At 53.2% G+C, this 57,671-nt stretch carries 44 protein-coding genes (2 of these 44 running past the window's edge); 29 read left to right on the forward strand and 15 right to left on the reverse strand.

The annotated features are described in order from the left end of the window. The 9 genes from V3851_RS13130 to V3851_RS13170 form a co-directional block, all read left to right on the forward strand. A protein-coding gene (locus tag V3851_RS13130) for a response regulator transcription factor (protein ID WP_331846989.1) crosses the window boundary here: on the forward strand, window positions 1-395 show its end. It extends 1,150 nt beyond the left edge of the window; 395 of the gene's 1,545 nt are visible here — the last part of the coding sequence; its start codon lies off the left edge, out of view; its stop codon occupies window positions 393-395. Between the two features lie 22 nt (window positions 396-417). Continuing rightward, window positions 418-2,229, forward strand: a complete 1,812-nt coding sequence (locus V3851_RS13135; RefSeq protein ID WP_331846990.1) for a sensor histidine kinase — start codon at window positions 418-420, stop codon at window positions 2,227-2,229. A 5-nt stretch (window positions 2,230-2,234) separates the two neighbouring features. After that, on the forward strand, window positions 2,235-3,773 hold the full coding sequence (locus V3851_RS13140; protein WP_331846991.1) for a response regulator: 1,539 nt from the start codon (window positions 2,235-2,237) through the stop codon (window positions 3,771-3,773). 123 nt (window positions 3,774-3,896) lie between these two features. Further along, window positions 3,897-5,585, forward strand: a complete 1,689-nt coding sequence (locus V3851_RS13145) for a type 2 periplasmic-binding domain-containing protein (RefSeq protein ID WP_331846992.1) — start codon at window positions 3,897-3,899, stop codon at window positions 5,583-5,585. 83 nt (window positions 5,586-5,668) lie between these two features. Further along, window positions 5,669-6,628, forward strand: coding sequence for an ABC transporter permease (locus tag V3851_RS13150; protein WP_331846993.1), 960 nt, complete (start codon window positions 5,669-5,671; stop codon window positions 6,626-6,628). 2 nt (window positions 6,629-6,630) lie between these two features. After that, window positions 6,631-7,584, forward strand: a complete 954-nt coding sequence (locus tag V3851_RS13155; protein WP_331846994.1) for a carbohydrate ABC transporter permease — start codon at window positions 6,631-6,633, stop codon at window positions 7,582-7,584. A gap of 3 nt (window positions 7,585-7,587) precedes the next feature. Next, window positions 7,588-9,144: a glycoside hydrolase family 43 protein gene (locus V3851_RS13160; RefSeq protein ID WP_331846995.1), complete on the forward strand. Its 1,557-nt coding sequence runs from the start codon at window positions 7,588-7,590 to the stop codon at window positions 9,142-9,144. A 15-nt stretch (window positions 9,145-9,159) separates the two neighbouring features. Further along, window positions 9,160-10,173 (forward strand): endo-1,4-beta-xylanase, encoded by a 1,014-nt coding sequence (locus tag V3851_RS13165; protein ID WP_331846996.1) that lies wholly within the window; start codon window positions 9,160-9,162, stop codon window positions 10,171-10,173. Between the two features lie 198 nt (window positions 10,174-10,371). Further along, a complete protein-coding gene (locus tag V3851_RS13170; protein WP_331846997.1) occupies window positions 10,372-12,444 on the forward strand; it encodes an alpha-glucuronidase family glycosyl hydrolase in 2,073 nt (690 codons plus the stop codon). 56 nt (window positions 12,445-12,500) lie between these two features. Here the strand turns inward: V3851_RS13170 and V3851_RS13175 are convergent, their stop codons facing one another. Both V3851_RS13175 and uxuA read right to left on the reverse strand, forming a co-directional pair. Continuing rightward, window positions 12,501-14,117, reverse strand: a complete 1,617-nt coding sequence (locus tag V3851_RS13175) for a mannitol dehydrogenase family protein (protein WP_331846998.1) — start codon at window positions 14,115-14,117, stop codon at window positions 12,501-12,503. 1 nt (window position 14,118) lies between these two features. Next, window positions 14,119-15,195, reverse strand: coding sequence for a mannonate dehydratase (gene uxuA / locus V3851_RS13180; protein ID WP_331846999.1), 1,077 nt, complete (start codon window positions 15,193-15,195; stop codon window positions 14,119-14,121). 166 nt (window positions 15,196-15,361) lie between these two features. Between uxuA and V3851_RS13185 the strand changes: the two genes are divergently transcribed. After that, complete coding sequence (locus V3851_RS13185) at window positions 15,362-16,015, forward strand: GntR family transcriptional regulator (RefSeq protein WP_331847000.1); 654 nt, start codon at window positions 15,362-15,364, stop codon at window positions 16,013-16,015. A gap of 119 nt (window positions 16,016-16,134) precedes the next feature. Here V3851_RS13185 and V3851_RS13190 read toward each other — a convergent pair whose 3' ends face one another. After that, a complete protein-coding gene (locus tag V3851_RS13190) occupies window positions 16,135-19,866 on the reverse strand; it encodes a glycosyl hydrolase 115 family protein (RefSeq protein WP_331847001.1) in 3,732 nt (1,243 codons plus the stop codon). 215 nt (window positions 19,867-20,081) lie between these two features. Here V3851_RS13190 and V3851_RS13195 point away from each other — a divergent pair, with 215 nt between their 5' ends. Further along, the gene (locus V3851_RS13195) at window positions 20,082-21,218 is read left to right on the forward strand and encodes a glycosyl hydrolase family 8 (protein ID WP_331847002.1); all 1,137 of its coding nucleotides are present in this window, start codon (window positions 20,082-20,084) and stop codon (window positions 21,216-21,218) included. Window positions 21,219-21,288: 70 nt separating this feature from the next. Here V3851_RS13195 and V3851_RS13200 read toward each other — a convergent pair whose 3' ends face one another. Further along, entirely contained in the window at window positions 21,289-22,338 is a 1,050-nt protein-coding gene (locus V3851_RS13200; RefSeq protein WP_331847003.1) for an anthranilate phosphoribosyltransferase, read from the reverse strand. A gap of 33 nt (window positions 22,339-22,371) precedes the next feature. After that, entirely contained in the window at window positions 22,372-22,977 is a 606-nt protein-coding gene (locus tag V3851_RS13205; RefSeq protein WP_331847004.1) for an ANTAR domain-containing response regulator, read from the reverse strand. A gap of 454 nt (window positions 22,978-23,431) precedes the next feature. Here V3851_RS13205 and nirB point away from each other — a divergent pair, with 454 nt between their 5' ends. The 4 genes from nirB to cobA are packed head-to-tail and all read left to right on the forward strand — an operon-like array spanning window position 23,432 to window position 27,957. After that, complete coding sequence (nirB, locus tag V3851_RS13210; protein WP_331847005.1) at window positions 23,432-25,867, forward strand: nitrite reductase large subunit NirB; 2,436 nt, start codon at window positions 23,432-23,434, stop codon at window positions 25,865-25,867. A 56-nt stretch (window positions 25,868-25,923) separates the two neighbouring features. Then, window positions 25,924-26,241 (forward strand): nitrite reductase small subunit NirD, encoded by a 318-nt coding sequence (gene nirD / locus V3851_RS13215; RefSeq protein WP_331847006.1) that lies wholly within the window; start codon window positions 25,924-25,926, stop codon window positions 26,239-26,241. A gap of 31 nt (window positions 26,242-26,272) precedes the next feature. Continuing rightward, complete coding sequence (locus V3851_RS13220) at window positions 26,273-27,172, forward strand: formate/nitrite transporter family protein (RefSeq protein WP_331847007.1); 900 nt, start codon at window positions 26,273-26,275, stop codon at window positions 27,170-27,172. Continuing rightward, on the forward strand, window positions 27,169-27,957 hold the full coding sequence (gene cobA, locus V3851_RS13225) for a uroporphyrinogen-III C-methyltransferase (RefSeq protein WP_331847008.1): 789 nt from the start codon (window positions 27,169-27,171) through the stop codon (window positions 27,955-27,957). The genes V3851_RS13220 and cobA overlap by 4 nt, the downstream gene beginning before the upstream one ends. A 119-nt stretch (window positions 27,958-28,076) precedes the next feature. On the opposite strand, the gene V3851_RS13230 is transcribed toward cobA, so the two are convergent. The 5 genes from V3851_RS13230 to V3851_RS13250 form a co-directional block, all read right to left on the reverse strand. Beyond that, window positions 28,077-28,385, reverse strand: a complete 309-nt coding sequence (locus V3851_RS13230) for a hypothetical protein (RefSeq protein WP_331847009.1) — start codon at window positions 28,383-28,385, stop codon at window positions 28,077-28,079. A gap of 274 nt (window positions 28,386-28,659) precedes the next feature. Beyond that, window positions 28,660-30,060, reverse strand: coding sequence for a helix-turn-helix transcriptional regulator (locus V3851_RS13235; RefSeq protein ID WP_331847010.1), 1,401 nt, complete (start codon window positions 30,058-30,060; stop codon window positions 28,660-28,662). A 207-nt stretch (window positions 30,061-30,267) separates the two neighbouring features. Continuing rightward, window positions 30,268-31,098, reverse strand: coding sequence for a carbohydrate ABC transporter permease (locus tag V3851_RS13240; RefSeq protein ID WP_331847011.1), 831 nt, complete (start codon window positions 31,096-31,098; stop codon window positions 30,268-30,270). After that, the gene (locus tag V3851_RS13245) at window positions 31,098-31,970 is read right to left on the reverse strand and encodes a carbohydrate ABC transporter permease (protein WP_331847012.1); all 873 of its coding nucleotides are present in this window, start codon (window positions 31,968-31,970) and stop codon (window positions 31,098-31,100) included. The genes V3851_RS13240 and V3851_RS13245 overlap by 1 nt, the downstream gene beginning before the upstream one ends. Before the next feature lie 74 nt (window positions 31,971-32,044). Then, window positions 32,045-33,373: an ABC transporter substrate-binding protein gene (locus V3851_RS13250; RefSeq protein ID WP_331847013.1), complete on the reverse strand. Its 1,329-nt coding sequence runs from the start codon at window positions 33,371-33,373 to the stop codon at window positions 32,045-32,047. Between the two features lie 211 nt (window positions 33,374-33,584). Here V3851_RS13250 and V3851_RS13255 point away from each other — a divergent pair, with 211 nt between their 5' ends. Together V3851_RS13255 and V3851_RS13260 are read left to right on the forward strand one after the other, a co-directional pair. Further along, a complete protein-coding gene (locus V3851_RS13255) occupies window positions 33,585-35,336 on the forward strand; it encodes a sensor histidine kinase (protein WP_331847014.1) in 1,752 nt (583 codons plus the stop codon). A gap of 17 nt (window positions 35,337-35,353) precedes the next feature. After that, on the forward strand, window positions 35,354-36,892 hold the full coding sequence (locus tag V3851_RS13260; RefSeq protein WP_331847015.1) for a response regulator transcription factor: 1,539 nt from the start codon (window positions 35,354-35,356) through the stop codon (window positions 36,890-36,892). A 34-nt stretch (window positions 36,893-36,926) separates the two neighbouring features. Here the strand turns inward: V3851_RS13260 and V3851_RS13265 are convergent, their stop codons facing one another. Further along, the gene (locus tag V3851_RS13265; protein WP_331847016.1) at window positions 36,927-37,949 is read right to left on the reverse strand and encodes an LLM class flavin-dependent oxidoreductase; all 1,023 of its coding nucleotides are present in this window, start codon (window positions 37,947-37,949) and stop codon (window positions 36,927-36,929) included. A 225-nt stretch (window positions 37,950-38,174) separates the two neighbouring features. Here V3851_RS13265 and V3851_RS13270 point away from each other — a divergent pair, with 225 nt between their 5' ends. Beyond that, a complete protein-coding gene (locus V3851_RS13270; protein WP_331847017.1) occupies window positions 38,175-39,011 on the forward strand; it encodes a methyl-accepting chemotaxis protein in 837 nt (278 codons plus the stop codon). 112 nt (window positions 39,012-39,123) lie between these two features. Here V3851_RS13270 and V3851_RS13275 read toward each other — a convergent pair whose 3' ends face one another. Further along, window positions 39,124-39,954 (reverse strand): carbohydrate ABC transporter permease, encoded by an 831-nt coding sequence (locus V3851_RS13275; RefSeq protein WP_331847018.1) that lies wholly within the window; start codon window positions 39,952-39,954, stop codon window positions 39,124-39,126. Beyond that, complete coding sequence (locus V3851_RS13280) at window positions 39,954-40,841, reverse strand: carbohydrate ABC transporter permease (protein ID WP_331847019.1); 888 nt, start codon at window positions 40,839-40,841, stop codon at window positions 39,954-39,956. Before V3851_RS13280 ends, V3851_RS13275 begins: the two co-directional genes overlap by 1 nt. Before the next feature lie 219 nt (window positions 40,842-41,060). Between V3851_RS13280 and V3851_RS13285 the strand changes: the two genes are divergently transcribed. From V3851_RS13285 to V3851_RS13310, 6 genes are all read left to right on the forward strand, one after another. After that, window positions 41,061-42,887, forward strand: coding sequence for a cache domain-containing sensor histidine kinase (locus V3851_RS13285; protein WP_331847020.1), 1,827 nt, complete (start codon window positions 41,061-41,063; stop codon window positions 42,885-42,887). Next, on the forward strand, window positions 42,880-44,532 hold the full coding sequence (locus V3851_RS13290) for a response regulator transcription factor (RefSeq protein WP_331847021.1): 1,653 nt from the start codon (window positions 42,880-42,882) through the stop codon (window positions 44,530-44,532). The genes V3851_RS13285 and V3851_RS13290 overlap by 8 nt, the downstream gene beginning before the upstream one ends. A gap of 140 nt (window positions 44,533-44,672) precedes the next feature. Next, window positions 44,673-45,977: an ABC transporter substrate-binding protein gene (locus V3851_RS13295; protein WP_331847022.1), complete on the forward strand. Its 1,305-nt coding sequence runs from the start codon at window positions 44,673-44,675 to the stop codon at window positions 45,975-45,977. A 129-nt stretch (window positions 45,978-46,106) separates the two neighbouring features. Beyond that, window positions 46,107-48,230, forward strand: a complete 2,124-nt coding sequence (locus V3851_RS13300; RefSeq protein WP_414859303.1) for a glycoside hydrolase family 36 protein — start codon at window positions 46,107-46,109, stop codon at window positions 48,228-48,230. A gap of 206 nt (window positions 48,231-48,436) precedes the next feature. Continuing rightward, window positions 48,437-48,874 carry an SRPBCC family protein gene (locus tag V3851_RS13305; protein ID WP_331847023.1) on the forward strand — a complete coding sequence of 146 codons (438 nt, stop codon included), beginning with the start codon at window positions 48,437-48,439 and terminating at the stop codon, window positions 48,872-48,874. Between the two features lie 2 nt (window positions 48,875-48,876). Beyond that, a complete protein-coding gene (locus V3851_RS13310) occupies window positions 48,877-49,338 on the forward strand; it encodes an ArsR/SmtB family transcription factor (RefSeq protein WP_331847024.1) in 462 nt (153 codons plus the stop codon). A gap of 269 nt (window positions 49,339-49,607) precedes the next feature. On the opposite strand, the gene V3851_RS13315 is transcribed toward V3851_RS13310, so the two are convergent. Further along, on the reverse strand, window positions 49,608-49,820 hold the full coding sequence (locus tag V3851_RS13315; RefSeq protein ID WP_331847025.1) for a hypothetical protein: 213 nt from the start codon (window positions 49,818-49,820) through the stop codon (window positions 49,608-49,610). Window positions 49,821-49,971: 151 nt separating this feature from the next. Between V3851_RS13315 and V3851_RS13320 the strand changes: the two genes are divergently transcribed. Further along, window positions 49,972-50,538 carry a TetR/AcrR family transcriptional regulator gene (locus V3851_RS13320; RefSeq protein ID WP_331847026.1) on the forward strand — a complete coding sequence of 189 codons (567 nt, stop codon included), beginning with the start codon at window positions 49,972-49,974 and terminating at the stop codon, window positions 50,536-50,538. 225 nt (window positions 50,539-50,763) lie between these two features. Then, window positions 50,764-52,266: an MDR family MFS transporter gene (locus tag V3851_RS13325; RefSeq protein ID WP_331847027.1), complete on the forward strand. Its 1,503-nt coding sequence runs from the start codon at window positions 50,764-50,766 to the stop codon at window positions 52,264-52,266. 115 nt (window positions 52,267-52,381) lie between these two features. Here V3851_RS13325 and V3851_RS13330 read toward each other — a convergent pair whose 3' ends face one another. Next, on the reverse strand, window positions 52,382-53,131 hold the full coding sequence (locus V3851_RS13330; RefSeq protein ID WP_331847028.1) for an SDR family NAD(P)-dependent oxidoreductase: 750 nt from the start codon (window positions 53,129-53,131) through the stop codon (window positions 52,382-52,384). Between the two features lie 315 nt (window positions 53,132-53,446). Between V3851_RS13330 and V3851_RS13335 the strand changes: the two genes are divergently transcribed. The 3 genes from V3851_RS13335 to V3851_RS13345 form a co-directional block, all read left to right on the forward strand. Further along, window positions 53,447-53,974, forward strand: coding sequence for a hypothetical protein (locus V3851_RS13335; protein ID WP_331847029.1), 528 nt, complete (start codon window positions 53,447-53,449; stop codon window positions 53,972-53,974). A gap of 144 nt (window positions 53,975-54,118) precedes the next feature. Beyond that, window positions 54,119-56,182, forward strand: a complete 2,064-nt coding sequence (locus V3851_RS13340; RefSeq protein ID WP_331847030.1) for a choice-of-anchor Q domain-containing protein — start codon at window positions 54,119-54,121, stop codon at window positions 56,180-56,182. Window positions 56,183-56,408: 226 nt separating this feature from the next. Next, a protein-coding gene (locus tag V3851_RS13345) for an NAD-dependent epimerase/dehydratase family protein (protein ID WP_331847031.1) crosses the window boundary here: on the forward strand, window positions 56,409-57,671 show its 5' portion. The gene runs 930 nt beyond the window's last position; the window shows 1,263 of its 2,193 coding nt (coding positions 1-1,263); it begins with the start codon at window positions 56,409-56,411; its stop codon lies off the right edge, out of view.

The raw sequence follows: 57,671 nt of genomic DNA on the forward strand, positions 1-57,671 counted from the left end.
ACGTCCTTGAGCTTTGCTTGGAAGCGGCCGATGTCCTGGCGCGGCTGGAGGCCAAGAATGAGAACAATACGATCTTCCATGTGATTCAATACGTGGACCGGGAATTCCGCGGCAAGCTGCAACTGCAGGACCTGGCCAAAATGTTTCATATGAATTCCACCTATCTGGGTCAGTTGTTTAAGAAAGAAACCGGTAAACCGTTCAACGACTACTTGAACGAAAAAAGAATCGAAGAAGCCAAACGGCTGCTGAAACGCACCCAGATGAAAATTTCCGAAATCGCGCTTCAGGTCGGATATCCCAATACGGACTATTTTATCAGCAAATTCAAATGCAAGACGGGGGTGCTGCCCTCGGTCTACAAACAGGAATCCGAGCGGAAAACGGCGGGTTAAACGGCAGGATGGTGCATAGATCATGAAAAAACGCTTTAGATTCCGGTCATTCATTAACGATATTCCGCTGAATTATAAATTTATACTGATCTACGTGATCGGTGTACTGCTGCCTATTGTGGTGATCAACATCGTGTTTCTGGACCGGATGACCGGAATTATCAAGGAACGGGAGGAGCAGAACCTCGAAATCTCGCTCGAACGGGCCAGAAAGGATATTCACGATTTCATCGACGGCGGGGTGGCGGTCAGCCATGCACTCAACACGGACAAGATGCTGTATGAAACGCTGGACAGAACTTACGAAAGTCCGGTCGAGTTTTACGAAACGTTCGACGAACAGCTGCGCAACCGGGTCACAAATTACATACCGGTCAACAATCAAATTCAGAGAATCAGCATCTATACGGAGAACGAGACGATCGTACCCGGCGGAAATTACCAGGTGCTCGATGCCGAGGTGAGGAACAGCGACTGGTACCGGCTGTGGCAGCAATCGACGTCCCCTGTGCTGGTGGCGGCCTACCGGGCGACCCAAGCCAATAGCGCCACCTTGACGGGGCCATATCTCAGCGTAATTGAGAAGATGGATTACTTCGATACTTACAGTACGTATGGCAAACTGCTTCGGATCGATATCGACTTGAGCAAAATTTACGATGTCATCGTGCGGGAGCAGGCTTATTTAAACCTGTACCTGGTCAATGAGCATAATGAAATCATTATGTCCGCGGACAGCGGCTACCAGCGGGGGGTTACCGACGACTATCCGGTTTTTCGGCTTACCGATAATGAGAGGAACAAGGACATTCACGCCGTCTCTATCGGAACGGCCAGCTACGTAAAGGGCTGGAAGCTGGTCGGCGTAACGCAGGGGAAACGGTTATCCAGCGCTATGCTCGATATGCAGCTTTATGTGGGATTTATTGCAGCCGTCATTACGCTGTTTTCGCTTATATTTATTTACATCATGCTAAGATCCTACAATTACCGGGTGAAGCGGCTGTCCCGCCACATGCAGAAGGTGACCAACGAGAAATTCGACCTGATTCGGATCGACGAAGGAAACGACGAGATCGGCGGCTTGATCCAGAATTTCAATATCATGACGTCCCGGATCAACTCCTTAATCAACAACGTATACAAGCTTGAGATTCAGAAGAAAAATTTGGAGATGGAGCAGGTGCGGGCGGAACTGAACTTTTTGCAGAGCCAAATGAATCCGCATTTTCTGTTTAACACCTTGAATGCCATTCTGGTCGTCTGTACCAAAAACAATTATTCCGATGTGACCGATATTATCAAAAGCTTGTCCAAGCTGCTCCGGAGACTGCTTAGCTGGAAAGAGGACATCGTGACGCTGGAGGAAGAAATTTTATTCATCGAAATGTATCTCAAAATCGAAAAATTCAGGTTCCGGGACAAGTTCGAATACGAGCTGGATATCGACCCGGAGGCACTGCATTACAAAATACCGAAGATGAGCATCCAGCCGCTGGTGGAAAATGCATGCAAGCACGGCATCCAGGCGGTAGAGGGGAAGGGCGTCGTCAAAATCGGCGCTTTGGTATCCGACGGCTGCCTCTGCGTTTCGGTCCAGGACAACGGCAAAGGCATCGAGCCGGAAAAGCGCCGAGAGATGCTTATATCCATGCGCAGCGAGAGTACGTCCGGCACCAGTATCGGTATCCGTAATGTATACCGGAGACTTGAACTGTATTACGACGACCTCGTCCGCTTCGATATCGACAGCAAACCTTATCAGGGAACGACGGTGTCTTTCAAGATCCCGATCAGGCTGCTGGAACATCAGGATTACCCGCAAGGAGAGTGACGGATATGAGATTTAAAGTGCTTTTGATCGACGACGAGCCCGGCGCTTTGGAAGGCATGCAGTTGTGGATCGACTGGGAGGAGCTTGGCTTCGAAGTTTGCGGCATCTGCTCCAACGGCGCGGAGGGGCTGAGAATGATGGCGGAGCTTTCGCCGGATTTGGTCGTCACCGATGTGAATATGCCGCTGATGAGCGGCCTTGAAATGATTGGAGAATGGCAGAAGAACGGAACCAAAAAAATCAGCTTCGCCATTATCAGCGGATACAGTGAGTTCGAATATGCGAGGAAAGCGATGCGTTACGGGATCACGCATTATTTGTTGAAACCGGTCGAGGCGGAAGAAGCCGCTGCCGAGCTGCGCGCGATTTACAGCGAACTGCTGGATGAGGCGGAAGAACAGCAATGGAGCGAAATTGCCTCATTGGAGGAGCAGGTCTCCTTGATCAGACAACTGCTCGAGGACCGCTCCGGCCAGGAAAGGGAATATCCGGACAGTCTAAGCGCGTTGTCATCGGGCCGGGAGGCATGGAACATCTGCCTGATTCAAACCGAGCCGTCCACGTACGCTGAACTGAGGGGGATTTTGACGGATTTGATTTCACAGGAGAAATCGATGTTTCTGGTCGATATGGAGATGAACCGTTTCGGCATCGTGTTCGGATATTCGCCGGATCAAGGGCAGGCGGACGATGCATGCCGGGCGCTTGCCGAACTTTCAGTGCGGTACGCTGCTCACCGGGTGTTTATGGCCACCGGCGCCCCGGTGAAGTCGCTCTTGCGTCTTGCAAACTGCTATAGAACCGCGGAAGAAGCTTTGAAATTCAAGTTCTATGACCCCGATTACGCCGGGGTCATTTCTTACGCTTCAATTGAAAACAGGAATTTTCAACACCACTACGACCCGATCCGGTTGGTGGATAACGTGATGGAGGCATTGACTCTTTTGAATGCCGCCAATTATCACGAAACGATCGCGGCCGCGGCAGACCTGTTTCGTGAACTGCCGCTCGCGCCCGAAACGGTCAAGAAGACAGTCTTTCATTTAATGTACAAAATGAAAGACTATCTGGAGGATTCCCTCGGCAAGGAGGCGTCGGCAACGCTGGCCAACTATGATTTTTCCTTTTTGGCCGATTCGGTGATGAACCTGAACGATTTTATGAACCTGTTGCTGAACTTCGGTCTCGAATGCATCGATCTGCTCAGCCGGGAGCAGGCGCTTAAATCGCAGGGGATTGTGCAGGAAATCAACGAGTACATACGGGAGCATTACCGGGAAGGGCTAACGATTAAAAAGCTGGCCGAACGTTTTTATTTGCATCCGGTTTATTTGGGGCAATTGCTCATGAAGAAGAATGGGGTCGGATTCAACGAATGGGTGCATAACCTCCGGATCGAGGAGGCCTCCCGGCTGCTTCTGGAAAACAAGTATAAAAACAGCGAAATCGCGGAGCGGGTAGGCTACGTGAACTATAGCCAATTCCTGAAACAGTTCGAAAAACGGATGGGAATGTCTCCGGGCGAATATAAAAACAGGAACTAAAGTTTTTAGGGGTAATGCTTTAATTGTGTTATAGTTCGCTTTTGGCAGCGCTTTTACAATAAAGATAAGTCGATGAAAGGGCTTACACCCTGGAATGGCTAAATCATTACGGAGGTGCTTTAAATGGGGGGCAAGAAGAAATCGGTACTCCGGTTCAGCATGATGTTGCTGCTTTCGCTCGGCCTGGTCTTGTCGGCTTGCGGAGGCAACAATAAGGAAGCCGCCAACGGAAACAATGGACAGGCAGCCGGAGAAAATACCGCGAATGGGGTTGAGCCGTTTGAAATTTCGGTTTTTATCGGTGAAGCCGGCCAACAACCGACACCTGACAACAAGATTTACAAAATGATAAAAGAAAAAACGGGAGCATCCTTTAAATTCGAATTCCTGGCAGGCGACATCGACCAGAAGCTCGGTGTTATGATCGCAGGCGGCGATTATCCGGACATGATGACAGCGAACCAAAAGCTGACAGCTGCCGGGGCATTTATCCCGCTCGAAGATTTGATTGAAGAACATGCTCCAAACCTGAAGAAACATTATGAGAAGTATTGGAACATGATGAAGGATCCTAATGATGGTCATATTTACAATCTTCCAAACTATGGCGCGACTAATGCAGACGTTAACTCTTCCTGGTATTCTGGCCCAGCCTTCTGGATTCAAAAGGACGTATTGGCAGAGGCAGGATATCCACAAGTTAAAACATTGGATCAATACTTTGACCTGATTAAACAATACAAGGAAAAGCATCCGAATATCGACGGAACCCCGACGATCGGCTTTGAAATTCTGAACTATGACTGGAGAAACTGGGGTCTGTTCAACGCACCGCAGCATTTGATCGGTCATCCGAATGATGGCGGTGTAGTCGTTAAAGACGGCAAGGCGGAAATTTTTGCCGACAAGGACTATGCCAAACGTTATTATCAAAAACTCAACGAAATGAATGCTCTAGGTATCATCGACAAGGAAACCTTTACCCAAAACTTTGACCAGTATATGGCCAAAATTTCTAGCGGCGCCGTTCTGGGTATGTTTGACCAGCACTGGAACTTCCAAGATGCAGAGAACGCGCTGATCACGCAGAAGAAAGATAATAGAACTTATGTCGGCCTTCCGCTTGTGTTTGATGAAGGCACCAAGGATCATTACAAAGATCGCCCGGCTCTGAACCTGAATAACGGTTTGGGGATTACAGTCAACGCATCCGAAGAACAAGCTGTGAGAATTATTAAGCTGTTGGATACATTGATGCAAGAAGATTGGCAAAAAATCTTGTCCTGGGGTATCGAAGGGGAAGATTATATTGTCGAAAATGGCCGCTTCATGAAAACACAAGAGCAACGTGATGTGTTTACCGATGCAACCTGGAAGCTTGCGAATAAAGCTGATGCTTACTTCAAGTTTGCTCCAAAAATGGAAGGCTTATTCTCGGACGGCAACGCCACCGATGCCGCCGCTCAGCCTGAAGAAATGCTGGCTGCTTTGAGAGAGTATGACAAGAACTTCCTTGACCAATACGGATTCAATACTTATGTTGACTTCTTCAGTCCGGCTCCAGAGAACGATATTGCTTACCCGGCATGGTCTGTTGACCTGGTAGACGGATCCGAAGCCAAGATCGTCAATACGAAGCAAAACGAATTGTCCACGAAATATTTGCCGAAAGCCATTCTTGCAAGTCCGGCCGAATTTGACGGTGTCTGGGATGAGTACGTCAAGGAGATCGGAAAACTCAACATCAAGGCTTACGAAGATCGGATCAATGAAGTGCTGCAATGGAGAAAAGATACCTGGACAGTGAAATAAAGTTTTGGCTTTAATCGGAAAATGGAAGGCATTCGTGAGCCTTCCATTTTCCGAAATAAATAGGTTTTGGGGAGAAAAAAACTATGGATCAGACCTTGAAGAAAGATCGAGCCGTCCGGAGGTCGAAAAAAGAAAAGAAAATCACCTGGTCCCTCATCAAGGATCAGCGCCAGCTGATTTATATGTCCGTACCTCTGTTGGCATATATCGTGTTATTCGCCTATGTTCCGATTTGGGGCTGGACGATGGCTTTTCAGGACTACAAACCGGCTAGGGATTTTAGCGAGCAGAAATGGGTAGGGTTTAAGCATTTCGAGTTCCTTTTTAAAGACGACAGTTTTTTGCAGGTGCTTCGTAATACGCTGGCCATGAGTGTCATCAACCTGATTCTCGGCTTTGTGACCGCCATTATATTGGCGTTATTGCTGAACGAAATCAAAAAAATATTTTGGAAAAGAACCGTACAGACGATTTCCTATCTTCCGCACTTTCTGTCCTGGATTATCGTAACCGGGATTGTGGCGACAAGCTTGGCTTCGGACGGAATAGTCAATGATCTCCTGATGAAGCTGCATCTGATCAAGGAGCCGATCCAATGGCTCAGTGAAGGCAAGTACTTCTGGGGAATCGTCGGAGCGTCGCATGTTTGGAAAGAAGTCGGCTGGAATACGATTATATATTTGGCCGCGATGTCGTCCATCGATCCGGCGCTTTATGAAGCCGCCGATATTGACGGCGCAAGCCGCTACCGGAAAATGTTCCATGTAACTTTGCCGGGCATTAAACCCACGATTATTATTCTGTTGATTATGCAGGTTGGCCACATTCTGGAAGCGGGCTTCGAAGTTCAATACTTGCTTGGCAACGGTCTTGTTGTCGACTGGTCGCAAACGATTGACATTTTCGTACTGAAATACGGGCTCGCTCAAGGAAACTATTCATTAGCAACTGCTGCCGGTATATTTAAAACGGTCGTTAGTGTGACGTTGCTCCTAATTGCAAACGGAATCTCTAAACGACTAGGGGAAGAGAGGCTGTTATAGTTATGGCAAATCAAACCATCATCCCTGGGCCAGCATCAGCTGCCGCAGTGACTAGACCGGTCGTAAGAAGAAGACTTGAGCCGATCCTTTTTAATACTTTTAATACTCTTTTTATGATAGGCCTTGTTATTGTCACGTTATATCCCTTCCTGAATACGATTGTTGTTTCCTTGAATGCGGGGAACGATACGATTCGAGGCGGAATATATCTCTGGCCGAGAGAATTTACTTGGCAGAATTACAAGGCGGTATTCGCTTCGGGAACGATATATGACGCGTTCTGGATTTCCGTAGCAAGAACGGTGCTTTCGACACTGCTGAATCTAGGGCTAACCACCATGTTGGCTTATACGCTGAGTCGTCGGGAATACGTATTCCGCAAACCGATCACCTTGATTTTTATTCTGACAATGTACTTTAACGCCGGTTTGATTCCGGGATACTTCCTGATGAAGGACCTGCATTTGCTTAATACGTTCTGGGTTTATGTCATCCCATCGATGATCAGCGCATTTAATATGATCGTCATCCGGACTTATATCGGAACGATTCCGGAAAGCTTGGTCGAATCGGCAAGAATCGACGGAGCCGGAGACTTTAAAATCTTCATCCGGATCATCTTCCCGCTTTGTAAACCGGTGTTGGCTACAATTGCACTGTTTGTAGCCGTAGGCGCTTGGAACTCCTGGTTCGATGCATTCATTTATACTTCGTCGCATCAAGAACTGAGTACTCTGCAATATGAATTGATGAAGCTGTTATCATCCAGTATGAACGCGAACGGTAACCCTGCGGTGTCTAACGGTGTCGGAATGACACAGGGTTCCAGCATGGTAACGCCGATTTCGATCCGTGCTGCGGTAACGGTAGTAGCGTCCGTACCGATTCTGCTGGTTTATCCGTTCATGCAAAAATACTTTGTTGTTGGACTGAATGTCGGCAGCGTGAAGGAGTAAGACATGACGAAAAATTTAATTGGTTATTCTAACCCGGTTCTTCCGGGATTCTACCCCGACCCGAGCATCGCTCGGGCCGGGGATGACTTTTATATGATCTGCAGCTCGTTTGAGTATTTCCCGGCCGTGCCGATCTTTCACAGCCGGGATCTGGCGCATTGGGAGCAAATCGGCCATGTGCTGGACCGGGACAGCCAACTGGATCTTCGCGGCCGCCGCAGCTCGGACGGCATCTATGCGCCGACGCTGAGATACCATGAAGGCACGTTCTATATGATTACGACCGATGTACGCGGGATCGGCAATTTCTACGTGACGGCCAAAGATCCTGCCGGCCCCTGGTCGGATCCGATTAAAGTGCCGTACGGCGGCATTGACCCGTCCCTGTTCTTCGACGATGACGGCAAGGTTTACGTGACCGCCCAGCAGGGCGCGGATTACGACTCCCATGCGATCCAATACGAGATCGACATCGCCACGGGGAATGCGTTGTCGGAGCCGGTAGTCATTTGGAAGGGGGACGGCGGTCCCTGGACGGAAGGTCCCCACCTGTACAAAATAAAAGGCATGTACTACATTATGACGGCTTCGGGCGGCACCGCGAAGGACCACCGGGAAATCATCGGCCGCAGCGCGAGCCCCTACGGGCCGTTCGAGTTGTATCCGCATCCGATTCTGACGCACCGGGGGATAGAGCATCCGATTCAGTATTTGGGCCACGCGGATCTGGTGGAGGCTCCAAACGGCGACTGGTGGGCCGTATTCCTCGGTGTCCGGCTCGTCGATTCGGGATACAGCGTACTCGGCCGGGAGACGTTTCTCGCTCCCGTAACCTGGAATGACGAGGGATGGCCGATGATCGACAACAATGAAGGCACCGTAAATCTGGAAATGAGCGTGCCGCGGCTGCCGGGGAAACCGGAGGAGACGATGTCCGCGCCGACGGCCGTTTTTGAAGGCAAGGATCATTTCGAAGGGCCGGAGCTTCCGTATGGCTGGACCTTTCTCCGCAACCCGGCGAAGGACAGCTGGTCTTTAAGCGAGCGGGACGGCTGGCTCAGCTTGCACGGACAATCCGCCGGGCTGAACGACGTCGGCCGGGTTGCTTTTGCCGGAAGACGCCAGCAGCATGTGCAGTCGGAATGGAGCACTTTGCTTGAATACGCCACGATCGGTGACGGCGAAGAGGCCGGGCTTTGCGCCAGAAGAGATGAAGACGCCCACTATGAAATCTTCTTGAAGCAAGAGGGAGGCCGGAAGTCCGTCGGCGTCAGATTGACCGCGAGAGGCGAATCGAGAATGGCGGCCGAGGTTCCGGTCGAGACGGACCGGGTATATCTGAAAATCCGGACAAGTGTTACCGATTATGAGCTGCTATATTCTATGGACGGGCAGGAATGGGTTCCGCTCGGCGGAGGATCCGCCCGGGCGCTGTCCCCGGAAGACTTCGTGAACAAGATGTGCTTTACCGGTGTGGTTATCGGGTTATATGCCAGCGGGAACGGCAAGCCCGCTTCCGGGGCGGCTCAGTTTGACTGGTTCGAGGCCCGGATTGGATAAAGGAGAGGCAGAGATATGAATTCATTGGAACAAACAGCGGCCGCACTCAAGGACCTGTTTGCTGACGATTTTCGGATCGGAGCGGCGGTCAATCCCTGCACGATCCGTACCCAGGAGAAGCTGCTGGCTCATCATTTCAACAGCATTACGGCGGAGAACGAAATGAAATTCGCCAGCGTGCATCCGCGGGAGGACCTCTACACCTTCGAGGAAGCGGATCAAATCGCGGACTTCGCCCGCAAACACGGGATGGCTCTTCGCGGGCATACGCTGGTGTGGCATAACCAGACCACCGATTGGTTGTTCCGTGACCGGCAGGGCCGGCCCGTGAGCAAGGCCGTGCTGTTTGAACGAATCCGCTCGCACATTCAAACAGTGGTCGGACGCTACAAAGATGACATTTACGCCTGGGATGTTGTGAACGAGGTCATTGCCGACGAGGGCGAGCAGCTGTTACGCTCATCACTGTGGACGGACATCGCCGGGGACGAATTTATCGCTAAAGCGTTTGAATACGCGCACGAGTCCGATCCGAACGCTTTACTGTTTTATAATGACTATAACGAATCCCACCCTCATAAACGCGATAAGATTTATACACTGGTCAAGTCGCTCTTGGATCGGGGCGTTCCGATTCACGGCATCGGCCTGCAGGCGCATTGGAACCTGTACGACCCGTCGCTGGACGACATCCGGGCGGCGATCGAGAAGTACGCCTCCCTTGGATTGCAGCTTCAACTCACCGAACTGGACATGTCGGTTTTTCGTTTCGACGACAAACGGGCCGATTTGACCGAGCCGGCTCCCGGCATGCTGGAACGGCAGGCGGAGCTTTACGAAGCGGTATTCAAGCTGCTTAAGGAATACCGCGATTGCATCGGTTCGGTCACGTTCTGGGGAGCCGCGGACGATTACACCTGGCTTAGCGACTTTCCGGTTCAGGGACGCAAGAACTGGCCGTTTCTGTTTGATGAAGGGCACCGGCCGAAGCCGGCCTACTACCGGGTGGCCGCTCTCACCGGCAAGTAAATTCAATAAAAAAAAGGAAAACCCCTCGAATGTGGGGTATTTCTTTTCTTAAGATATCAGAAAGTATAAGTTTCGGAGCATCCGCTTCCTGATATCGCAAGAAAAACTACCGCTGAATGCGATCTGGCTTCTTAGAGAGTACGTCGATAGACGTTTTTCTTATAATGTAATTAGGACATTGCGGGAGGAGTTTGGAAAATGGGGACGGAAAGTGCATTGTATAAAGCATGGCTGCAGTACACTGAACTAAAATCGCCTGAGCTTCGCAATTTGTACAAGGGGATACTGAAGCGCGTCGTGGTGGAAGGAGGAGTTTCGGGGCTCCCTCCGGCCGCCGTTCGGGAGCTTTCGGCAGGCGCGAAGGCGATGCTGGGCGCAACTCCCGAATTTATGGACCAAATTCCAACGGACGACGAAGGGCCTTATCTATGGATTCGGCTTCATTCGGACGAGGATTCTTCCGGTGCTGACCGGCGGAGATGGGAAACCAAGCGGGCTTCCTATTCGCTCAAATACGTCTTATCCGCGAAAGAAGAGCGGCTTGAACTCACCGCTGCCTCGAAAACAGGAATGATCTACGGCATTTTCCACCTGCTTCGGGGAATCGCCCTCGGCTTCAAACCGGCACAATGGGCCATTGAGGAGCATCCGGCCAACCAACTACGGATGATCAATCAATGGGACAATGCGGACGGTTCGATTGAGCGGGGGTATTCGGGAAGATCTATTTTTTATACGGACGGGGAGATTGTCAAAGATTTGGGACGCGTGCGCGATTATGCGCGGCTTCTTGCCTCGGTGGGGATCAACGCGATCTCGATCAACAATGTGAACGTTCATGAGGTGGAAACCGGGTTTATTACCGAGGAAGGGCTTCCCGAAGTGGCCCGGGTGGCGGAAGTGTTCCGGGATTACGGAATCGCGCTGTTCCTCAGCATCAATTTCGCGGCTCCGATCGCGGTGGGAGGACTCGATACCGCCGATCCGCTTGACGAGGGTGTCCGGGAATGGTGGAAAGAGGCGGCCGGGCAGATTTACCGGCATATCCCCGACTTCGGCGGCTTCGTTGTGAAAGCGGATTCGGAGCACCGCCCCGGTCCGTTTGCCTATGGGCGGGATCATGCCGACGGGGCCAATATGCTGGCCGATGCGCTTGAGCCTTATGGCGGGCTCGTGGTCTGGCGCTGCTTCGTCTACAACTGCATGCAGGACTGGCGGGACAGAACCACGGACCGGGCGCGGGCCGCTTACGACCATTTCAAGCCGCTTGACGGCAAGTTCAAGGATAATGTGCTGCTGCAGATCAAGAACGGGCCGATGGATTTTCAGGTGCGGGAGCCGGTGTCTCCGCTGTTCGGGGCGATGAGCGCCACCAATCAGGTCATCGAGTTCCAGATCGCGCAGGAATACACCGGGCAGCAGCGGCATTTATGCTATCTGGTTCCGCAGTGGAAGCAGGTGCTGGATTTCGATACGCATGCGGCCGAAGGCGGCAAGGGCCAAGTGAAACAGATCGTGTCCGGTTCGCTGTTCGGCATGAAGTACAGCGGCGTGGCCGCGGTGTCCAACATCGGGGACGACGAATGCTGGACCGGCCATCCGCTGGCACAGGCGAATTTGTACGGCTACGGACGCCTGATCTGGAATCCGGACCTTTCCGCCGAGGAAATTGCGCGGGAATGGGCGCAGCTTACGTTTGGAAGCGATAGGGACGTGGTCGACAAAGTGACGGAAATGCTGATGGCTTCCTGGCCGATTTACGAGAGCTATACGGCACCTTTAGGGGTGGGCTGGATGGTTGTGCCGCATTACCATTACGGTCCCGATGTGGACGGTTACGAGTATTCCCGCTGGGGGACTTACCATTTTGCGGACCGTGACGGCATCGGCGTAGATCGGACTTTGGCGACGGGCACCGGATACGCCGGACAATATTTCAGCCCGAACCGCGAGATGTACGAGTCGCTGGAAGAATGCCCGGACGAGCTGCTTCTTTTCTTCCACCATGTTCCTTACGGACATGTGCTGCATTCCGGCAGAACCGTCATCCAGCATATTTACGACACGCATTTCAGCGGGGCGGAAGCGGCGGACGGCTTGCGGGAAATTTGGGCTTCGCTCGAAGGGCGCGTGGATGCGGCCCGTCACAAGGCCGCCGCGGACCGGTTCGCGGAGCAGGCCGAACACGCCAAGCATTGGCGGGATGTTATCAACACGTACTTCTACCGCAAATCCGGGGTGCCGGATGAGCATGGAAGAACCATCTATTAAATAACAAGCGGCCTGAGGGTGATCCCTTCGGGCCGCTTTTTTTGGCGCCTTACAACCTATTTCATGTACTTTTCCAGCGTGCTTCGAACCGCTCCCGGGCCGGCCAGCATTTCGTGGAACATGGATTCGATTTTGCCGCCCAGGCCGATTTCATAAAGCCGGACTCCGCCGAAGAGCTTGTCGTCTTCGAGAATTTTGCGCACATTCGAGCTCCGGTCGCCCAAGGCCGTACCCTGCAAATGCCCCTGCAGCGTATCCAGCAACGGGTCCGGGCTGAGCGTAAACGAATCGCCCCGATCATTCACTCCGAGCAAATAACGGCACCAGGCGGCAATAGCCAATGGAATGGCGGTCAAATCCGCCGGATTCAGATCATCCCGGCGAATATAGGACTTGATCGTTTCGCCAAAGCGAATGCCCACCTTCTGGGAGGTATCCGTAGCAATTCGCTGCGGGGTATCCGGAATATACGGATTGGCGAACCGCTCTTGGAGTACTTCATCGAGAAATTGCCTCGGGTGGATAATGCCGGGGTCCACCACGACCGGCAGTCCTTCCCGATAGCCGATGATTTCGACGAATCTGCGCAGCGTATCGTCTTTCATTTCATCCGCAATCAGCGTATACCCGAGCAGGCAGCCGGAAACGGCGAGCGCGGTATGCAGCGGATTGAGGCAGGTCGTAACTTTCATCGTTTCGATTTTGTTGACAGTTTCCCGGTCGGTGAAAATAATGCCCGCTTCCTCAAGCGCCGGACGCCCGTTCGTAAATTTGTCTTCGATGACCAAATATTCACTGATCTCCGCATTCACGAACGGCGCGGTGTATGTATTCTTGGGAGTTACGATAATTTCCATTCCGGAAAGACCCAGCCCGGTTAAGGCGGATTGAACCTTTTCCGATGGCCGCGGTGTAATCTTGTCGATCATGGATAGCGGGAAACTAATTTTGTTCTCATCCTGAAGATACTTAACGAACCCTTCTTCCACCAGTCCGTTCCCGGCCCATCCTTTCGCGATGGTCAGCACGCTGTCCTTCAATTTGTCGCCGTTACGGGAGCAATTATCCATGCTTACAAAGGTCATCGGATATTGGCCTTTCAAATAACGCCGATAAGCAAGGGAAGCGGCGATGCTCATCACATGGACAGGCTGGTCGGGTCCGTTCGCTAAATCCTTCTCCACAACGGGAAGGTAATTCCCGTCCGGGCCGTTCAGGGCGTATCCTTTTTCCGTGATCGTGAAGCTGGCCATTTGCAGACTTGGATTCTCAAACACTTCAATCAGACGATCAACGTCAACGTCGCCCCGCCGGTTCATGTCTGCACCAAGTATCTCCGTGATGCTGCCGACCACGTTCTTCTTAAACTCGCCGCTCGCACTCATTAATACAAGCAGCGTTAAATTGTCATAAGGTTTGAAAACCTGGTCGATCACTTCAAAATCGAAGGTCTTCACCGCGATGATGCCGGTATCCGCTTTTCCGCTATTCAGCAGTTTTTGATGGGCGTTGGCCACAAACCCGCGGAAAATATTGCCTGCGCCGATATGCACCCATTGCGGTTTGATCTTCGTGTTATTCGCAACGGCATCCAGATCAAATTGAGGAAGCTCGATGCCTGCGGCCTCCCACGCTGCCTTGTCAGAAAGTCCCTCCCGGTTCAACTGCAGCATGTTACTTCACTCCTTTGGCATGATCCAGACTGTCCCAAACGCCAAGCAAATACATAATCCCCATCGCGCGGTCATACAAGCCGTATCCCGGACGGCAGTTCTTCTCCTCGCCCCACAGATGTCTGCCGTGGTCCGGACGAACATAACCCGTGTATCCGTTCTCATGGTATGCTTTGACCACTTCCGCCACGTCTACGCTGCCGTCTTTGCCGCGATGGGACACCTCGATGAAATCGCCGTTATCGAATACTTTGACATTACGGATATGAGCGAAATAAATGCGGTCATGGAACTCCCGGATCATCGCCGGCAAATCGTTCTCCGGGTTCGTTCCCAGCGAACCCGTGCAGAAAGTCAAACCGTTATACGGGCTGTCTACCATGTCGAGAAAGCGGCGGATGGTATCCCGGCTGCGGATAATCCGCGGCAGCCCGAAGATCGGCCATGCCGGGTCGTCGGGATGGATGGCCATCTTGATGTCCACTTCCTCACACACCGGAATAATGCGTTCAAGGAAATACTTCAGATTTTCAAACAGCTTCTCTTCCGTCACATCGGCGTAAGCGGCAAACAGTTCATCCAGCTTGGCCAGCCGCTCGGGTTCCCAACCGGGCATCGTGAACTTGCCGGCACCTTTGAGGATCCGGTCAACCATGGCGCGCGGGTCGTCGGTAATGGCAGCCTTTTCATAAAAGAGGGCGTTGGAACCGTCGGGCAATTCCATGTACAGATCCGTCCGGGTCCAGTCAAACACGGGCATAAAATTATAGCAAATCACCTTCACGCCCACTTGGGCCAATTTGCGAATCGTATCGATATAAATATCAATGTATTTGTCGCGGGTCGGCAGGCCGATTTTGATATCGTCATGAACGTTAACGCTTTCCACAACGGCAGGGCTGAACCCCTTGCTTGTAATCTGGTTCGCAACCTCCTGAATCCGTTCCATTTCCCAAACCTCGCCGGCCACTTTGTCATGCAATGACCAGACAATCCCCATCACCCCCGGGATTTGCCGGATATGATCCAGCGTAATGTTGTCATTACCTTCGCCATACCATCTCCAAGTCATATTCATCGTCGAACCCTCCCGAAATATTTAATACGCTTACAATCAATCTTGTATACAAGATTTTTCTTGATAATAAAGTAACATAAATGGATTTGTCAATCATTTTTCTCTAGTCATAACCAGTTGTTGTATACTAGTATAAGATTAATACAGAAACGAAAGTAGGAACGAGATGTATACGAAGGAACAAATCATGGATCTGCTGAAAAAAGATATCCTGTCCCTCAAATGGAAGCCGGGCACCATCTTGAGCGAAACGGCCCTGTCCGAACGGTTTCAGCTCTCGAGAACTCCTTTGCGCGATGTGCTGAAACAGCTTTCGCTGGCGTCTTATATCGATATCTACCCCAAGAAAGGAAACATCGTTTCCTACATTGACCTGGATTCCGTGGAGCAAATCATCTATTTGAGGAGCGCCCTGGAGAAAGAAATATTGAAGGACCTTTCCGCACAGCTAGCTTTAAAAGACTTGCATGAACTGAAGGATATTCTGGACCGGCAGAAGGCGGCGATCCAGGGAGAAGACGCCGCGGATGAGTTTCTGTGTCTGGACGATCTGTTCCACCAAATGATGTACATATTGGCGGGGCGCGAGTTCCTGTGGGATCTGATTCAGCAATCGAATGTCCACTACCTCAGATACCGCAAGCTTCATATGCAGAAGATAGGGAAGCTCGAGGAAATTTGGCGGGAGCACCAACTGATGCTTGAATACATGGTGAATCAGGACACGGCAAAAATTGATGAATTGGTGCACCACCACTTAAGAGACGATATGAATTCGCTGGAATTTATAAATAAATTTTCGGAGTACATCAAGAAGTAGGGTGATCTATCGCCCGGTTCGATATGGAAGAATGCGAATATACCGCCCCCCGGTGTCTCAAAATGAGATCGTCGGAGGGCGGTTTGTCTTCAGCTTCAGGTTAGGTCATTACAAATGCCTTATATGATCCAGTTCGACCAGTACTCGCGAGTATGACCGTCATAGGACAGAGCGAGCTTCAGCCTGTACGCCCGGCGCATGCTTGGCGCAGCCGCATCGCCCGGGGCGCTGCCGTCGCCGAAGCAGACGCGCTGTACCTCGTCCCCGCCGCGCGGGACGATCCCGCTTAGGGCGGCGCTGCCGAGCAGCCGCCCTAAGCCATCGCCGTCTCCCGCATACAGGGAGACGGTCAGGGCATAGCGGCACGCGGCAACGGTGCCGCCAAGCAGTCCGATCTGCGCGGTGAGCGGCAGATCGGACCCCAGGCTGCGCCGCAGGGACGGCCGGACGGCGAGCCGGTCCGGCCTTGTCAGCGCAAGGCGCAGCTCCTGCTGCACGCTGCGGCAGCCTTCGGCGGCCAGCCGCAGCGTGTGCCTTCCGGCGGAGAGCGGCACGCCCTCCGCCACGTACCGAAGCGAGCCGTGCTCGGCTTCGGCATGACGCAGGCGCAGCGGGCCGGTCAGGTCCCGCTCGCCGGAGAAGACCCGGAGCAGCGGGCTGTCTCCGGGCTTAACGATGGCGGCCAGCTCGAGCGTGTAGAGTCCGCCGGTGCGGACGAACACGTCGAACGGCTCGCCCGCCGCCCCTGGCCCGGAGATAACGCCGGGCACCGGGAACGGGTCGGACGCGGCGTCCGCAACCGCACCTTCCGGTACCGGCGTCTTTGCCGCTTCCGGCGGTCCGATGCGGAAGCTCTCCGGCGGTCCGAGCAAGCTCGGCTTTACCCCGCCGAAGTCGATCACGATCTTCTGCAATACAGCGGTCGGATCGACCATCCAGATCCGCAGCGTGTGCACCCCCGGATGATCTACCTCCAGCGCAGCCGCGGCGGTCCGGGTATTATAGACCACGGTTAGCTCCCAATCCTTCTCATGGAAACCGCCATCGGGCGTGTGGATGATCGCATCGGCAATCTCGACCGGCCCGTCGTCCAGCGACACGCCGATCCGTACCCCGCCGCCGGGCACAAAATCCAGCGACGGCGCCAGATACAGCTTAACGGCGGCGACCCCTGAACTGGAGAGATATACCGGGTACTCCAGACTCGGCGAGCAGGAGAGGTCCGGCTGCGGCGCGCTCGGCACAGTGACCGGGAACACGGCCATTGAGGACAGGGTCCGGCCGTAGCCGTCGATCCGTTCCCATGCCGCGCCGTTAGCGCTGGCCTGCATTACTTGATAATGCTCCGCCTCGATCGACACGACGCCGCCGATTTCCACATGGCCCGTAAAGTCGGCGGGCCACGAAGAAGCCGGGCGATAGACGGGCACCTTGATCATGACCTCGGAACCGTCCGGCCCGTGGACCGCAATCCGCCCGACGACGCACGGTCCGACAGTAAACCATTCACGGGTAGAACGTCCCTTGTCGTCCTGCCTGTCAAAATGCTGCAGCCCTTTGGATACCTCCCAATCGGGCTTCCCATCAGCGTCGGTCAGTCCCGGACGGTTCCGTCTTTCTACAGTCAATTGTTCACCGTTTGCCGTATCGCATTCCGGCACGGCGGCCCAGTCGATCTCCACCTCAATCCGCCGCTGCCGGACAACCGTGCCCTCCGCAGCGGAAAGCTTGATCCAGGGGACATCCGCCTCGACCTTAAATTCGAAAGGCTGCGTCCGCTTATTGAACACTTCAATATATCGCGTCCCGCGATTGAATGCATCTAGAAGCGGAAGCGTGCACTCGGTGGCGGCCCCCGGCCATACTTCCTCCGAGCCTTCCACGGCCACACCCATTTCCGCGCCTTCCGGTTCAGGAACCAGGCCCGTTTCCGGCATCACATTTTCCGGCGGTTGATTCCAATAGGTGTAACCGATATGCGTCTGGTCCATCATATGGTTCCATTTGCCCTCAGCCAGCAGCTTGTTGTAGTGAAGCGTCAACTCGCGGTCGGCTTCAAACAGCAGCCTGGCCTCCCGCGCCTCCACATTCGCCATCGTTCTTCCCTGGCCGGCATACAGCCGGCTGCGGGCCGCCCGCAAATGCAGTTCCAGCACTTGCACCGATCCCTGAACCGGGTACAGAACCAGTTGGAAGAAGGCGTCGCGCATCGCCTCCGGCAATTCCTCATACAGCTGCTGTGCCTTGCGTACCGCATGCTTCAGCTCGGTAATCGCCGTCTCGGCCTCCCGGTAATCGGTTAGACTGTACAATGCCGCCGAGTTCAGCAGCTCCGGCTTGATTCGTCCGTTATATTTGGTATACACGCCGATCAGCTCGGCGACAGCCTCTGCCTGGGACGCTCCGAATTGCCGCTCTGCCCACCAGACGGAGTACTCCCGGGCATTCTCTCTGCTGAAATCCGAAATGTTCCAGGCGAGCCGCAGGAAATATTCAAGTGGGAACTCCATCGGCTTCAAATCGCCGACATTGAGAATCCAAATGCGGTCCGCGCCGTATTCATAAGCTTTGTTCATCTGCTCCCAGATTTTTGGAACCGGCACTGTATTGATCCATTTGTAGGAACGGGGGCCGCCGACGTAATCAAGATGATAATATATTCCCGCTCCCCCGGAACGGCTCCGCTCCTCCTCCGTCGGAACCCGCCGCAGATTGCCGTGATTATCGTCGGACCACAACAGGGTAATATCATCAGGCACCCTCATGCCGTGATCGTAGTAATCCTGCACTTCCTTGTATAGAGCCCACAGCTGCGGCACTTCCGCGGCGGGCTTTCCGGTTTGCTCCGCAATGATGCTGCGCTGATCGGCGACGATCCGTTCGAGCAGGGCGATTTTTTCCGCAAAAGACAGTTCGCCGCCCATTTCCTCATCGCCGTCTCCACGCATGCCGAGCGTGATAATGCCTTCATAGTCACGGCTGCGGCGAATGCCCTCCTCCCAGAAATCATAGAGCACCTTGTCGTTTATGGAATAGTCCCAAGCGCCCTGGCGGTGCTTCTTCCAGTCCCCGTGCGGACGATGCATCGGCTCGTGGTGGGAAGTTCCGATCACGATTCCGTAACGGTCCGCCACCTCGGCATTCAGCGGATCATCCTCGAAGAAGGTGTTGTCCCACATCGCCGGCCATAAAAAGTTTGCCTTCAAGCGCAGCAGCAGTTCGTATACGTTTTCATAAAACTCATGGGTGAAATCGCGATAATTCGAACGGACCCAAGCCATCAGGGAAGGCCCTTCGTCATTGAGGAAGATTCCCCGGTATTTCACCGAAGGCTCGCCTTGAATATAAGTCCCCGGGATTACGTACAAAGCTTCCTTCCGCTGCTGCGGAACGTCCGCCCACCAATACCATGGCGACACGCCGATCGACTCGGACACATCGTAGATACCGAAGATCGTTCCCCGTTTATCGCTGCCGGCGATAACAAGTGCACTATCGACACCTTCCATTGGCTCGGCGACGGTCTGAATCACGAAGGATTCCCATTTCCCCTTTATTTGCCCGGCGCTCAGTCGTCCTTCAGCGATTAACCGGTCAATGAGAGGAGACTGGCCGATCGTTCCGATCAGCACCGCATGCCCGGCCAACCCGGCGGAATCGCCGGACAGACAAGGCCGAACACCGGTAACCCGGCAAATGTCCTTCCGCAGATCGGCGGCCGCCCGCCGTACGCCCTCGAAGTCCTCGTCCGCGACGAACAAATCGGCGACGGCCCCCTCGTGAAACAGGGGGAACAAGAACTCCTGGCTATTTTCATTCGGTACAGTCTGAATATAATTTTGCCTGAACATAACAACCTCCCGAAATGCTCATGATATCTTGAAAAAATTATGTTTCATACTACCACACAAGTATGGCGGCCGGAACGGCATAAGCCAAACATCTGAAATTTGCAGGATAATTCCTTTAAAAGCGACCCTTTGAAACCGCTTTACCGGAGAGGATAATAAAATGGGATAATCATGAATAGGTTTGAAAAAGAAGGAATGGGGAGGATTTTGAAACGATGGCGGATCATGCGGGAGCATTTTATACGGGGGAATATAGAAATTTGCTGGCGGAATTCGGGTATGAAGAGGCGGAGATTCGCGAGCGTCTGGAGCAGGCCTGGCGGGAATTGTTCGAGGGCGGAGAGGAGACGCGAATCTATCATGAGTCCGGCGACGATATGGGATATATGCTCGACACCGGCAACCTCGATGTCCGGACCGAAGGGATGTCCTACGGCATGATGATGGCCGTGCAAATGGACCGGCAGGAGGTGTTCGACCGGCTGTGGAAGTGGACGATGGTGCACATGTACATGACCGAAGGAGTAAATGCCGGATATTTCGCCTGGTCCTGCGCCCCGGACGGCTCGCGGCTGTCGGACGGGCCGGCTCCGGACGGGGAGGAGTATTTTGCGATGGCGCTGCTGTTCGCTTCCCACCGTTGGGGAGACCGGGACGCCCCGTTCAATTACGGAACGTTGGCGCGCGACCTGCTGCGGACCTGTCTTCACAAAGGGGAAGACGGCATCGGCGACCCGATGTGGAATCCGCGCAACAAGCTGATCAAATTCATTCCAAACTGTGAGTTTTCGGACCCGTCCTATCATTTGCCGCATTTTTACGAATTGTTTACGCTGTGGGCCTATCCCGAGGATCGTCCGTTCTGGAAGGAAGCGGCCTCGGCCAGCCGCGAATACTTGAAAGCCGCCTGCCACCCCGAAACCGGACTGGCTCCGGAATATGCCTACTACGACGGTACGCCGAATAATGAGCGGGGGTTCGGGCATTTCTTCAGCGATTCCTACCGGGTGGCCGCCAATTTGGGGCTGGACTGGGAATGGTTCGCGGCGGACCCGTGGGAACGCGGGGCTGCGGACCGGATTCAGGCGTTCTTCGCCGACAAGCAGCCGGAGGACTACCGCAGATACACGATCGGCGGCAAGCCGTTTGAGGAAAAGGCGCTCCATCCCGTCGGGCTGCTGGCGACCAATGCGATGGCTTCGCTGGCGGCGGAAGGGGAGCAGGCCCGGGCGAGCGTGGAGTTGTTCTGGAATACGCCGCTGCGGACGGGCGACCGGCGCTATTACGACAACTGCCTGTATTTCTTCGCGCTCCTGTCCCTAAGTGGGAATTACCGGATTTGGAAGCCTTAATTTCATAGGATTTCAAAAAGAAAGGGCAGACCCGGTTTATTCTTCAAACCGTCTGCCCTCTTTGTATCCTTTATGGATGCTTAACCGTTGCCAAATGGTTCGTGACGACGGCTCTCCACTGGCGGTACGCCTCCCATGGAGCGCCGCTGTCCAGCAGCGATTTGCAAGTATAAATTCCTTCCTCGATCGAATCGGAAAGCCCGACCAGATGAAGGCGCAGTCCGCCGTTCAGCAGAACTTGGTTGATATAGGCGATATGCGCTTCTCCGGTCAATACCGCCTCCGTGATCCGCAGCTGCCCGGCGGCGGTTGTGAGGGGCTCGGGGGCGGAGGCCTCCAGCCCGTACGCCTCGGGGTCGATCACATGCAGCTTGGCCTCCCCGTTCTCGACGAGATAGACCCGGGTGGTCCGGTCGATATAAACGTCCTCCGATCCCTCGACGCCTTGGACGATCAGCGCCCTGCGGTAGTCCAGGCGCTCCAGCAGCTGGGCGGTGCGGTCGAAGATCGTATTATGGTAAACGCCATATACGAGATAAGGAGAGCAGCCGTAATCCGCCAGCTTTTCCACGGTATTGAGAATGGTGCGCAGGCCGATCTCCTCGCGGATTCGCCGCAGTTCCGCCAGCGGCGGGCAGCCTTCTTCGGCGTCGACGAACAGCACGCCGGTTTCGTCGGCGGCCTTCTCCGCCCGGGCGCGGGGCAGGGCGCCGCCTTCCAGGCCCATCTCCGCCAGAACATCCGGCAGGGTCACGCCCCACTTGGGCGGGAGGGGCGCGGTGCCGTGCAGGGTGACCGGCGATCCTGCCGCGGCAAGCACGAAGCTCGTCGCCAAGCCGGTCATAAAGGTCGATTTCCGGCCGTCGTACGGCCCCGCGCAGTCCAGACTGTTCGGCCGGGGCGACCGGAAAGCGTATTTGCGGCACACTTGGATGAAAGCGTGCAGTTCCTCGACGCTTTCCATTTTAAAGCGCTCCGCCAGAAAAAAGGCTCCGATTTGGGCATCGGATGCTTGTTTGCCGAAAATCAGCTCCGCCGCGGCGGTGGCTTCTTCAAAAGTCAGGTCGCGCGCGCCGCGCTTGCCCCGGCCCACTTCCCTCAGAATCTCCGTCATATTCATGTGAATTCCTCCTTGTACCGCACATTTAACGAGCTATGCCTTTAATTGCTGGTGCGCCTTGACGATCGATGTCGCGATATCGACGATTCGCTTCCGTTCATTCATCGCCCGCTTGCGCAGCACGTCGTAAGCCTCAGCCTCGGAAATCCGGTTCAGATCGCATAAAATCCCTTTGGCGAGATCGATCCATTTCCGCTCTTCCAGCCGGGATACGAGCTGGGCCCGTTCATCCAGCCATTGCCGGCGGTCAAAGAAATTCTTGACCCCGAAGTGGAGCGCCCAATGCAGCTCATGGGCCGACATGGAGGGAGTCAGGATCCCGTCGATCGGAATATCTTCTTCGCATGCTTCCAGCGAGGAGGCCGCCGCCCCCGCGCTGCACCACCAGAAAAGCGGCGCGCTTTTCCATTTGGACATACGGCTCACCCATACGGCGATGGCCGGTATCGGCAAATGCAGCACAACCGCATCGGCTTCCTTTATCCTTTGGCCGATCTCCGTAGCCAGACAAGAGGCGAATACCTGATAGCCGTTATTTTTCAGTACGTACTCGGGCTCGGATTTGATCTCCGGAGGAACGAAGTGCGGCAAGTCCGCGATCGGGGAGGCATCTTCACGAATGATCAATAGAAAGCGCATCGGGAGCTACACCCTCCTCTCCAAATATTCTGGTAATAAAACCTGACATGAGTTTTTCGAACAAAAGTGGTTATCTGTATTTTCTCGTGATTTTCAGTAAAAAGCAATATGATTTTCAAGTAAAATAAACGATTAGGGCAGGAAAATGTGATTTTTATCATATAAGTTACTCAAAAGGTTAATAAACATAACATTTAAATATTTATCAATAATTTATGTTATATATATTGACATGGTTAAAATTTTTGGTTATAGTAGCCTCAACAAAACAACAAACACCTGACTGGCAGACACAATGGCGTGTCTGAAGGAAGCGGCAACGGAGCCTGTCTTCGCCTAATAGGGGAATTGCGCATGGAGATACCAGATACATGCCTGTTCCCCGGCGGAGCGGGCTTTTTTTGTTCCTTATTTTGCAAATGGCATGACAAGCTGCGGGAGGAGAGGACCGAATATGGGCGAGAAGAAGAAATTAGTGTTGGTCGGCAACGGAATGGCGGGGGTCCGCACCATCGAGCATGTGCTGAAATTAACGCCGGATGCCTATGAAATTACCGTATTTGGCGCCGAGCCTTATCCGAACTACAACCGGATTATGCTGTCATCGGTACTGGCGGGCGGCTCCGACATGAAGGACATTGTAATTAACGATTGGGGCTGGTACGAGGAGAACCGGATCAAGCTTTATACGGGCGATGCCGTCGTGAAGATCGATGCCGGCAAGCGCAAGGTCGTTTCCAAATCCGGGGTTACGGCCGAGTATGACGCCTTGATTCTGGCGACGGGCTCCAACCCGTTCATCCTTCCGCTGCCCGGCGCGGATAAAGAGGGTGTCATCGGTTTCCGGGATATCAAGGATTGCAATCTGATGATGGAGGCGTCCAAAAAATATAAAAAAGCCGCCGTCATCGGGGGCGGATTGCTCGGCCTCGAGGCGGCGAGAGGGCTGCTTCATCTCGGCATGGACGTTTCGGTCGTCCATCTGAACGCTTATTTAATGGAGCGCCAACTTGATGAACCGGCGGCGAAGATGCTGCAGCGCGAGCTGGAGGCCCAAGGCATGCAATTCCTGATGGAAAAGCAAACGGCCGGCATCCGGGGAAACCGGCGGGTGACCGGGCTGGACTTTGCCGACGGAACGTCCCTGGAGGCGGATCTCGTCGTCATGGCGGTAGGGATCAAGCCGAATGTGGAGCTCGCCAAAGCCTCGGGCCTGAACGTAAACCGTGGGATTGTCGTTGACGATTATTTGGAAACGAGCGTGCCCGGCATTTACGCGGTCGGCGAGTGTGCGGAGCATCGGGGCATCGCCTACGGCCTGGTAGCACCTTTATATGAACAGGGCAGCGTGCTGGCAAAGCGCCTGGCCGGCGTGGAGACCGCCGGATATGCCGGCTCGGTAACATCGACGAAACTGAAGGTGTCGGGGGTCGATGTTTTCTCGGCCGGGTATTTCATGGAGTCTCCGGAAACGCGGTCGCTCAAAATCCAGGACGAACTGGACGGAACGTACAAGAAGATCGTCCTCCAGGGAGACCGGCTGGTCGGTGCCGTCCTGTTCGGCGATACCTCGGACGGAACATCTTTGTTTTCCCTCATTAAGAGCCGGGAGCCGGTTGCGGGCAAAGAGAAGGAGCTCTTGCTCGGCTTCCCGGCCGGATCGTCGGGGGCAAGTTCCCCTGCCGCCAAGCTGGCGGCGATGGCGAACGATGAAATCATCTGCGGCTGCAACGGCGTCAGCAAAGGCGCGATTATAGATGCAATCCACGACGGCTGCAATACAGTCGGTGCGATCAAGGCCTGCACGAAGGCTTCCGGTTCCTGCGGCGGCTGCAAACCGCTGGTGGAAGGCCTTCTGGAACTGTACGGGGACGGATCCGTTGGCGAACCGGTGAAGGAAGGCATCTGCGGATGCACTTCGCTCAGCCGCGATGAGATTGTGGAGAGCATTAAGGCGATGTCCTTAAAGAACGTTAAAGAAGTGATGAATGTACTGGACTGGAGAGAGCCGGAGGGCTGTTCGAAATGCCGCCCGGCCTTGAATTACTATCTTGGCATGCTCTGGCCTGCGGAATACAGGGACGAGAAGGAATCCCGCTTCGCCAACGAGCGTTTTCACGCCAATATTCAGAAGGACGGCACTTACTCGGTCGTACCGCGGATTTACGGCGGCGTAACCTCCCCGGGCGATTTGAAACGGATCGCGGCGGTAGCGGAGAAATACGATGTGCCGATGGTGAAGTTCACCGGCGGCCAGCGGATCGACCTGCTCGGCGTGAAGAAAGAGGATTTGCCGAAGGTATGGGAGGAGCTGGATATGCCTTCCGGTCATGCTTACGGCAAAGCGCTGCGCACGGTCAAGACCTGCGTCGGATCCACCTTCTGCCGGTTCGGCACGCAGGATTCCATTAGCATGGGTATTCGGATGGAGAAGGCGTTCGAGCGGTTGAACACGCCGGGCAAGGTGAAGCTGGCCGTTTCCGGCTGCCCCCGCAACTGCGCGGAAGCGACGATCAAGGATTTCGGCGTCATCGCCATTGACGGCGGCTGGGAGCTGCATGTCGGCGGGAACGGCGGCGTGAAGGTGAGAGCGACCGATTTGCTCTGTACGGTTAAGACCGAGGATGAGGTGATGGAATGGTCGGCCGCCTTCCTGCAATATTACCGCGAGCAGGCAAGCTGGAACGAACGGACCGCTCAATGGATAGAACGCGTCGGTCTTGACTCGATAAAGGCGGTGCTGAATAATGCCGAGGAACGGCGGGCCCTGGCCGGGCGGATTGATGAGGCGCTTGCCGGGACGACCGACCCATGGAAAGAGATCATTCATAATGAAGAATTGCGCAAAAATTTCGAGCCTTTATCCAGCGCTCAGCCGGTGAACGGATAATAGCGGGAGGCGGGCCAACGATTGAAACGGATTATATTTTATCGGGGGGAACGGCGATGTTGACAAAAATCAAGGTGGCTCATGTGCGGGAGATCGACGCGCTAGGGGCGCGAACATTTACGATCGGGGATAAGGAAATCGCCATATTCCGGCTTAGCGACGGCAGTGTCCGGGCGATCGAAAACCGTTGTCCCCATAAGAACGGGCGGCTGTCGGAGGGGATGGTGTGCGGCTCGAATGTGCACTGTCCGCTTCACGATTGGAGGATCGATCTCCGCACCGGGCTTGTGCAGGAGCCGGATCACGGGGCCGTTACGGTGTACGAGACGGAAGTGGATGCCGCCAGCGGCTCCATCTATATCACGATTGAATAAATAGATAGAAAAGAAGGAGCGGATGAGACCGATGGATTATGTAAAACCTGCTGAAGTGCTCGATTCGATGATCGAAACGGGAACGAACAAGGCCCGTTTGACGACGATGCAAATGCTGCTTAAAGGCTGCTTGGCCGGTGCGATTCTGGCCTGCGCCACCACGCTGGCGTTTACCGCCACGGCGCAAACCTCACTCGGGATCGTGGGGGCGCTGATCTTCCCCGTCGGTTTCGTCATCATTATCCTGCTTGGACTGGAGCTGGTGACCGGCAGCTTTGCGCTGATTCCGCTCGCCGTGCTGGAACGCAAAGCCCCGCTGTCCCGGATGCTGGCCAATTTCGGCTGGGTCATTCTCGGCCATGTGATCGGATGCCTGATCTATGCGGCCTTATACGGGTTGACCATCACCAAAATGGGCACGGATATGAGTAGTCCGCTTATTCAGACGCTGATTCAGACGAGCGAAGCCAAGACGATCGGCTACAAAAGCATGGGCACAGCCGGTATGGGCCTGGTATTCATCAAAGCGATCCTGTGTAACTGGATGGTGACTTTAGGCGCGGTCATGGCGCTCACCTCACGCTCCACTTCGGGGAAAATCGTTGCGATGTGGCTGCCGATTCTGATCTTTTTCGGCCAGGGGTTTGAGCATGCCGTCGTCAATATGTTTGTCATTCCCGCCGGTATGATGCTGGGGGCGAATGTCAGCATTGCGGACTGGTGGTTATGGAATCAACTCCCCGTGCTGATCGGGAATTTCGTCGGCGGTGTGTTGTTCACGGGATTGGCATTATACTATTCGCAGAAAAAGAAGGCCTCCGCAGGAGTTGGAGCCGGGGCCGGGCGAATCGCCGAAGCCTCGATCTCCTCGGATGCACAGGACGGCCGCCTGATCCCGGCGAGCGCTGCGGGAGCGGGTGAACGGCCATGACCCGGCCGGGCTTCGTCAGTCTGGTCGGCGCCGGTCCCGGCGACCCGGAGCTGATCACGGTGAAAGCGGTGAAGGCGATCTCCGCGGCGGAGGTCATCCTGTATGACCGCCTGGTCGCCGAGGAGCTGCTGTCCTATGCCGATCCCCGGGCGGAATTGATCTACTGCGGCAAAACCCCGGGTCATCATGCGATGACCCAGGAGATGATTCAGCGCCGCCTGGTCGAATGCGCGCTGGAGGGGAAAAGGGTCGTCCGCCTGAAGGGCGGTGACCCGTTCGTGTTCGGGCGCGGCGGCGAAGAGGCGCTGGCGCTGGCCGCCCGCGGGATCGCGTACGAGGTGATCCCTGGCATCACCTCGGCGATCGGCGCGGCCGCCGCGAGCGGCATCCCGCTGACCCAGCGGGGCGTGGCGGCCTCCTTCGCCTGCGTGACCGGCAGCCGCGGCGCCGGTCACGGGGAAGAGGCGGCCGGTGGACCGCCCGTCCGCTGGGATCTGCTGGCCCACAGCGTCGACACGCTGGTGATCTATATGGGCGTGGGCCAGCTCAAGGAAATCCGCGGCGAGCTGCTGCGGCACGGCAAAGCCGGGTCGACGCCGGTGGCGCTGATCGAAGGCGGTACGACCCGCCGTCAGCGCACATTCACCGGCACGCTCGCGGAGATGCACAAGCTCGCCGCCGCCGTGCAGCTCAGCAACCCGGCGCTGATCGTGGTCGGCGAAGCCGTCGCGGTCCGCGAGCAGCTTCACCAGTTGGAGGTGCAGGCGGCGGAGATGATCGGGTGAGGCAGAGTTAAATAGTATAAGTAAAAAAGACACTGGGACCATTCCCGGCGTCTTTTTGCTGTATAAGGAGTGGGGGGAAGGGAGCGCTTTATGTTCCACATTCTATAAAAAAGGCCCGCTCACTTTGAGCGAACCTTCATGCCTGTTAATCGTTCAAATTCCTCGTTAGCTTCTGTCCTGCGTTTATCGTAAGCCTCTTGCCCTATCTCTTTGATTAAATCGGATTGAATTCTCTTCATATCCTGATCAATTAAACACCGTATGTCATGTGATGGCGGAACGATCATAACTCCATGATTAGAAGACGGATTCGTTTTATTGATTTTTCTTTTTGTTGTGTAGGTAGCTGCGGCCCCCGAAATCCGAGTAGGCAGGCCAGAAGATGATGAAGCCAGATTTTTGAAAGGCTTAAGATTCTGTTTTTCCATAATATCATCTCCCTATGATTCACCGTTTCGATGTCTAAGCTGCCACTGCGGTATACAGAACCTCCATAGAAATTAATCTTAATGCTGGTCAATCGTAAACTGATTCTATCCAAAGTAAGAACCACCGGAAATAGGTAAAATCTAGCCCTAATCCCGGTGGTTCTTTTTTAAAAAATAACGGCTATGTATCTCTAATTAATCTCCATGCGATACTGAAAGAAGTTGGATAAGCTGCGGAATCTGAATCAGGACAGGAAGAGTTAGCGCAAACAGGCTAGCTGCTAAATACTGAATCTTTCTTCTTCTTTTCATTATTATACACCTCATTAACCAAATTTTGGTAGGAATTTATGGTTTCTGAAGATGCTAAATGCCGGAAGTGTTCAAACAATCCTACCGTCTTTAGTATACTGCTTCTCTTATTGATTTTTAAAGAGAATTCTAGACATATGAGTAAATATTTAAATCCAACAGGATAAATATATCGATGCAAGTAGTAATAAGCTAAATCGTGTAAAAAGTCAGCAAAGGCGTTGGACATTACCAGGTTAGAATATACACTGATTAGACGTTGAACCTGAAGATAGTCCGTGATATGCGATTCGAACTTTAAAATAATATCGTCCACATTAATATTATATATGTTTGCCGCCTCCAAAATATTAACTAGGGCTGGCATTATTTCATCTTCTAACGATTCGACGAAATCAACATAATCATAAAGAACGCTTGTATCACCAGAAAGTAATTTGTAGGCGTATATATTTGCCTGGGCCCATTGCTTATATTTATTGATCCAATAGATCGTTTCTGGGTCTGATTCTTTTACCCAACTCAAGTCTAAATAAGCATTTACATATTGTAGCGCCAACTCATAATTGCCCCGGATTTCATAAACAGTAGCACGAAGTAAGAAGGCACTTGCTATATAAGTGAACAACGGCCTTTTCGTTTTTTTCTGGGATTTTCTTTCCCTTCCTCCTGAACTTTGCGCCAACTGATATTGAATCTTTCCGATATACTCTAGCTTTTTTGCCAATTCCTCGACCTTGTCCCACCTATACAATGACCGATAAGTATTGATCACATCTTTTAGCGCATCCAACTGATCGATCTCATCCAGCCGATCAACAAAAGGCTCAAACTGAACCGCTGCCCGGTAATTCTGCTCTTGATCATCCCCCAGTCTTATCGAAAATAATCGATACTGACATAGAGCCAATCTTTCCGAATGCTGATGCTTTTCGCCGGAAGCCACACTCTCATAAAGTATAGCCGCGGCGGCATGCTTCCCTTGCTGAAAAAAGTCTTCCGCAGCTTCAAACAGCATCGGGGCATACATGAGATTTTCCATTAACAGATCGACGACCTGCTTGATACAGTCCAGCTTGTCCAGTTCCATACAGCGGTATAGAAACGGCCGGACTCTGCGCCAATCGGGCGCTTTCGTGCTTAGAAAGTCGCGGATATACTGTTCATAAAAATAGCCCTCGGGCAGTTTCATGACAGCGGTAATGCGGTCCAGATGGTCTACGGTGAGCGTCTTGTTGTTGTTGAATATCGAACTCAGGGTGCCCGGGTTAATTTCGGCCAGTTCAGCCAGTCTGCGCAAGTTTAAGTTTTCCTGTGTAATAAAGCTATGTAACTGGTCGAGAATTGGAGTTGTATCCGTCATACAAATCACCTCGACAAATAGTCATACTCGGAATCTACTATGTTCAAAAATTGTAATTATATTACAATATAATCGACTATTGAAAGGTGGTCAATTATTTTTATAACATTATTCGCATAAAAATAGGCGGCAGCCCAAGACCCCGATAAAGAAGTCCCGGTCTGCCGCCATGAAATTGGGGTTACCGATGGTTATGGCAGCAAGGGATTAACCCTTTACTGCGCCGGCCGTGAGGCCGCTGACAATATATTTCTGCCCGAATAAATACAGAATGAATACGGGCAGGGAGGTAAGCACGAGATTGGCGAAGATCAGGTTCCAGTCCCGGCTGTATTTGCCGTAAAAGTTGTAAATCGAAAGCGGCATCGTCCAGGTGGAGCTGTCGGTCAGGAAGTACACCGGAATCGTGATATCGTTCCAGACGGACATGAACACCATGATGGCTACGGTTGCGTTTACGGGCAGGATCAGAGGCGTTACGATCCGGAAAAAGACGCCCAATGCGCTCGCTCCCTCCAGGAAGGCCACTTCGTCCAGCGCTTTCGGGATCGTTTTGATGAATCCGCTATACAGAAAGACACTGAAAGCCGTGTTGAGCGCGGCATAGATCAGAATAACGCTCGAAATGCTGCCGTAGAAGCCCATCCATTGGACCACCCGGATTGTCGTGATCGTCGACATCGGGGCGATCAATCCCATAAAGAAGAACATGTACAGGAAGTTCGCGAACTTCGTTTCCCGGCGTGCCAGGACGAATGAGGCGGCGGAAGAAGCAATAATGTTGATGACGCATGAAATTACCGTAATCATGACGCTGTTTATGAAGGCTCTGGAGAGCCCTCCTTCCTCAAATACCCGTGCGTAGTTTGCGAACTGCCACTTTTCCGGGAGGGCAAGGGAGAAGCTGAGTACTTCAGCGCTCGTTTTAAACGAGCCGAAAATCAAAATCAGCAACGGCAAAATTACAATCAGCGAGGCAAGGATCAGGATACCTTCCACGATGTAGTTACGGATCGCCAGTTTACGTGTGTATCCCATTATTCTGCAACCTCCTTACGCCGCATGAAAATAAGTAGCGGGATGGCGATAATCGTCACGACCACGAACAGCAGCGTGTTGACCGCGGTCCCGAGACCCCAGCTGCCTTCGCCGAAGGCCCGCATCACAATCGTGCCGACAACCTGCGAGGCGTTCCCCGGGCCGCCGCCCGTCATGACATACACTTCCGAGAACACCTTGAGCCCGCCGATCAGCGTCAGCATCAGGTTGATATTGATCGACGGCAGCAGGAGCGGCAGCGTAATCTTGAAGAAGCTCTTCCAGGAGCTGGCTCCGTCGATCTTGGCCGCTTCGTAATATTCCGGAGAAATCGACTGGAGACCGGCCAAATAAATCGCCATCTGGAATCCGGCGCTCTGCCAAATCGATACCCCGGCGATGGTCCAGATCACGAGCGACGGATTGGTGAGCCAAGCCTGACTGAGCGAATGCAATCCTATCGCTTCAAACATTTGATTGATGGTGCCTTCGGTGCGCAGCATCGGGGTAAACAGGATGCTGATGACCAGAATGCTGAGGATGGAAGGCGAATAGAAAATCGCACGCAGCAGGTTCTTCGTCTTCAATCTCATGTTTAAAGCGACAGCGAGTAAAATACCGACAAGGTTTTTGCCGACCACGGTGGCAACCGCGAAGATCAGCGTATTTTTGAGCGCCAGAGACAGCGTCTTATCGGAAAAGATTCTGGTGAAGTTCTCCCAGCCGACAAAATGGATCTCGAGGCGGTCCAGACGCCAATCGGTAAAGGAATAGTAGAAGCCTATAACCGCAGGGACGACGAAAAAGATAGAATAAATCAATATAGCCGGTAAAGTCAGGTAATACGAGTATAGGTTCTTCATCGTTTTCATGTTCTCACACCCCATTATAGCCTTGGGCAGCATAAAATCCGGAGACTTTATGCTGCCTGTCTGTTCTGTCTATCTTAGAAACCCTCTACTCCCTTATCTTTCATGAGTTGAGCGAACTTCTCATCCCAAGCTTTAAGTAATTCTTCCGGTGTCACGCCGCCCGCGAATTGATCCTGCAGCAATCTGTACAGTTCAGTCCGGTCAACCAGCATGTAAGCGTCTGTGGTGAATACGGTTTTCTTCGGCGTAATGTAGTTGTCTACAATATCTTGTTTGTATTCCGGCAGTTCCGGGGTAGTTACGTCGCTCAAGTTGGATACGTATCCTTTTGAATCAACAATCTTCTGAGCAACTTCCTTCGAGGCCATAAAGTTCAGGAACTCTTTGGCTTCCGCCAAATGCGGAGCTTTCTTCGGAATGAACAATTGTCCGCCGAGCGGGCTTGCGCCGAGGCTTGGGTTATCCAAAGCCGGAATCGGGAATACGCCGAGTCTCATGCTAGGATCTTGCTGGGCAACGCCTTCGATCAGCCAGTCGCCCATGAACATCATGGCCACTTCCTTGTTCAGGAATTTGCCGACCGCCATGTCGTAGCTGTCGCTAAGCACGTCGACGTTGGTGTAGCCTTTTTTATACACTTCATATTGCTGTTCCAGGAATGTTTTGAATTCCGGAATGTCGGACCATTTGCGCTTGTTGCTGTTCAGATCGTCGAAGAAGGTTGGATCATTCTTGGCCACGAAGTCGGCGAATGCTGCAGCCGGCCAAATGTTTGCGGCCCAGTTGTCTTTGTAAGGCATAAACACCGGCGTGATTCCGGCCGCTTTGATCTTTTCGCAAACGGCCAGGAATTCTTCGAAGTTTGTAGGGATCGACAGGCCGAGATCTTCAAACATTTGCTTGTTGTATACGACCCCTTGCATGCCGGTATCCTGGCTGACATGGAAGCTGTAAATATGTCCGCTGGCCGAAAGAACATCCTTGTTCACGATTCGGCTGGCCCAAGGCTCGTTGTCGAGAATTTCAAAGTTGCGTTCCAGGTTGAGGTCGGTCGTGGCGCTGGCCAGGTTATATTGGATAATGTCCGGCGTCTCTTCGACGGCCAATTTGGTTTGCAGCACCGTTGTCGTTTGCTCGGCCGGGATCAATTGCAGATTGACGTGAATATTTGTTTTGGCTTCAAATTCATCGAGCAGGTCTTGTTGAATGAAGGCCGAATCCTGCGAGCTTTTGGAAATGGCCAATTCAATGGTTACCTTTTTGCCGCTGGCGCCGCTTCCGCCACCCTCTCCATCGGCTGCTTTATTGGAACCGGAATTTCCGGATCCGCAAGCGGCCAGTGAAACCGACAGCAAACTTGCCATGACCAGGGCGCTGATTTTTTTCGTATTTTTGCTGATCATTGTAATCCCCCCATGATGAAGTTGTCTTGAATCCGTTTACAAACTCATTATAAATTTTGCCGAAATCGAGGTACATGTCTGTGGATGACAGTTCATGTGTAAAATTCTGAACTTGAAACCGTTGTCATTTTGCAAATGTCCATGGTATGGTTAGAGCAATAATACGACAACGAACAGGGATTTTGTCGAGCCAAGGAGGCATAAAGCAGCGATGATGAGAAAATTCAGTCTGCAAACAAAGGTATTTTTGACCTTTGTCGTCCTGCTTCTTTTTGTTCTTGTTTGTTTCATCGTTTTCGTCAATATCATTGCCATCAAGCCGCTTAAGGACAGAACGATCAACGAAACCATGATGACCGCCGACAAAGTAGGCGATCAGATCGATATTTATATCGACGGCCAGAACCAGTTGTCGCAGCGTATTTTGTCCAGTAAGGATATCTTTACGCTGCTTGACAAGGACGTCTCTACAAATAGCTATGCCAGATTGAATCAGGTCCGTGAGCTTAAGGACATTATGTTTCAGGCCATCGGGCCGAGCATGAACATCGAAGACATGGTTATCTACGACAAACAGGGGGATCTTATCGTTTCTTATCTCGGTGACGGCAATAGCAGCAGGGCCACCTCCTTGCACGATTTATTGGCCCATAGCGTTATCGGAAAGAAATGGAGCGGCAGCGGCTTCATTCTCATCCGCCAAGCCGATACGATATCTTTCATCCGTGCGATCAATAATCAGAACGGCAAGGTATTCGGGTATCTCAATATTCAAATGAAACAAGCCTATATCCAAAATCTGACGGAAGGGATCGCGGCAGGCAGGGTGTACATTTTGGACGAGCAGGGCGGCGCTATTTCCAGTTCCTTACCGGAATCCGATCAAGCCGTGCTGAACGAAAGCTTAAGCGGCAACGGCGTCTACGTCGACAAATTTCAGAATTATGTGGCGTATTCCAAGTCCGGCAGCACCGGATGGACGACTTATGTCGTAACCCCGAAGCAGTCCGTGCTCGGTTCGGTCAAATCGGTGCAATACATCTCCATTTTGTTGATTACCGTATTGATGCTATTTTCCTTTGTTTATATTTTCGTTTCGACGCGTAATTTGCTGCTGCCGATCCGCAAGCTCCGCAGTCAGATATGGCGCATCAACTATAGCAATATGAATCTCAAGGTCGACAACCGGCCGCAAAATAACGAACTGATTCTGCTGAACGAAGCTTTCCAGGACCTGATGGAGCGGCTTCAGGAATCGATCGGCCGGGAGAAGATCGCGCTGCACGAAGAGGTGAAGGCGCGCAATTCCGCGCTCCAGGCCCAGATCGCGCCTCATTTTATTCATAATGTGCTGTATCTGATCAGCATCGCCGCCCAAGAGGGGAAAACGGAGGCCGTCTCCGATATGTGCAAGCATCTTTCGGACAGTCTGCGGTATATTGTATCCTCGCCCTATGCGCATGTAACGCTGGCCGATGAATTGGAGCAGACAAGGCACTACTTGTCCCTGGTTCAGCATAAATATGAGGAAGACCTAGAATGGGTAATCGAAGCCGACGAATTGTCCCGGCAAATCCAGCTGCCGCGGCTGGTGATTCAACCGTTCGTGGAAAATTGTATTGAACATGCTTTTGCAAACACGGATCCTCCTTGGCGCATTAAAATTACGGTTAAGCAATTTAACGGATTGTGGGCCGTGGAAATAAAGGATAATGGGGGAGGATTTCCGCCGGAGAAGATCAATGAAATCCTGAATAACATTCATGAATCCGCATCAGGAGCAAATGAGATTCATAATCATCGCTCGTCGATCGGAAATATGGGTATCGTCAACAGTGTGAACCGGCTGAAGCTGATGTATCAAAACAGGCTATTCTTTAATATTTTTAATCATTCGGACGAGGGCGAGGGCACGGGCGCGACGGTGCAAATCATCGGTTCGCTCACGCAGGACTTCTACTGACAGCAGGAGGGGACGCCATGTATAACGTGATGATCGTTGAGGACAGCAAGCCGATTTTGCGAAACATCAAGACGCTGCTGGATTCCATGGACCTGCCGATTCGGATTGCAGCAACGGCGACCAACGGGGAAGAGGCGCTGGACATGCTGCGGAGGCAGCCGATAAACCTGCTGCTTACAGATATCCGGATGCCGAAGATGGACGGGCTAGCGTTGATCGAGCAGGCCAAGCTGATCAGTCCGCAGCTTAAGTTCGTGCTTATTAGCGGTTACAGCGATTTTGAATATACGCGTAAAGCGTTGAACCTGCAGGTGTTTGATTACCTGCTGAAGCCCGTGGACCGCAGCCAACTGGCGGAGGTCATGGATCGGGCCATCGATCAGCTGAACCGGCAAACGCCGAACGATGCCGAATTGCTGCGGGAAATCGTCGATCCCGATTTTTATGCGGAGCAGAGTCTTGGAGAGGAATTTCACCACTATGCAAAAATGATGCTGATTGTCCGCAAGCAGCCTTTTACGGTAGGGCCTTGGAGCCTACAGGAGGTGGAACAACGCCTGGCGGATAGGTTTGCTCCGCACCGCTGCTGGGTGTTTCCGGCGAACAGGCCGGAGCAATTCCTCGCCCTGGTCAACCGGGCGGCGGTTGACTCGTTCTCTTCCTTATATGAATGCCTCGAATCGGTACGGCGGCATCTGCACGCTCACGGCCTCGCCGCCATCGTCGGCGGGCAGCCGCCTTCTCCGGAGTCCGGAAGGCTGCCGGAGATGTACCATCGGCTGTCTGGAATCGTGGATCAACAGCAGCGGATCGCGGAAGGCTTCGCCGTGGTGGATACCGGCGTTCCAACGTCCCGGCCGGAGTCGGCTGGGGGGAGCATAGATGCGTACACGGCAGACACCTTCGCGGAGCTGATCCGCGGGCGCCGGAAGGAGCAGTTTACGCTTAAGCTGACCGAGCATTTGGCCAAGTGGGCCGACGGAAATGTCCGCGTGGCGGAATTGGAGCGGTTTGTCGGACTGGTGGCAGGTACGTTCGCTCAAATGTACGCGGAACGGGGCTCCGACATCCGGCCGGGCCTGGAGGCGAAAGCGAAGGAATTGTTTGAGGAGAAGAGCTATGCCGATTTCAGCCGGGAGCTTCTGGAATGGACGAAGCAGTGCTTCGACATGCTGCACGCGCATAGCCGGAAGAGCGGTGAGGAATTGTTCGGACAGATGGATGAATTCGTCAGGATGAATATGTACTCCCAGCTATCGATCAACGATATCGCGCTTAAGTTTCACGTCAGCCCTTCTTATATCAGCCGGATCATCAAAAGATACACGGAAAGCACGTTTGTCCAATACTATACGGGGCTGAAAATCAAAGAGGCCTGCAGACTGATGGAAAGCAAGCCGGACATGAAATTCAAGGAATTGTCCGATTTATTGTCGTTTAGCGATCAACACTATTTCTCAAAGGTGTTCAAGGAATATACCGGATTTAGCCCGACGGAATATAAAGAGCAGGTACTGGCGAAACGGCCAGAGGCCAATAAAGAAAGCGAGGCTTAACCGCGGATAGAAGGTTAAGCCTCGCTTCTTGTTGTTACATGTTGCCGTGGATTTCGGCCAGCAGCTCATAGGAGCGTAAACGGGCCTGGTGGTCGTAGATTTGCGCGGCGACGATGATTTCATCGGCCCGGGTCTGCTCCAGAATCAGCTCCAGCTGCTTCCGCACCGTGGACGGCGAGCCGATCGCCGAGCAGGTGAACTGGCGGTCGAGCAGCGCCTTCTCCTGCGGCGTCCAATCTAGCTGATCGACCGGCGCGCTGAGCTGGCCCGTGCGGCGTCGGATCAGATTCAGGAACTGCTGCTGCTGCGACGTCGCCAGCTTGCGCGCTTCCTCGTCGCTATCCGCGACGATCACGTTGACGCCGATCATGGCGTACGGCTCCGCGAGCGCTTCCGACGGCTGGAAGCCGCCGCGGTACAGATCGAGCGCCGGGAGCAAATAATCCGGCGCGAAATGGCTGGCGAAGGCGAACGGCAGCCCGAGCGCGGCGGAGAGCTGAGCGCTGAAGCCGCTCGAGCCGAGCAGCCAGATCGGGATGTCCAGGCCTTCGCCCGGGATGGCTCGCACCCGCGGTCCGGCATCGGACGCCGGGTGGAAATAATTCCGGAGCTCGCGCAGCCGCTCCGGGAAATCCTGGCCGTCGCTGCCCGGCCCGCGCCGCAGCGCTTGCGAGGTCAGCGGGTCGGAGCCCGGCGCCCGGCCGAGCCCGAGGTCGATCCGGCCCGGGTACAGCGACTCCAGCGTGCCGAACTGCTCGGCGATGACGAGCGGCGAGTGGTTCGGCAGCATGATGCCGCCGGAGCCGACGCGGATCTTACTCGTGCCGCCGGCGATATGGCCGATTACGACCGAAGTCGCCGAGCTGGCGATGCCCGGCATGCTGTGATGTTCGGCCACCCAGAAGCGGCGGTAGCCCCATTTCTCGGCGTGCCGCGCCAGGTCGAGCGAGTTGCGCAGCGACTCGGCGGCGGTGCTGCCGGCCGTGATCGGAGCGAGATCTAATATGGATACGGGAATATCGGGTAAACGACCATTGCGGTCATTGGATGGATGCATGAAGCAGGTCCCCCTTCGTTTTCGAGATAACAAGCCTCGCTTGCGGTTGAGCGGAGCCTTCCTTTTATTATAACGAATTTAAAATAAAAGGCATAAAAAACCCCCCAACGGATGATCAACCACATAATATTTTAACTTTTATATAATTTTTAAAGTAACTTACCGATATTAAACATAGGGAATTGTCCTTTTTATTCTTACTCTTATAGAAGGAGACATCTATATATGAACATCGTAGAAGCTTTAATCGCAAGCATGCCCTTCGTTAAACAGTTGTTTCGGGAAGAAGTTTCGATTGCCATTATGGACAGAGAGAAAGTGTTATATTGTGCGGACAGCGAAAAGATCAAGCTGGGGCTGCAAGCGGGAGATCCGCTGTTTGAGGAGAACAGAGACTTTAAAGATTTGAAGAACGGGCGGGAGAAGAATACGGCCCGTATCCCGGCCGAACTCTTCGGAATTCCGTTCGATGTCGTTTTTATCCCCGTCAAGGACGAGCATGACGAAGTTGTCGCCATTCTGTCCATTAATTACTCACTGGAAAATCAAACGGCGCTCGAAAAGATGATGTCCGAAACCGACGCGGCCATTTCCGACCTGCTCGGCGGCGTTCAGCAAGTCGCCGCGCATTCGGAAGAGCTGAGCGCCACGGTCATTGATATTCTCGGCAGTTCCAAGCTGGCGGTGGAGAACTCCTCCAATGTTACGAACATTACGCAAATGATCCGGGAAATCTCCGACCAAACGAACCTGCTTGGGCTGAACGCTGCGATCGAGGCCGCGCGCGTGGGGGAAGCCGGTGCCGGCTTTGGAGTTGTCGCCAAGGAAGTGAGAAAATTGTCCGACAACAGCAAGCAGGCGGTCATTCAAATCGAGCAGTCCCTGTCGTCGGTGAAGGATTCGATCGTACAGATGGAATCTGATATCGGCCAAATCGCGGCCGCTTCCGAAGATCAAGCCCAACTGGTCACGCAATTTGTGAACAGCATCGAGCAATTAAAAGAAACGAGCAGCCAGCTCAAAAACTATATTGAGGGCATGCTTTCTTATCAACAGGATTAATCTGCTGTAAGATCAAGATCCGCTTTAGAAACGGCTGATTAAAGCGGCCGTGCGAATATCCAATTCGCACGGCCGTTTTTTATGCATATTCAAGTCCATGTGGCTCGTAAACTCAGCCCTTCACCGCACCGGCGACGACGCCTTTAACGATGTATTTTTGCAGGAAGATAAAGACGATGATCGACGGCAGGACGGCCATGACCATGGCGGTCATCGCATACTGCCAGTCGGAGGTGTACTGCCCGACGAAGGTGTAGGCGGCCAGAGTAAGCGTCTTTGTGCTCGGCGAACCGTTGACCATCAGGAGCGGGAGCAGGAAGTCGTTCCAGATCCACATCACGTCGATGATGATGATCGTGGTCGTTACGGATTTAAGCAGCGGGAAGATCACGCTGAAGAACAGCCGGAACCCGGACGCGCCGTCGATCGTGGCGCTTTCGTCGATTTCCTTCGGAATCCCTTTGACGAAGCCGTGGTAAATGAACAGGGCCAGCGGAGCCCCGAAACCCCAGTACAAAATGCCGAGCCCCCACGTGCTGTCGGACAGGTGCAGGCCTTTGGCCATTTGCAGCACGGTAAGCATGATCGATTGGAACGGAATCAGCATCGGCATGATACAGAGGAAATAAATGATGCTGCTCGTTTTGGATTTCGTCCGCGCCAGCTTGTAGGAGGCGATGGATGAAACCAGGATGATTCCGGCCAGGCCGAGAATCGTAACCACCGCATTGTTCAGGAACAGACGCGGGTAATTGATGTATTTCCATACATAAGTATAGTTTTCGAATGTCAAAGTCTTCGGCAAGGCGATCACGTCGGTCATGACCTCGGAGAAGCTTTTCAGCGAATTGATGATGGTCAGGAACAACGGATACAGGAAAATTAAAGACAAGATGACCATGACGACTTCGAGGACGATGCGTCCCGCTTTGTTTGTTCTCATCAAGCTTCAACCTCCCTGCGTTTGAAGATCGTCAATTGAATGACGGTGATAATCAGGACCGCTACGAACAAGATAAGCGCTTTGGCCGTACCGTAACCGTACAAGTTATTTTGGAACGTATCGCGGTAAATGTCATAAGCCACCGAGTAAGTAGTGCCGCCGGGGCCGCCGCCGGTCAGCGACAGGATGACGTCAAATACTTTGATCGAGTTGGTCAGCGCCATAAAGACGGAAATTGTAATCGACGGCGCGAGCAGCGGCAGAGTAATGCTGAAGAACCGCCGCACAGGACCGGCTCCGTCCACGGTGGCCGCCTCCTTCAAATCGTCGGGCACGGATTGCAATCCGGCAATGTAAATAACCATGTAGAACCCGACCGATTGCCACAGCGAGACGAGCAGGACGGAAATGAACGCAAGTCCCGGTTCCCCGAGCCAGCTAAGCCCGAATACTCCCCAGCCGGTGCTCGCCCCCAAGGATTCGAAGCCTTGCATAAAGATGAATTTCCAAATGAAGCCGACGATGACCAAGCTAAGAATGTAAGGAATGAAAAATGCCGCTCTCAGCCAGGAGGTCGTTTTCAGCTTCATGTCCAGGATCAAAGCCAGCAGGATCGCGATCACATTGACCAGGACGATATACAAAACCGCATATTTCACAGTAAACCAGGCGGCGTTCGTAAAGTTGGCGTCGCCCATAAATATTTGTTTAAAGTTGTCGAATCCGACGAATGTCGGATGCTTGGAAATCCCGTTCCATTTGGTCAGGGAATAGCGAATCGTCATAATGAACGGATAATAGAACACCGCCAGGACACAAATCAGGATCGGAATCGTAAAGGCTGCAAATTCCACTTTTTCGGCCCGTTTTCTCCCAAGTTTCAACATAAATGCACCTCTTTTTCGCTTGCGATCATTCGACAATCGCTGTTGGTTTTCAGCCGCAATCCGGACTTGCTTGTAAATTTGACTTTTTGAGCGACTACTTTAATGTGTATTATAGAACAGGGGTTTTCCGTCCTAAATGGATTTAAGAAAACAGTTAAGGGTAAAAAGGTGAACTGTAAAAAACTGCGCACAACGCTTTTCCGCCAGGAGGTGACGATCATGTTTAAACGTACGAGAAGAGCGTTCCAAGCTTTGATTGACCGGATGTCGCGAAGGTTGGTCAATAAGCTTATTTTGTTGTTTTCGACGATAATTATCCTTGTTGTCGGGTCATTGACCATAATTTCATACCAAATGATTCAGAAGGAATCCTTTAATTACAGTATGTCCAGTACGGCGAATAACTTGAAACTCGTCAATCAGAACCTGGAGGATTATCTCGCCGGCATTGAGCAGTTGTCTTTGCCGCAAATCGATTATGACGATCTCATCCGCGCGGTCGTGAACGAGGCGGACGACTATTCCTCCAAAATGTACCTGGAGGATTATTTGCGCGGCCTGTTTTATTCGCGGGGTGATTTGAACAGTATTTACCTCTATTTGATCGACCAGGGGAAATATTATTCGATTTCCCAGGAGGCTTACGATATCAAGCTGAGGGTCAGCTATGAGGGGCAGATTCCGAATCAGGACTGGTACAAGCGGGCGATGGAAAGCCCGAATAACCGGTCCTATCAATCGTTTGTCGATCCAAACGCCGACCCGGGCTATTCCTCGCTGGCCGACCCCGGGTTCATGGCCTATCACCGGGTGCTGCGGTCGATCGCTACTCGGGAACCGCGTGCGGTCATTTCATTTTATTTGAAGCCGACCGTCAAGGACGGGATTATGAAGGATATCCCTTTCGAGGAAGGGGAGCACCTGTTGTTCCTTGACCCCGATAATGTTCCGTTCCATGCGGACGACCTTGATTTTTACGGGCAAATGGCACAGTCGGATTGGCTCCCGGAGCTCGGCAATCAGGAGAAGCCGGATCCGATCACCTGGACCACGGAGGACAAGAAGTATCTGGTTGTTTACAATATCGGGGAACAGGACGGTTGGAAGCTGATCAAGCCGTTGCCATACAGCAAGATCTATGAGGCGGCCAGAACGACGCGGAATTTGAACTATATGATCGGGCTGATGTTCCTCGTGCTCGCCATTGTGCTGGTTACGTTAACTTCCAATGCGATTACACAGCCGCTCAAGAAGCTCTCCCACCAAATGAAGCGTTTCAGTGAAGGGACCTTCGATGCTTCGGCGGAAGTGAAAGGCCGGGATGAGCTGGCTTACTTGACTCGCCATTTCAATCGAATGGTGACCCGAACCAATGATCTGATCAACGAGCGGTACAAAATGAAGCTGGTGGAGAAAAACGCGATTCTTAAAGCACTCGAGGCTGAGATCAACCCGCATTTTCTGTATAATGCCTTGCAGGCGATTTCCACCAAGGCGCTAAAGAGTGCGGATTATGAGGTTGCGGATATGGTCGATGCGCTGGCTTTGACCCTGCGATATTGTATAAGCGGAAAAGACATCGTATACGCTAGGGAAGAGCTAAAGCATATCGACCGTTACTTGGCCTTACAGAAGGCCAGATTCGGCAGCCGGCTGGACGTTACGGTCGAATGGGACGACTCGCTCATGGAGCTGCAAATCCCGAAACTGTCGATTCAGTCGCTGGTGGAAAACTCAATCAAGCACGCCGTGGAGAAAGTATCGGGCGCGGTCAAAATTACCATCCGGGCGGAACTGAGGGACAGCCATGCGGCGATCACTGTAGAGGATAACGGCCCGGGGATTTCTCCGGAGCGGCAGGAGCAGATCCTGAAGTCGTTCCTTACGGAATGGGAGGAACAGGAAGGGGAGAATATCGGTTTGAAAAATTTAAATACCCGGTTGAAGCTGCTGTACGGGGAAGCGGCCGGATTGGAGATGCAAAGCGGGGATACCGGGACGCAAATGACGATGCTGATTCCGCGGGGGGGACAAAGTCATGTATAAGGTGCTTATTATAGATGACGAAGAGCCGGTACGCGAGGCGATCTCCATTCTGGGGGATTGGAAAGGGCTGAATGTCTCCGAGATTCTGGAGGCGACGGACGGTAAATCCGGGCTCGCGATGTTGAGAGAGCAACGGCCGGACCTGGCGATCGTGGATATGAAGATGCCGGAGATGAACGGGGTGGAATTTCTGCGGGCGGTGGAAGCGGAATTTCCTGAGCTGATGACGATTGTGGTCAGCGGATACAACGATTTCGAATTTACCCGCCAGGCCATTCATTCCAAGGTGATCGATTATTTGCTGAAGCCGATCAACCGGCAGGATCTCAACCAGGCGCTGCACAAAGCGATCGGCCTGGCGGAAGCGAGAAGGCAGATCCGCAGCGAGTCGATCAATCGCAATATCGCCTATAATATGTCCCTGCCGAAGCTGAAGGAGAAGATTTATTTTTCGATTATCGAGCGCAGCTTCAAAACGAACAAAGCGTTCTTGTCCCTGATCGGCGCCGATGACGCCAGTCTGCGCTTCGGGGTCATGGCGCTGCGCATTCTTAATATGGAGGCGATCCGGGACAGCCGCTTCAATTCCGATACGGAGCTGTTGTATTTCGCCACCGAGAACGTGATCAACGAGATGTCCGAAGAAGGGTTCCAATGCTTCAGCTTTGCCAATCCGAAGCAGGAGCGGGAGATTATCGCCGTATTTACCTCAAGCGGCGGATATAGCCAGGAGCTCTCGTTCCGTTCGGAGCAGCTCATGAAGCAGGTGGTGTCGAGCTTAAGCTCGCTGTTCGGGATCATCGCCGCGGGCGGGATCGGTTCCCCTTGCACCGAGGCGCTGGATTTGGCCAAGTCCTATGAGGATGCCAGCGTATCTTTACAGGGTATCGATCTGTTGAAGCTGACGGGGAAAGCCGTGATCGGTACGGCCGGACAAGGCGGCAAGTCACCGGCTCGGGAGGTGCATTCCTTGACGGGGCGGATGCCGATTCTGCGCAGTGCGCTGGAAGCCGGCAATATAAACCATGCGAAGACAGTGCTCGGGGAGTTTACCCGCAAGGTGAGATCCGCCGATTCCTTCACCTTCGGCGATGCCGATCGAATGATCCGCGAAATGGTCGTACTGTTTAACGATGTGGCGCTGGAGCTCGGCACATCCGCCGACAAGCTTCCTTCTTCCGGAGGCGAGCGGGCTTTGCGGTCCGTTCAATTGAGAACGGATTTTGCCACTTTTGATGAATTCGAATTGCGGATAATGCAAATACTTGAATACTACAGCGAGCAAATCCGCCAGTCGATGGCCGGAAACCGTCCGTTTAATGTGGAGGATATCAAGGAGTATATCGACAATCACTATTTTGAGGACATTAAGATTTCGATGTTTACGGAGAAGTATTTTCTCAGCCGGGAGTATCTGATGAAGCTGTTCAAGCAGCAATTCGGATACGGAATTCATGAATACGTTCAGAAGGTAAGAATGGACAAAGCACAGCAGCTGTTGGACGATTCTTCGCTGAAAATCCAGGAGATTTCGGAAATGCTGGGGTTTAAGGACAAGAACTATTTCAGCAAGGCCTTCCGGAATTACTACTCGATTTCACCTTCGGAATACAGAGCCGGAGGGAACGGGAAGGGCAAAAAGTGAACTGGACCAGTACACCACTTTTTTACCCTCAATTCACCACTTATCTACATTTTTATCTGCAAGCCTTTTCATTAGAATAGGGACCATAGCAGGGCAACCTCTAGAAACAACACAACACCAGGAAAGTGGGGGTAAATTTTATGAAGAAAAAGATTTGGGCCACGGTGTTCAGCTTGACGCTGATCCTGGGTCTGTTGTCCGCTTGCGGCGGTAACAAAGCGGCTAACAACGGAGCGAACACGGGCGGGGCCGCGAACAACAACGCGCCGGTCACGATCAACATGTTCACCGCTTCGCCGGAATACACGGACGCCTTCAACGCCTACATCGAAGAATACAAAAAAGTGAAACCGAATGTAACGATCAACCTGGAGATTATGCAAGCGGACTACAACACGGTGCTGAAATCCAGAATCGCAGCGGGCAGTACGCCTGACGTGTTCCAAACGACCGCAGGCGGCGATATCGATACTTTTGCCGAATATAGCGCCGATCTGACGAATGAACCGCTGGCAGCCGCCATGACCGACGCCGTTCGCTCCAACATGTCTTCAAGCGATGGTAAGGTGCTTGGTCTGCCGGTAAAAGGCAATCTGTTCTCGATCATTTACAACAAGAAGCTGCTTGAGGATGCGGGAATCACGACCTTCCCTAAAACAACGGCAGAGCTCGACGATGCGATCGCCAAGCTGGAAGCCAAAGGGACTATTCCTTTCGCAAATGCTTATAAAGAATGGTGGGTATGGAAGCATGTATTCCAACATTTCGTGGATGCAGCTGCTATTGACGCCGGCGTAAGCTCCAAAGAGCTGGTAGATAAATTCATTGCCGGGGATGCCAAAATTAAAGACTATCCCGTTCTGTACAACAATTTCTTCTCTTTTGTCGATACGACGGTAAAGCACGGCACGGACAAACCGCTTGAACGCGACAGCAACGCGCAAATCAGCGACTTTGCTTCGGGCAAGGCAGCCATCATGATCGGTAAAGGCGCATGGGATGAAGAAGCGATCAAGAAGATCACGCCGGACATTCAAATCGGCATCGCCGGTTACCCGGTTAGCGACAAACCGGAGCAATCGATGATCATTACTGGGGCCGACCAGGCGCTGCGGATCAATAAGGATTCCAAAGTCGTGAAGGAAACGGTCGAATTCTTCAACTGGCTGTACACTTCGGATTACGGCAAGAACTGGTTCTCCAGCGTAGCGAAGGTGATTCCGCCGATCAAGGATGCTCCGCTCCCGGATCTCGATATGCCGAAACAAATGGACGAGATTCTGAAAACGGAACAATCCGGCGATCTGGCCATCAACTACTCGCTGGATACGTTCCATCAAAAATTCGGTGAGATTATGCAGTCCTACATCGGAGGCAACAAAGACAAGGACAGCGTCGTGAAGGAAATTGAACAGGCTTGGGTACAACTTGGTTCGGCTCAATAAATAACGAATGGGATCAAGTAAGCGCAGCACCGGGCGGTGCTGCGCTTTTTCATTTCATAAGTTCCCTTGAAGGTGTAATCTAGTATGATAAGGACTTGGGATTATTCGACAATAAAGGCGGGTGCTTTAATGATGTCTGAATGGATTCGTATTTCGGAGAACGGGCTTCATCTGGTGGTTGAAATCACGGAGGAGAAGGATGTACGGCTGCTTCATTTCGGCGCGGAGGCATTTGATGAGGGCTTGATTGCCGAGGTACAGAAGCCCGGATTCAGGTTGATGGAGCTGCAACTGACCGGCGAGGACCGGGCCGAGTACCATGGCCGGACGCACCGGGCGACCTATCCCGGTTTGCGGATGCGTTACGACGCTCACATCGATTCCCGGAACGAGCTTGGCCGCAAGCTGGAGATCGCTTTGGCCGATCCGGCGACCTCCCTGCGGGCCGTACAGCATTTCCAATTTTACGACGGGATTCCCGTGGCGCGGGTCTGGACGGTTTTGGCGAATGAAGGTCACGATTCGCTTGGCGTGGAGTACTTGTCAACATTCGCTTTGACCGGCCTTGATAAAGAAGGGCGCATGGATCGCGATGATAAAATGAAGCTGTTCATCCCGCATACCGGCTGGCAGAGCGAGCTGCAATGGCGGGATTACCGGCTGCCGGAGCTGGGATTGTCGCATGTGATCGACCGGACCTCCAAGCGGATATCTTGCAGCAATACCGGCTCCTGGTCGGCGGCCGAGCATATTCCGATGGCGGTACTGGAGAACGAGGAGGCCGGAACGAGCCTGTTCTGGCAGATCGAGCATAACGGGTCTTGGCACTGGGAGATCATCGATCAATATGATCACCTGACGCTGCTTGTCAGCGGACCGACCGAACACGATAACCATTGGTGGATTCGGCTTGAGCCGGGCGAGGAATTCGTCAGCGTTCCGGCCGCGGTCGGAACGGTTACCGGCGGTTTTGACGCGGCGATCGGGGCGCTGACCCGGTACCGTCGCGTGATCCGCCGTCCGAATGAAGATAACCGCAAGCTGCGGGTTATTTTCAATGACTACATGAACTGCCTGTGGGGCAGCCCGACGACGGCGAAGCTGCTGCCGCTGATCGATGCGGCGGCCGAGGCCGGCTGCGAGTATTTCTGCATCGACGCGGGCTGGTACGCCCCCGGCGAATGGTGGGACGGTGTCGGCGAATGGCTGCCGTCGGAGGAACGCTTCCCGGAAGGGATCAAGTATGTGCTGGATTACATTCGCGGCAAAGGGATGATCCCTGGCCTGTGGCTGGAACTGGAGGTCATGGGCATCAACAGTCCGAAGCTGAAGGATACCGACGACAGCTGGTTCTTTATGCGGCACGGCAAAAGGGTCAAGGACCGCAGCCGCTACCAGCTCGACTACCGTAATCCGCAGGTGACGGCCCATGCCACGGAAGTGATCCGCCGCCTCGTCGAAGATTACGGGGTCGGCTACATCAAGATGGACTACAACATCAACGCCGGCATCGGGACGGAACGGGACGCGGACAGCTTCGGCGACGGACTGCTGCAGCATAACCGCGCTTATCTCGCCTGGCTGGACGGCATTTTCGCCCGTTATCCGGACCTGGTGATCGAGAACTGCTCCAGCGGCGGGATGCGAATGGATTATGCGATGCTCAGCCGGTACAGCATTCAGTCCACCAGCGACCAGGAGGACTATGTCAACTATGCGGCGATCGCGGCGGCATCCCCATCCGCGCTGACGCCGGAGCAATCGGCGGTCTGGTCATATCCGCTGCGCGAAGGCGACGACGAGGAGGTCGTGTTCAACATGGTGAACGCGCTGCTGCTGCGGGTTCACCAGAGCGGCCATCTCGCCGAGCTCAGTCCGCGCCGCCGGGAACTGGTCAAGCAGGCGCTGGATTACTACAAAACGATCCGCGCCGACATCCCGGAGGCGCTGCCGTTTTGGCCGCTCGGCCTGCCGACCCAGCAGGACGACTGGGTCAGCCTCGGCCTCCGCAAGGATGACCGCGTGTACCTGGCGGTCTGGCGGGTGCGCGCCAGCGGGAGCGAAGACGCCGCGGTTCCGGCGGAGAAGGTGCTGCCGCTTGGCCAGTTGAAAGGCAAGCCGCTGGAGATCCGCTGCGCTTATCCGCAGGGCTTTGCGGGCGAGGCCGATTGGAACGACGCGACAGGGGAATTGACGGTAGTCTTGCCGGCCGAGAAGACGGCAAGACTGTTCGAGATTCGCGTGAAGGAATAACGAAGGAGTTCAACAACCGGTAGGGCCGATGGCCGGTGAATGGAGAAATTGCAATGAATTAATAGAGGGTCGTATTCACAACCTAAGGGTTGGTAAGGATACGGCCCTTTTTATTGTTGACATGAAACCTTTTGGTTTCGTATAATGACTTTGTTGAAGTGAAACCTTTGGGTTTCCAATTTTATGTTTGGAAGGAGCAATACCCTATGGAAGATACCAATTTGACCGGGGCGCAAGGGGCGCTGCCCGATATCCGGCATACGATTTCGCTGAATGCGCCGATAGATAAGGTTTGGGATGCCGTCGCCACGGCGGAGGGCTTGTCGGCCTGGTTCATGCCGAGCGATCTGCAGGCGGTGGAGGGGCACCGCTTCCATCTGCAGGCGGGACCCTTTGGGGAATCTCCGTGCGAGGTGACGCTGGTCGATCCGCCGCATAAGCTTGCCTTCAAATGGGGCAAGGACTGGACGCTGACGTTTGAGCTTGAAGAGCGGGAAGGCGGAACCTTGTTCACGTTGATCCACGGCGGCTGGACGGCCGAACAGGTCACCGAGTTCGGCGAGCCCCACAAGATTGTGCGCGGCCGGATGGACCAAGGCTGGGCGGGACTGGTCGGCAAGCTGTCCGCTTACGTCGGAGGCTGAGCATGACGGCCGCTGCGTCAAAGCCGGACGTATTCCAGGCCGTCGCGGACCCGACCCGGCGCGAACTGCTGGGGCTGCTCGGCGACCGCGAGCTGCCTCTGAAAGAGCTGACCGGCCATTTCCCGATGAGCCGGACCGCCGTCTCCAAGCACCTGCGGGTGCTTGCCGACGCGGGGCTGGTCCGGGAGCGGAGGGTCGGCCGGGAAACGCGCTACCGGCTGGACGCCGATCCGCTGCTGGAGCTGAAGCGCTGGCTCGCTTACTTCGACCGCTTCTGGGAGAATAAGCTCTCTATGCTGAAGCATTACGTCGAGTCCGCCGAAGCGGACGGCGGCCCGGCGGGGGAACCGGCGGATGGGGGAACACTCCGCCTGGCCGGTCCCGGGCCCGGACGTGAAACCGGGCTTGGACGTGGGCCCGGACCCGGCCACAGGCATGGCCACGGGCATGGCCACGGGCCGTGAAGTCCCCCGGGCCCGACGCCGCCGCCGGACCGAAATTAACTGGAAAACCTCCAGTTAATTTCCCGCTTTTGGCCTTTTCCGTGGATTTAACTGGAGAACCTCCAGTTAATTTCACATTTTTAGCCTATTAACCGATATAAACGCAAAAATAACTGGAACTTTTCCAGTTATTTTTTATTTGCCCGCTTTTTTTGGACAATTAACTGCAGGAAATCCAGCTAATTGCGAGAATTGGCGAGCGTAGGCGCTCATAAGGATTAGTTACACTACTAAGAATCGTTGTTGGTTAAGTAACTTGTCAGCAAAGCGGCAACCAATACTATGACTGCGGCCGAGACCATCTGCACCACGTTCTCGTAATTGACCGCTAGGTGTATGGAATTAAACAATACGTTCTTCAAAAGAAAGAAGAGTATTTGGAACAGGGCGATAAAGACCAGCATTTTCACGGCCCAGTGTTTGAACGCTTTGATGACGATCATCCTCCACTCACACTCTCATAAGTTACTGCCAGTTATATTTTACAGTAAAAATGGTTCCTGCCATATTTAAGATTCTTGACAATGGGTGCACCTGATTATAGTATATATAGACCGATTGGTACGAATTTAAATTAGACGAGAGGTTATTGCCATGGCGAATGAGAATCCTACGCGCAAAACCCTGATTGAAACGACGGCCAAATTGCTGCTGAACCAGGGCTATAACGCAACCGGCCTGAATCAGATTACACAGCTTAGCGGGGCGCCTAAGGGATCGTTGTACTATCATTTTCCCGAAGGAAAAGAACAGCTTGCCTGCGAGGCCATTCATTATACGCAGACCCGGGCCAGAGTCGGCTTGGAAAACGCACTGCAATCCGTATCCGATCCGGTCGAAGCGGTTCAGAAAGTTCTGGAGGAGATTATCGGGCATTTTGAACAGGATGAACCGATCGGCATCCCGATCGGCATCGTTGCCCATGAGACGGCCAAGAGCAATGATACGATTCGCCAGGCCTGCAACAATGCCTATGAATGCTGGGGGTTGGAGTTCCGGAAGAAATTCGTGTCCGCCGGATACCCGGAGGAGGAGGCCCAGGAGCTGGCGACCATGATTAATGCAATCATCGAGGGTTCCATCATCATGAGCCTGACTCAACAAAGCAGCGCGCCCCTGCGAATTGCGTCAAAGCTTGTTCCAAAGCTGTTTAAGAAGTAGCGGAATAGCGGAATAGCGGAAGAAAATATGACCCATGGCGGACTTTACCGTTTCTTGAAGGGGCAGCGGTCGCCGGGCTCATTTTTTCTCAGGAGTATGCTTAAAATTTTATATATAGAATGGTCTACAAGAATTAAAACGCCAAGGACGCAACCTGCCGGTTCTCCTTGTTCATATAGAGACAAAGAAAACATATACCATGGATAGTTTGGAGGAAAATATACAATGAATATTGGAGCAACGGGGACGGCTTCCGCGCCCCAAACGGAAGGAATTCGAAGGCTTCCGATCACCATTGCGCTGATTATCGGCGCGTTCGTTTCGATTTTGAACGAAACGCTGTTGAATGTGGCTTATACCGATTTAATGAAGGAATTGAGCGTCACCCCTTCGACCATTCAATGGTTATCTACCGTTTATATGCTGGTGATCGGCATTCTGGTGCCGATTACGGCTTTGCTGATACAGTGGTTTACGACAAGACAAATGTTCCTTTCGGCCATGATCCTGTTCTTGATTGGCACGATAGTGGCCGGGGTTGCGCCCAGTTTTGCCGTGCTGCTGACGGGACGGATCATTCAAGCCATCGGTACGGGGCTGCTGCTGCCCGTCATGATGAATACGATCTTAACCATCTATCCGCCTGAAAAAAGAGGCGCGGCCATGGGTACCATCGGCCTTGTCATCATGTTCGGTCCGGCGATCGGCCCTACGTTGTCCGGATTGATTCTGGATTCGCTGAACTGGCGTTGGCTGTTCTTCCTTATCATTCCGCTCGCGGTGTTCTCGATCCTGTTCGCCGCCGTCTATTTGCGCAACGTATCCGAGATCACCCGCCCGAAGGTCGATTTCCTGTCGATCCTGCTCTCCACCATCGGTTTTGGCGGGGTGGTATACGGCTTTAGCCACGCCGGCGAAGGGAAAGGATGGTCCGACCCGGTCGTATATATCTGTTTGGTGGCCGGCTTTGTTTCTCTGGGCTTATTCGTCTGGCGCCAGTTGGTCGTCAAGGAACCGACCCTGGATGTCCGGGTGTTCAAATATCCGATGTTTGCCCTTGCCTCCGTGCTGTTGATGGTCATGACGATGACCCTGTTCTCCACCTTGATCTTGCTGCCGATGTATTTGCAGGGGGCGCTGCTGCTGGCTCCGTTCGCTGCGGGCGTGGCGCTGCTCCCGGGCGGCGTGATCAACGGCCTGATGTCGCCGGTTGCCGGCAGGCTGTTCGATAAATTCGGCCCAAGGGCGCTGGTCGTACCCGGACTCATTATCGTGATCGCCACCTTGTGGTTTATGAAAGATCTAACCTCGACCACTCCGGTCGGCACGGTAATCGGCTTGCACATTGCGCTCCTGATCGGGATTTCCCTGGTGATGATGCCAGGACAAACGACGGGGCTCAATCAATTGCCGCGGCAGATGTATCCGCACGGCACCGCCATCATGAATACGCTGCAGCAAGTATCGGGAGCGATCGGCACGGCGCTGTTCATGAGCATTTATTCCTCCGGCCAAGTCCGTTATCTGCAGGCTTCGGCGAATCCCGAGGATCCGGCGGAGATGTCGAACGCACTGGTTTCGGGGATTCACAGCGCATTTACGATTTCGATGTTCGTCGGGGTTCTGGCGCTGGTGCTCGGCTTTTTCCTTCGTCGTACCGAAGCGCCGGTCGAGGCTCCGCACCATCCGGTTCACCCGAAGGCGCAGCCGCAACCGCAGCAGCACTGAGGAATAAGAAGCTGCAAATCAACCTATAAATAAAAAATCCCGGCAAATACCGCATGTCCGATAAACGGGCGGTTTTGCCGGGATTTTTTTTACTTTTATCAGGCAATGATCCGATCTACCCGTTCATAACGCTGCCGCCGTTGGCACCAAGCACCTGTCCCGTGTAGATATTCGCGTCGTCCGAGGCGAGGAACAGCACCGATTTGGCGATTTCCTGCGGGAAGGCGAGCCGCCCGAGCAAATAGCGGGTATCGTTTTTGTGGCTTTCCTCCAAGGACGAGCGGACATCGGTGAACGTACCGCCCGGCGCGACCGCGTTGACCAGCACGTGGGGCGCAAGCTCGCGCGCGAGCGATTTGGTGAACGCGGTAACCCCGCCTTTGGCCGCGGCGTAATGCGACAATTCGGCCGCGCCCTGGCTGGCGAGGTCGGAGGTCACATTGATGATTTTGCCGGATTTCCGTTCCAGCATCCTGCGGGCCGCTTCACGCGAGGTATAAAACACGCTGTAAAGGTCGATTTTAATCATCCGGTCCCATTGCTCGTCGGTCATCTCCGTAAGTTTGACCGCTTGGGCAATCCCGGCATTGTTGACCAGAATATCCAGCTTACCGAACTCTCTGTCCAATACCGCGAACATTTCCCGTACCTGAGCCGGGTCGCTGACGTCGGCGTTATAAATTTCCGCGCGTATTCCGAATGATTCCGCCTGGCGCCGAACCTCGGCGGCCTCTTTTTCATCTCCGAAATAGTTGATGAAGAGATGCATTCCCGCCTTGGCGAACTCCAGGGCGATCGCTTTGCCGATTCCCCGGCTGGCTCCGGTAATCAAGGCGACTTTAGGTTGCGAGTTGTTTTGAATCATGTTACGTGTTCTCCTTTAACATTAGATGTCAGTTATTTCTTCACAATGACCAATATATCATCGTTTTTCGACAGAGTCTTGAATTTTGATGTAATTTTATGAATTTATTTGCAGTGCAAAACATTTTGATTTACCCGGGATACCGCATCCAACGGATAAGATTTTGTCACCCATGTTTAACCGCACTGTGACCCTTTTGGCATTCCCCGATCATATAATGGAGATAGAAACGGAACCTGAAGTTTAAAGTCCCGTGAAATGGTTATTTATACTTATAATGTAGATCGACGAAAGACAGGAAAGGCGGACGCTGCAATGAGAAAAATAGGATCGGTACTGCTCCCCCTGCTTCTGATTATTGGGATATCTTCAGTGACTGCGCCCGGTTCCGAGGCTGCCGGACCCGAGACGCCGCACTCGCCGCCGGCCGGTGAGTCCCGACAATTGACCGTTTACATTGACCGCTTGCATCTTCAAGCGAACGGCGGTGACATTTACGTCGATCCGATCCGTTGGTATACGGGGAAAGAAGCCGATGACGTTTTTGCCAAGTATGAGCCAGATGCCGGAATCGACGGGCCGCCGGACGGATATTATATCGTGAATGAGGATGAGCGGTTGGAGCATTACCCTGTGGCGAAGGATGCCGAGGTGCGGATGCAAATCTATGATCATACCGGCAACATTGCCGATCTCGATATTGTATGGAACGAGAAAGTCAGTCTGCAACAATTCGGGGAATTGCTCCGGCACAAGGAAGTGTTGGATCTCACCCTGTTTCCTTACCACTTGACCGTCGAGAACGGGAGGATAACTAAAATCGTTCAGCAGTATGTGCCCTAATCCTTCTGTTTGAAGGCCTGAGGAATAGCCCTCGGGCCTTTATTTTGCGGTGACTTTCGTCACAACTTTGTCACAATTCAAACAAGCACCTATGGACATCGCCGAGGATAAATGGTATTTTTTCGGAAAGAAGGGAAGTGAGTCATGAGAACCTTAAAACGAATGCTGGCCGGAATGCTGTGCGCGGTTTTATTCCTTTTTACCAATAATTACACCCTATTATATATGAACGGATCGAACAAAGTGATGGCCGCGTCGGGGGGAAGCGCCTACTATGTCGCGACGACGGGCAATGATAACAATCCGGGCACGCTGTCGTCTCCTTGGAAAACGCTGCAAAAAGCCGCCGGTTCCGCCAAACCCGGAGATACCGTATATGTGCGGGGCGGCGTTTACAATGAGTTCGTCAATTTCAAGGTGTCGGGAACGGCAACCGGCCCGATTACTTTCCAAAATTATGAGCAGGAGATTCCGATCGTAGACGGAAGCGGCCTCTCCCTGGCGAAGAATCAAGCGCTTATGCTTCTATCCAATGTAAGCTATATTACAATCTCCGGATTCGAAATCCGCAATTTATCGACATCGAGCAGCTCTTACGACCCTGCCGGAATCCGGGTCAAGGACGGCGGCAGCCGGATCCAATTGCTGAACAACAATGTGCATCATATCGAGAACACGTCGAAGAGCGGAAACGGCCATGGCATTCATGTGCTGGGCAATAGCTCCACGGCCATTACGGATCTCATCATCAGCGGCAACCAGGTGCATCATTTGAAAACGGGAAAAAGCGAGTCGCTCACCTTAAGCGGAAATATTAACGGCTTCTCCATTACCGGCAACAAGGTATACGACAATAACAACATCGGGATCGAGCTGGCCGGTTTCTACGGCGCCTGCTCCGGCTCCTGTACCGACCAGACCCGAAATGGCACGGTTGCGGAGAATATCGTTTACCTGATCGATTCATCCGATAATATCGCATACGGTACGGGTATTCATGCCGCCGGGGGGATTTACGCCGACGGGGCCAGGGACATTGTGATCGAAAGAAACGAGGTCTACAACAGCGACTTCGGCATTGAACTGGCCAGCGAAAAGAAGGGGAAAAACACCAGCGGTATCACCGTGCGCAACAATTACCTCCATCATAATTACGGCGCCGGTCTGATTATGGGGGGCGCGAGTTCCAGTAACGGCGGGAGCGCCCAGAATACGATTTTGAACAACACATTTATCGAAAACGACACGTTATCCCAAGGCTACGGCGACATAACCTTACAATGGAACAACGCGGACAACCGGTTTTTCAACAATATTTTATACAGCGGCTCGCAGAAATTGTCGGTCAATAAAATCAACAGCAGCGGATCGGGCAATGTATTCGATTATAATCTGTTCTACAATTCGGTCGGGACGGCCGGCAGCCAATGGAAATGGAACGGAAAAAGCTACAGCTGGCTTGCTGCCTACAAACAGGCTACAGGCAACGAAGAACACGGCCTTTACGGCAATCCGCTGTTCGCGAACAAGGCCTACAGCGATATTCGTTTGAAGGCGGGCTCGCCGGCGATCGACAAAGGTTCCCCGGTGAGTGCGGGGACTTACGATTTGAGCGGCGCCGCGCGGGTGCAGGGAAGCTCCCTGGATATCGGGGCCATGGAGTACGCTCCTTCGAGCACGGATCCGCCGACCGTTCCGACGGATCCGACCGCTCCTTCGTCGCCCGGCATCACGGTCGACGGGGATGCGGCGGATTGGAACGGAATAGCGGCACTCGCAACCGGAACGGGCAAGGCCCAAAGCTTAAAAGCCGTCAAGGATGCCGCGAGCCTGAACGTTCTGGTTCAGGGCAGCGAACTGACGGCCAAGGGCCAACTGTTTTTCAATACGGACAGCAACGCCAACACGGGATTTAAAGCGTCCTATTGGAAGACAAGCGGCGCCGATTATTTGCTGGAGAACGGCAGGCTGTACCGGTACGGGGGGAGTAACGGAACCGCATGGAAATGGACATTGGTCAAAGACTATACGAAATCGTCCTCCTACTCCGTCTCCGATTCGATCCTGGAAGCCGCCGTTCCTCTGACCGATCTCGGCAAGCTGAATCAAACCAGCCCGGTCACGATAGGCTATGTATGGAAGGACTCGAATCAGAATAAACTGCCCGCGAGCGGAAATATGCTCGAAGCAAAGGATACTTTGGAGTAATCTGTCACCGCAAAAAAATAGGTTTTTCGACCTGAATAAATCCCCGGATTTTGGGAGGTTTGGGATATGGCATTTTTCCGAAACCCTTCTAAAGCCGGGGTTTTTTGAGTTAATATCTGGTAGTCAATATTAGCCCGGTGTGATAATATAGGTTATCAAAGACTGTGATATATATTACAAAATTAAATATTTTAAGTGACGATCTCCGTACTAAGAGGTGGTAAAAATGAAAGTTTTAGTGACCGGCGGATACGGCTTTATCGGCTCCCATGTGGCGGAAAGATTTCATAAAGAGGGGTACGAAGTCTTCATTATCGATAATCTGTCCTCCGGCAAGATCAAGAACGTAAACTTCAAGCACAGGGGATACCGGCTATCGGTAGAGGACCCGAAATGCGAAGAAATTTTTCGCTCCAACCGCTTCGATGCCATCGTGCACTTGGCGGCCCAGGTCAATGTCGCAACCTCGATGGAGAATCCGCGGCAGGATACCAAATCCAATGTCCTCGGACTCGTAAATATGCTTAGCCTCGGCAGTAAATACAGGGCCAAGAAATTCATCTTCGCTTCGTCGGCCGCGGTTTACGGGAGCGGCACGGAGACGCCGCTCGAAGAGACCGCGCCGTGCGAACCGATCTCGCCGTACGGCATGAGCAAGTGGGTCGGTGAAACCTATTGCCGCAAATGGGGCGAGCTTTACGGACTGGAAACGGTGTGCTTCCGGTTTTCCAATGTCTACGGTCCCCGTCAGAATAGCGTCGGCGAAGGCGGCGTGATTTCCATTTTCGCCGATCGGGTTCTCGCCGGAGACGATTTATACATTTACGGGACCGGCGAACAAACAAGAGATTTTATTTATGTCGAAGACGTAGCCGATGCGATTTACAGGGCGTCTTACTCCCCGCTGACCGGAGTGTATAATCTCTCGACACAGACCGAATCGTCCGTGAACATGCTGGTTAAACTGCTTCACAATTTGCACGGTACGCCTGCCGAGGTGATCTACCAGGAGCCGCGCGCCGGCGATATCGACCGCTCCGTTCTCTGCAACGCCAAAATCAAGAAAGACCTGGACTGGTCGCCCATGTACGGGCTCAGGCAAGGGTTGGAGAAAACTTACGACTGGTTTAAACAAAATCATCCCACATCACGCGAACTTACCCATCAGGCTTCCAACTCCACGCGTTTACACAATCTTTTCACCAAGATTAAACCCTATCTGGAAAACTTACTCGCCTTTACTCTAATGGCAATACTCACATTAACCCGGTGGGATCTGTCCTACTCCTTCATCGACATCAAAATGTTCTACATCACGATCATCGGAATTGTTTATGGCAACCGCCAGGCGATCATGGCCGTCGCGTTATCCGTCGGTTTGTTAATTTATCAGAGGCTGACGGACGGACACGAGCTGATATCCATGCTTTATGACACCGACTTTTTCTTTCAGATCGGGATGTACTTATGTATCGGGCTCGTCGTCGGC

Source organism: Paenibacillus haidiansis (genome assembly GCF_036553665.1).
Taxonomy (GTDB): domain Bacteria; phylum Bacillota; class Bacilli; order Paenibacillales; family Paenibacillaceae; genus Fontibacillus; species Fontibacillus haidiansis.

Coding starts and splice junctions, on each gene's coding strand:
- V3851_RS13205 (WP_331847004.1), bottom strand. CDS start 22,977: ATGCGCTTTCTATTGATCATTCGTGAAGATGCCTCCCCGATCGCGGAC.
- V3851_RS13145 (WP_331846992.1), top strand. CDS start 3,897: ATGGGGGGCAAGAAGAAATCGGTACTCCGGTTCAGCATGATGTTGCTG.
- V3851_RS13300 (WP_414859303.1), top strand. CDS start 46,107: ATGATGTCTGAATGGATTCGTATTTCGGAGAACGGGCTTCATCTGGTG.
- V3851_RS13290 (WP_331847021.1), top strand. CDS start 42,880: ATGTATAAGGTGCTTATTATAGATGACGAAGAGCCGGTACGCGAGGCG.
- V3851_RS13335 (WP_331847029.1), top strand. CDS start 53,447: ATGAGAAAAATAGGATCGGTACTGCTCCCCCTGCTTCTGATTATTGGG.
- V3851_RS13330 (WP_331847028.1), bottom strand. CDS start 53,131: ATGATTCAAAACAACTCGCAACCTAAAGTCGCCTTGATTACCGGAGCC.
- V3851_RS13240 (WP_331847011.1), bottom strand. CDS start 31,098: ATGGGATACACACGTAAACTGGCGATCCGTAACTACATCGTGGAAGGT.
- V3851_RS13325 (WP_331847027.1), top strand. CDS start 50,764: ATGAATATTGGAGCAACGGGGACGGCTTCCGCGCCCCAAACGGAAGGA.
- V3851_RS13140 (WP_331846991.1), top strand. CDS start 2,235: ATGAGATTTAAAGTGCTTTTGATCGACGACGAGCCCGGCGCTTTGGAA.
- V3851_RS13315 (WP_331847025.1), bottom strand. CDS start 49,820: ATGATCGTCATCAAAGCGTTCAAACACTGGGCCGTGAAAATGCTGGTC.
- V3851_RS13185 (WP_331847000.1), top strand. CDS start 15,362: ATGTATACGAAGGAACAAATCATGGATCTGCTGAAAAAAGATATCCTG.
- V3851_RS13170 (WP_331846997.1), top strand. CDS start 10,372: ATGGGGACGGAAAGTGCATTGTATAAAGCATGGCTGCAGTACACTGAA.
- V3851_RS13245 (WP_331847012.1), bottom strand. CDS start 31,970: ATGAAAACGATGAAGAACCTATACTCGTATTACCTGACTTTACCGGCT.
- V3851_RS13280 (WP_331847019.1), bottom strand. CDS start 40,841: ATGTTGAAACTTGGGAGAAAACGGGCCGAAAAAGTGGAATTTGCAGCC.
- V3851_RS13190 (WP_331847001.1), bottom strand. CDS start 19,866: ATGTTCAGGCAAAATTATATTCAGACTGTACCGAATGAAAATAGCCAG.
- V3851_RS13310 (WP_331847024.1), top strand. CDS start 48,877: ATGACGGCCGCTGCGTCAAAGCCGGACGTATTCCAGGCCGTCGCGGAC.
- V3851_RS13220 (WP_331847007.1), top strand. CDS start 26,273: ATGGATTATGTAAAACCTGCTGAAGTGCTCGATTCGATGATCGAAACG.
- V3851_RS13265 (WP_331847016.1), bottom strand. CDS start 37,949: ATGCATCCATCCAATGACCGCAATGGTCGTTTACCCGATATTCCCGTA.
- V3851_RS13305 (WP_331847023.1), top strand. CDS start 48,437: ATGGAAGATACCAATTTGACCGGGGCGCAAGGGGCGCTGCCCGATATC.
- V3851_RS13230 (WP_331847009.1), bottom strand. CDS start 28,385: ATGGAAAAACAGAATCTTAAGCCTTTCAAAAATCTGGCTTCATCATCT.
- V3851_RS13175 (WP_331846998.1), bottom strand. CDS start 14,117: ATGCTGCAGTTGAACCGGGAGGGACTTTCTGACAAGGCAGCGTGGGAG.
- V3851_RS13160 (WP_331846995.1), top strand. CDS start 7,588: ATGACGAAAAATTTAATTGGTTATTCTAACCCGGTTCTTCCGGGATTC.
- V3851_RS13320 (WP_331847026.1), top strand. CDS start 49,972: ATGGCGAATGAGAATCCTACGCGCAAAACCCTGATTGAAACGACGGCC.
- V3851_RS13255 (WP_331847014.1), top strand. CDS start 33,585: ATGATGAGAAAATTCAGTCTGCAAACAAAGGTATTTTTGACCTTTGTC.
- V3851_RS13295 (WP_331847022.1), top strand. CDS start 44,673: ATGAAGAAAAAGATTTGGGCCACGGTGTTCAGCTTGACGCTGATCCTG.
- V3851_RS13165 (WP_331846996.1), top strand. CDS start 9,160: ATGAATTCATTGGAACAAACAGCGGCCGCACTCAAGGACCTGTTTGCT.
- V3851_RS13340 (WP_331847030.1), top strand. CDS start 54,119: ATGAGAACCTTAAAACGAATGCTGGCCGGAATGCTGTGCGCGGTTTTA.
- V3851_RS13275 (WP_331847018.1), bottom strand. CDS start 39,954: ATGAGAACAAACAAAGCGGGACGCATCGTCCTCGAAGTCGTCATGGTC.
- V3851_RS13235 (WP_331847010.1), bottom strand. CDS start 30,060: ATGACGGATACAACTCCAATTCTCGACCAGTTACATAGCTTTATTACA.
- V3851_RS13150 (WP_331846993.1), top strand. CDS start 5,669: ATGGATCAGACCTTGAAGAAAGATCGAGCCGTCCGGAGGTCGAAAAAA.
- V3851_RS13200 (WP_331847003.1), bottom strand. CDS start 22,338: ATGAATATGACGGAGATTCTGAGGGAAGTGGGCCGGGGCAAGCGCGGC.
- cobA (WP_331847008.1), top strand. CDS start 27,169: ATGACCCGGCCGGGCTTCGTCAGTCTGGTCGGCGCCGGTCCCGGCGAC.
- nirD (WP_331847006.1), top strand. CDS start 25,924: ATGTTGACAAAAATCAAGGTGGCTCATGTGCGGGAGATCGACGCGCTA.
- V3851_RS13135 (WP_331846990.1), top strand. CDS start 418: ATGAAAAAACGCTTTAGATTCCGGTCATTCATTAACGATATTCCGCTG.
- V3851_RS13195 (WP_331847002.1), top strand. CDS start 20,082: ATGGCGGATCATGCGGGAGCATTTTATACGGGGGAATATAGAAATTTG.
- uxuA (WP_331846999.1), bottom strand. CDS start 15,195: ATGAATATGACTTGGAGATGGTATGGCGAAGGTAATGACAACATTACG.
- nirB (WP_331847005.1), top strand. CDS start 23,432: ATGGGCGAGAAGAAGAAATTAGTGTTGGTCGGCAACGGAATGGCGGGG.
- V3851_RS13250 (WP_331847013.1), bottom strand. CDS start 33,373: ATGATCAGCAAAAATACGAAAAAAATCAGCGCCCTGGTCATGGCAAGT.
- V3851_RS13270 (WP_331847017.1), top strand. CDS start 38,175: ATGAACATCGTAGAAGCTTTAATCGCAAGCATGCCCTTCGTTAAACAG.
- V3851_RS13155 (WP_331846994.1), top strand. CDS start 6,631: ATGGCAAATCAAACCATCATCCCTGGGCCAGCATCAGCTGCCGCAGTG.
- V3851_RS13285 (WP_331847020.1), top strand. CDS start 41,061: ATGTTTAAACGTACGAGAAGAGCGTTCCAAGCTTTGATTGACCGGATG.
- V3851_RS13260 (WP_331847015.1), top strand. CDS start 35,354: ATGTATAACGTGATGATCGTTGAGGACAGCAAGCCGATTTTGCGAAAC.